The organism is Coleofasciculus sp. B1-GNL1-01 (genome assembly GCF_040220235.1).
Classification (GTDB): Bacteria; Cyanobacteriota; Cyanobacteriia; order Cyanobacteriales; family Coleofasciculaceae; genus Coleofasciculus.
Genome location: NZ_JAVJTO010000145.1, coordinates 1 through 48,276 on the forward strand (window position 1 = coordinate 1; position 48,276 = coordinate 48,276).

General features: G+C 45.5%; 45 protein-coding genes. 27 read left to right on the forward strand and 18 right to left on the reverse strand.

All coding sequences use genetic code 11. The annotated features are described in order from the left end of the window. Positions 1-532: RNA-guided endonuclease IscB (gene iscB, locus RID53_RS32600; RefSeq protein WP_446392048.1), on the reverse strand; the 532-nt coding region annotated here is incomplete at its 3' end. Between the two features lie 587 nt (positions 533-1,119). Here iscB and pstS point away from each other — a divergent pair. The 4 genes from pstS (at position 1,120) to pstB (ending at position 5,366) form a co-directional block, all read left to right on the forward strand. Then, a complete protein-coding gene (gene pstS, locus RID53_RS32605) occupies positions 1,120-2,259 on the forward strand; it encodes a phosphate ABC transporter substrate-binding protein PstS (protein ID WP_446392049.1) in 1,140 nt (379 codons plus the stop codon). Positions 2,260-2,488: 229 nt separating this feature from the next. After that, the gene (gene pstC / locus RID53_RS32610) at positions 2,489-3,439 is read left to right on the forward strand and encodes a phosphate ABC transporter permease subunit PstC (protein WP_446392050.1); all 951 of its coding nucleotides are present in this window, start codon (positions 2,489-2,491) and stop codon (positions 3,437-3,439) included. A gap of 66 nt (positions 3,440-3,505) precedes the next feature. Continuing rightward, positions 3,506-4,417 (forward strand): phosphate ABC transporter permease PstA, encoded by a 912-nt coding sequence (gene pstA / locus RID53_RS32615; protein WP_446392051.1) that lies wholly within the window; start codon positions 3,506-3,508, stop codon positions 4,415-4,417. Positions 4,418-4,538: 121 nt separating this feature from the next. Continuing rightward, on the forward strand, positions 4,539-5,366 hold the full coding sequence (gene pstB, locus RID53_RS32620) for a phosphate ABC transporter ATP-binding protein PstB (protein ID WP_446392052.1): 828 nt from the start codon (positions 4,539-4,541) through the stop codon (positions 5,364-5,366). Here pstB and RID53_RS32625 read toward each other — a convergent pair. Beyond that, positions 5,363-6,076, reverse strand: coding sequence for a hypothetical protein (locus RID53_RS32625; protein ID WP_446392053.1), 714 nt, complete (start codon positions 6,074-6,076; stop codon positions 5,363-5,365). The genes pstB and RID53_RS32625 overlap by 4 nt on opposite strands. Before the next feature lie 8 nt (positions 6,077-6,084). Beyond that, positions 6,085-6,285, reverse strand: coding sequence for a hypothetical protein (locus RID53_RS32630; protein ID WP_446392054.1), 201 nt, complete (start codon positions 6,283-6,285; stop codon positions 6,085-6,087). Positions 6,286-6,448: 163 nt separating this feature from the next. Here RID53_RS32630 and psb27 point away from each other — a divergent pair, with 163 nt between their 5' ends. The 8 genes from psb27 (at position 6,449) to RID53_RS32670 (ending at position 15,477) form a co-directional block, all read left to right on the forward strand. After that, on the forward strand, positions 6,449-6,847 hold the full coding sequence (gene psb27, locus RID53_RS32635; protein ID WP_446392055.1) for a photosystem II protein Psb27: 399 nt from the start codon (positions 6,449-6,451) through the stop codon (positions 6,845-6,847). A 386-nt stretch (positions 6,848-7,233) separates the two neighbouring features. After that, on the forward strand, positions 7,234-8,715 hold the full coding sequence (locus RID53_RS32640) for a family 10 glycosylhydrolase (RefSeq protein WP_446392056.1): 1,482 nt from the start codon (positions 7,234-7,236) through the stop codon (positions 8,713-8,715). A gap of 69 nt (positions 8,716-8,784) precedes the next feature. After that, complete coding sequence (locus RID53_RS32645) at positions 8,785-9,429, forward strand: Uma2 family endonuclease (RefSeq protein ID WP_446392057.1); 645 nt, start codon at positions 8,785-8,787, stop codon at positions 9,427-9,429. Between the two features lie 783 nt (positions 9,430-10,212). Continuing rightward, a complete protein-coding gene (locus RID53_RS32650; RefSeq protein ID WP_446392058.1) occupies positions 10,213-11,361 on the forward strand; it encodes an ATP-binding protein in 1,149 nt (382 codons plus the stop codon). 127 nt (positions 11,362-11,488) lie between these two features. After that, the gene (locus RID53_RS32655) at positions 11,489-12,709 is read left to right on the forward strand and encodes an RNA-guided endonuclease InsQ/TnpB family protein (RefSeq protein WP_446392059.1); all 1,221 of its coding nucleotides are present in this window, start codon (positions 11,489-11,491) and stop codon (positions 12,707-12,709) included. 133 nt (positions 12,710-12,842) lie between these two features. Continuing rightward, a complete protein-coding gene (locus RID53_RS32660) occupies positions 12,843-13,193 on the forward strand; it encodes a hypothetical protein (protein WP_446392060.1) in 351 nt (116 codons plus the stop codon). Then, entirely contained in the window at positions 13,186-14,427 is a 1,242-nt protein-coding gene (locus RID53_RS32665; protein WP_446392061.1) for a response regulator, read from the forward strand. The genes RID53_RS32660 and RID53_RS32665 overlap by 8 nt, the downstream gene beginning before the upstream one ends. A gap of 291 nt (positions 14,428-14,718) precedes the next feature. Continuing rightward, a complete protein-coding gene (locus RID53_RS32670; RefSeq protein WP_446392062.1) occupies positions 14,719-15,477 on the forward strand; it encodes a tetratricopeptide repeat protein in 759 nt (252 codons plus the stop codon). Between the two features lie 241 nt (positions 15,478-15,718). On the opposite strand, the gene RID53_RS32675 is transcribed toward RID53_RS32670, so the two are convergent. Beyond that, entirely contained in the window at positions 15,719-16,912 is a 1,194-nt protein-coding gene (locus RID53_RS32675) for an aminotransferase class V-fold PLP-dependent enzyme (RefSeq protein ID WP_446392063.1), read from the reverse strand. 215 nt (positions 16,913-17,127) lie between these two features. Between RID53_RS32675 and rpsB the strand changes: the two genes are divergently transcribed. The 4 genes from rpsB (at position 17,128) to recG (ending at position 22,464) form a co-directional block, all read left to right on the forward strand. After that, positions 17,128-17,952 carry a 30S ribosomal protein S2 gene (gene rpsB, locus RID53_RS32680; protein ID WP_446392064.1) on the forward strand — a complete coding sequence of 275 codons (825 nt, stop codon included), beginning with the start codon at positions 17,128-17,130 and terminating at the stop codon, positions 17,950-17,952. Between the two features lie 88 nt (positions 17,953-18,040). After that, positions 18,041-18,664: a translation elongation factor Ts gene (tsf, locus tag RID53_RS32685; RefSeq protein ID WP_006102905.1), complete on the forward strand. Its 624-nt coding sequence runs from the start codon at positions 18,041-18,043 to the stop codon at positions 18,662-18,664. 355 nt (positions 18,665-19,019) lie between these two features. Further along, positions 19,020-19,880 carry a hypothetical protein gene (locus RID53_RS32690; RefSeq protein ID WP_446392065.1) on the forward strand — a complete coding sequence of 287 codons (861 nt, stop codon included), beginning with the start codon at positions 19,020-19,022 and terminating at the stop codon, positions 19,878-19,880. Positions 19,881-19,983: 103 nt separating this feature from the next. Beyond that, positions 19,984-22,464 (forward strand): ATP-dependent DNA helicase RecG, encoded by a 2,481-nt coding sequence (gene recG / locus RID53_RS32695; protein ID WP_446392066.1) that lies wholly within the window; start codon positions 19,984-19,986, stop codon positions 22,462-22,464. 6 nt (positions 22,465-22,470) lie between these two features. Here recG and RID53_RS32700 read toward each other — a convergent pair whose 3' ends face one another. Together RID53_RS32700 and RID53_RS32705 are read right to left on the reverse strand one after the other, a co-directional pair. Then, positions 22,471-27,219, reverse strand: a complete 4,749-nt coding sequence (locus tag RID53_RS32700) for a WD40 domain-containing protein (RefSeq protein WP_446392067.1) — start codon at positions 27,217-27,219, stop codon at positions 22,471-22,473. Further along, positions 27,216-28,520 (reverse strand): P-loop NTPase fold protein, encoded by a 1,305-nt coding sequence (locus RID53_RS32705; protein WP_446392068.1) that lies wholly within the window; start codon positions 28,518-28,520, stop codon positions 27,216-27,218. The genes RID53_RS32700 and RID53_RS32705 overlap by 4 nt, the downstream gene beginning before the upstream one ends. Positions 28,521-28,743: 223 nt before the next feature. On the opposite strand from RID53_RS32705, the gene RID53_RS32710 reads away from it, so the two are divergent. Next, positions 28,744-28,878 (forward strand): hypothetical protein, encoded by a 135-nt coding sequence (locus tag RID53_RS32710; RefSeq protein WP_446392069.1) that lies wholly within the window; start codon positions 28,744-28,746, stop codon positions 28,876-28,878. A 136-nt stretch (positions 28,879-29,014) separates the two neighbouring features. Here RID53_RS32710 and RID53_RS32715 read toward each other — a convergent pair whose 3' ends face one another. The 3 genes from RID53_RS32715 to RID53_RS32725 all read right to left on the reverse strand — a co-directional run bounded on the left by RID53_RS32715 (position 29,015) and on the right by RID53_RS32725 (position 31,158). Continuing rightward, positions 29,015-29,593, reverse strand: a complete 579-nt coding sequence (locus RID53_RS32715) for an Npun_F5749 family FMN-dependent PPOX-type flavoprotein (protein WP_446392070.1) — start codon at positions 29,591-29,593, stop codon at positions 29,015-29,017. Between the two features lie 226 nt (positions 29,594-29,819). Further along, positions 29,820-30,632 carry an alpha/beta fold hydrolase gene (locus tag RID53_RS32720; protein ID WP_446392071.1) on the reverse strand — a complete coding sequence of 271 codons (813 nt, stop codon included), beginning with the start codon at positions 30,630-30,632 and terminating at the stop codon, positions 29,820-29,822. 70 nt (positions 30,633-30,702) lie between these two features. Next, positions 30,703-31,158: an NUDIX hydrolase gene (locus RID53_RS32725; RefSeq protein ID WP_446392072.1), complete on the reverse strand. Its 456-nt coding sequence runs from the start codon at positions 31,156-31,158 to the stop codon at positions 30,703-30,705. 262 nt (positions 31,159-31,420) lie between these two features. Between RID53_RS32725 and RID53_RS32730 the strand changes: the two genes are divergently transcribed. Next, the gene (locus RID53_RS32730) at positions 31,421-31,627 is read left to right on the forward strand and encodes a hypothetical protein (protein ID WP_446392073.1); all 207 of its coding nucleotides are present in this window, start codon (positions 31,421-31,423) and stop codon (positions 31,625-31,627) included. Positions 31,628-31,716: 89 nt separating this feature from the next. Here RID53_RS32730 and RID53_RS32735 read toward each other — a convergent pair whose 3' ends face one another. Then, a complete protein-coding gene (locus RID53_RS32735) occupies positions 31,717-32,538 on the reverse strand; it encodes a hypothetical protein (protein WP_446369403.1) in 822 nt (273 codons plus the stop codon). Between the two features lie 231 nt (positions 32,539-32,769). Then, positions 32,770-32,907: a hypothetical protein gene (locus tag RID53_RS32740; RefSeq protein WP_446369401.1), complete on the reverse strand. Its 138-nt coding sequence runs from the start codon at positions 32,905-32,907 to the stop codon at positions 32,770-32,772. 63 nt (positions 32,908-32,970) lie between these two features. Here RID53_RS32740 and RID53_RS32745 point away from each other — a divergent pair, with 63 nt between their 5' ends. After that, positions 32,971-33,852 carry an OmpA family protein gene (locus tag RID53_RS32745; protein WP_446369399.1) on the forward strand — a complete coding sequence of 294 codons (882 nt, stop codon included), beginning with the start codon at positions 32,971-32,973 and terminating at the stop codon, positions 33,850-33,852. Between the two features lie 80 nt (positions 33,853-33,932). Continuing rightward, a complete protein-coding gene (gene fmt / locus RID53_RS32750; protein WP_446369397.1) occupies positions 33,933-34,928 on the forward strand; it encodes a methionyl-tRNA formyltransferase in 996 nt (331 codons plus the stop codon). Between the two features lie 206 nt (positions 34,929-35,134). On the opposite strand, the gene RID53_RS32755 is transcribed toward fmt, so the two are convergent. Both RID53_RS32755 and RID53_RS32760 read right to left on the reverse strand, forming a co-directional pair. Then, positions 35,135-35,596 (reverse strand): pentapeptide repeat-containing protein, encoded by a 462-nt coding sequence (locus RID53_RS32755; RefSeq protein ID WP_446351619.1) that lies wholly within the window; start codon positions 35,594-35,596, stop codon positions 35,135-35,137. 291 nt (positions 35,597-35,887) lie between these two features. After that, entirely contained in the window at positions 35,888-36,343 is a 456-nt protein-coding gene (locus tag RID53_RS32760; RefSeq protein WP_446392074.1) for a hypothetical protein, read from the reverse strand. Between the two features lie 131 nt (positions 36,344-36,474). Here RID53_RS32760 and RID53_RS32765 point away from each other — a divergent pair, with 131 nt between their 5' ends. Together RID53_RS32765 and RID53_RS32770 are read left to right on the forward strand one after the other, a co-directional pair. Then, on the forward strand, positions 36,475-37,413 hold the full coding sequence (locus RID53_RS32765) for a YihY/virulence factor BrkB family protein (protein ID WP_446392075.1): 939 nt from the start codon (positions 36,475-36,477) through the stop codon (positions 37,411-37,413). Next, positions 37,410-37,883 carry a DUF4112 domain-containing protein gene (locus RID53_RS32770; RefSeq protein WP_446369391.1) on the forward strand — a complete coding sequence of 158 codons (474 nt, stop codon included), beginning with the start codon at positions 37,410-37,412 and terminating at the stop codon, positions 37,881-37,883. The genes RID53_RS32765 and RID53_RS32770 overlap by 4 nt, the downstream gene beginning before the upstream one ends. On the opposite strand, the gene RID53_RS32775 is transcribed toward RID53_RS32770, so the two are convergent. Both RID53_RS32775 and RID53_RS32780 read right to left on the reverse strand, forming a co-directional pair. Further along, the gene (locus tag RID53_RS32775; RefSeq protein ID WP_446369389.1) at positions 37,880-38,683 is read right to left on the reverse strand and encodes a cobyrinic acid a,c-diamide synthase; all 804 of its coding nucleotides are present in this window, start codon (positions 38,681-38,683) and stop codon (positions 37,880-37,882) included. The two genes, RID53_RS32770 and RID53_RS32775, sit on opposite strands and share 4 nt — an antisense overlap. Before the next feature lie 371 nt (positions 38,684-39,054). Continuing rightward, a complete protein-coding gene (locus RID53_RS32780; protein ID WP_446392076.1) occupies positions 39,055-39,858 on the reverse strand; it encodes a hypothetical protein in 804 nt (267 codons plus the stop codon). Between the two features lie 567 nt (positions 39,859-40,425). On the opposite strand from RID53_RS32780, the gene RID53_RS32785 reads away from it, so the two are divergent. From RID53_RS32785 to RID53_RS32795, 3 genes are all read left to right on the forward strand, one after another. Then, positions 40,426-41,463: a hypothetical protein gene (locus RID53_RS32785; RefSeq protein ID WP_446392077.1), complete on the forward strand. Its 1,038-nt coding sequence runs from the start codon at positions 40,426-40,428 to the stop codon at positions 41,461-41,463. A 340-nt stretch (positions 41,464-41,803) separates the two neighbouring features. Further along, a complete protein-coding gene (locus RID53_RS32790; protein ID WP_446392078.1) occupies positions 41,804-43,759 on the forward strand; it encodes a tetratricopeptide repeat protein in 1,956 nt (651 codons plus the stop codon). A gap of 191 nt (positions 43,760-43,950) precedes the next feature. Beyond that, on the forward strand, positions 43,951-44,382 hold the full coding sequence (locus tag RID53_RS32795; protein WP_446392079.1) for a nuclear transport factor 2 family protein: 432 nt from the start codon (positions 43,951-43,953) through the stop codon (positions 44,380-44,382). Between the two features lie 876 nt (positions 44,383-45,258). On the opposite strand, the gene RID53_RS32800 is transcribed toward RID53_RS32795, so the two are convergent. Continuing rightward, complete coding sequence (locus RID53_RS32800) at positions 45,259-45,429, reverse strand: hypothetical protein (RefSeq protein ID WP_446392080.1); 171 nt, start codon at positions 45,427-45,429, stop codon at positions 45,259-45,261. 159 nt (positions 45,430-45,588) lie between these two features. Continuing rightward, complete coding sequence (locus RID53_RS32805) at positions 45,589-46,287, reverse strand: hypothetical protein (protein WP_446392081.1); 699 nt, start codon at positions 46,285-46,287, stop codon at positions 45,589-45,591. Positions 46,288-46,319: 32 nt separating this feature from the next. Here RID53_RS32805 and RID53_RS32810 point away from each other — a divergent pair, with 32 nt between their 5' ends. Next, a complete protein-coding gene (locus tag RID53_RS32810; protein ID WP_446392082.1) occupies positions 46,320-47,099 on the forward strand; it encodes an ABC transporter permease in 780 nt (259 codons plus the stop codon). Here the strand turns inward: RID53_RS32810 and RID53_RS32815 are convergent. Beyond that, positions 47,085-47,243, reverse strand: coding sequence for a hypothetical protein (locus tag RID53_RS32815; protein ID WP_446392083.1), 159 nt, complete (start codon positions 47,241-47,243; stop codon positions 47,085-47,087). The genes RID53_RS32810 and RID53_RS32815 overlap by 15 nt on opposite strands. Before the next feature lie 54 nt (positions 47,244-47,297). Between RID53_RS32815 and RID53_RS32820 the strand changes: the two genes are divergently transcribed. Next, positions 47,298-47,822 carry a hypothetical protein gene (locus RID53_RS32820; protein ID WP_446392084.1) on the forward strand — a complete coding sequence of 175 codons (525 nt, stop codon included), beginning with the start codon at positions 47,298-47,300 and terminating at the stop codon, positions 47,820-47,822. Positions 47,823-48,276: the final 454 nt, after the last annotated feature.

The following is a 48,276-nucleotide window of genomic DNA, read 5'->3' on the forward strand; positions in this document are numbered from 1 at the left end:
TTTGGTACTCTATCCCGCTAATCTCAGGGTTTTGCTTATGCTGCAAATCGAACCTGACTAGCTCTTGAGAGATAGCGGTAATTGGGCAAAGTTTCCTGATTCGCCTCACCCAAGTTTCAATGTTGGCAATGCGACTTTCAATAGATGGTGGCAACCATCCCTCTTTACGGGTTCTGTTTAAGAAACGAGGTTTGCGGTAACGGGTTTTACGATTACGTCTTCCTCTTCGCAATGAAGAGCGTGAATCAAGAGCGTCTTTAATTTGCTGCCCTCGGTGAGAGATTTCCAAGGCGTTTGTAACTCGCCCTGTCTCCTCTTGGACAACCGAAATTCCAGTAGTCTTGCTACCCGGGTCGATTTTGATTCTATGAAAATGAGTAACTGAATCTTCAATAACTCTATCCTGTAAAACAATAGTGAATGGATAGCGTTTAAATACTTTAGCCCTTCCTTTGTTCAGTAGTTCTCTTGCCCTGGCAGGGTGGCAGGGGTCAAGAGGTTTCAATTTTTTATCTAGTACGAAAACTCGCATTACTTTGAGACTCTCATTACTGGTAAAGTTTGCCTCGACGAGGTTAAGACTCGGTACTTTCTGAGTAACACTGGCTTTTCCGAATGACCTGTTTAATTACCCAGTTGTAGAGCTTGGAACTGGCACGCATCCCAAGGTACGAACTTTAACTCTTAGTCTTAACGGCTGCTCGGTTCGGCTCCGCTCACGCCCGCGAAGTCGAGGTGAGCCGTCTGGTCAACAGACTTTATTCAAGTCCACACCATACCCGATCAGGGTTGGTGTGCGGTAGTTGACGCTTAGACCCTCGCTTTGCACTTCGACGGTTTGGTTGTAATGTCACAACCGATAGAACCGCGACTTAACACTATACCGTATATCCGACATTCTGTCTTATACCAAGTTAGGGAACGGGGAACACCTCGACCCTTCGACAGGCTCAGGACATCGCTTCGCTCGGTGTGTCATGAGGAATCAAATTAATAACCGGGGTTTGGTTTCCAAACCCCTACGGAAATTCAAATGAAACTTGTTAACCTTCTCTTTACGAATGAGGAGTATCCTGCAAGAGACTTCCCATAGTGTAACTGTCTTTGAGGCTTAGTCAAATGGTGTTCCGTCTCGCTTTCATCAATCCAGCTCGTGTAGTGCGCTCCGTTTCCGTGCTAGCTCTAGCCATTAGCCTAGTGGCGTGTGGAGGGCAGCAAGAGGCTGACACAGGTGGAGAAACCGATCAAACTGACATGGGTGCGGGTGAGGACAAACTTGCCCTCGCTGAATCTGTAGCGCTAACCGGTGCTGGTGCATCGTTCCCCGCCCCGATCTATCAGCGTTGGTTCCAAGAACTCAGTAGTCAATATCCGATGCTGCAGGTTAACTATCAATCCGTCGGCAGTGGTGCTGGTGTGGAACAGTTTACTCAAGGTACGGTAGACTTCGGCGCTAGCGATGTGGCAATGAAGGATGAAGAAATCGCGGAAGTCGATAGAGGCGTTCTCATGCTGCCGATGACAGCGGGTAGTATCGTACTCGCTTATAATCTTGATGGGATAGAAGAATTGAAACTGCCACGGGATGTGTATGTAGATATTCTCCTTGGTGAAATTACCAACTGGAATGATCCGGCAATTGCGGCAGCAAACGAGGGTGTAGAGTTACCCGATCAGCCGATTACCGTGATTCACCGTTCCGATGGCAGTGGTACCACAGGCGTCTTTACCAAACACCTGAGTGCAATTAGTCCGGAGTGGGAAGAGCAAGTTGGTGAAGGCAAAACCGTCGAGTGGCCCACCGGGGTTGGCGCAAAGGGAAATGAAGGGGTTACGGCTCAGATTCAACAAACCGATGGTGCGATCGGCTATGTCGAATACGGCTACGCCAAGAATAATGACCTTAACTTTGCTGCTTTAGAAAACCAATCCGGGAATTTTGTCACGCCCAGTGATGAATCGGCGTCTAAAACCTTAGAAGCGGTTACATTACCGGAAAATCTGCGGGCATTTATTGCTGATCCTGAAGGCGAGGAATCCTATCCCATTGTTACTTATACTTGGCTTTTGGCTTACCAAGAGTATGATGATCCAGAGAAGGCGAAATCCTTAGAAGCAACAATTGAGTATATGTTGACGGAAGGTCAAGAAATTGCCCCAGATTTAGGGTATGTGAAACTGCCGCCCAATGTCAGGGAAAAAGTGGCAGAGGCAGCTGATGTGATTAGCGACGAGTATGACATTGAGGTGAGTGAATAGCATCACAGCACCTGAAAGAGATAAGAGAATTGGGAGTTAAAATACTTCCACTCAGTTGGGGCGGGTTAAAAAAAAGCAACAATAATCGTGAAACCCGTCCCACCACACAACCCGTTGTTCTCGAAGATCACCAAGCGTCTTTCCCATCTGCTCCAGTGCTTCAGATACTAGGTTTGATCGATCCACTGGTATCCTTGAATTTTCTAATGTCGGTTCACTCTATTCAATTATGACCACACAAGCTGAGTCCCATTCAGCAATACTCCCCCAACGATCAGGTCGTGAAAAAACGACGGATCGGGGGTTTGTCTGGCTGGCTCGCATTTTGGCGCTGTCAGTCGCGGGTATTTTAATCTTCATCGCGATCACGGTGGGCATAGAAGCCTTACCTGCGATTCGGGAATTCGGTCTGAATTTTCTGGTCAACAGCGCTTGGAATCCCGTAGAAAATGACTATGGGGCGCTCCCCATGATCTATGGGACACTGGTGAGTTCCGCGATCGCACTATTGTTTGCTGTACCCCTGGGAATTGGCACCGCCGTCTTTTTGAGCGAAGACTTTCTGCCCAAATCAGCGCGAATGACCCTCGTGTTTATGGTAGAACTGTTAGCGGCGATTCCTAGTGTGGTTTATGGGCTATGGGGTATTTATGTTTTAGTGCCAATCCTGTTACCCATTGAACAGTGGCTGCATAACACCTTTGGCTGGATTCCCCTGTTTGGTACGGAACCGACTCGTGTGGGTATGTTTCCGGCAGGGATTATCTTAACGGTGATGATTTTGCCAATTATCACGGCAATTTCTCGTGATTCCCTGGCATCTCTCCCTCCTGATCTGCGACAAGCGTCCCTAGGATTGGGAGCTACTCGCTGGCAAACCATTTTTCGAGTTCTAATTCCAGCAGCATTTTCAGGCATTGTTGGTGGCATAATGTTAGGGCTAGGTCGAGCCATGGGAGAAACCATGGCAGTCACCTTGCTGATTGGTAATGCCAATCAACTTAATTTTTCTCTACTCGCCCCCGCCAATACGATTGCCTCCCTATTGGCTAACCAATTTGCCGAAGCGTCAGGTTTACAGGTGGCGGCTTTAATGTATGCCGGGTTTGTGCTATTTGTCCTAACCCTAATCGTGAACATTCTGGCGGAGTTGATTGTGCGCCAAGTTAAGAAGTTTTAATCATTCAAACCTCAAAACCCTGCCCGACTAGCGGGTTAGGTCAACAATCAAAACATAAAAGAGTTTATGTCCGAGAATCTCCCCGATAAACAAGCTGAAGACTTTCCCACTCACAGTTTTACCCGTTCATACACGAGTGGGCGATCGCTGTTTGGGATCATAATGACCATCTTAGCCGGAGCTTGTCTGGTTATTGCCTTGATCCCGTTGTTTGCGGTAATTATCTATGTGATCATCAAAGGATTTAACCGCCTGAACTTAGACTTATTTACCGAGTTACCCCCAGCAGCGGGTTTATCCGGTGGCGGTGTAGGCAATGCGATTGCTGGGACGTTGATTGTCATCGCAATTGGGGCGCTGATTAGTGTTCCCATTGGGGTTTTAGCCGCCGTTTATCTGTCCGAATTTAGTTCGGGTCCAATTGCTCGCTGGATTCGCTTTGCCACTAACGTTTTAAGTGGTGTCCCTTCAATTATTGCTGGAATATTTGCTTACGGGATTATCGTAGTTGGATCGGCGTTTGTTCCCTGTTCAGGTAGCTTTTCTGCATTTGCAGGAGGCGTTGCTCTGGCGGTATTGATGTTACCAATTATCATCAGAACCACCGATGAAGCGCTGCAAATTGTGCCTCAGGATGTGCGCTGGGCATCTGTGGGTGTGGGAGCGTCGGAATATCAAACGGTATTGAGAGTAGTTCTGCCCGCTGCTTTACCCGCTATCCTGACAGGAACCACCTTAGCAGTGGCTCGCGCCGCTGGGGAAACCGCCCCGTTGATTTTTACGGCTCTATTCACCTTCTTTTGGCCCTCAGGAATATGTGACCCGACTCCCTCGCTAGCCGTGTTAGTTTACAATTTTGCCACCTCGCCTTTTTCGGCTCAGCAAGAATTAGCCTGGGCAGCTTCTTTACTCATGGTGGCTTTGGTCTTACTCACCAGTGTGATTTCTCGTTGGGCAACCCGGAAAAGCATTTACTGAATTATGAGTTATGAATTACCCAATTAACCTACCTATATAGATATAGAAAAGGTTCAAAGTCTAAACCTTAAAATCCAGTTATCGTAGTAGCAAGTAACCTAAAAAGTAAGGGGGAATTATCATGGAATCTAATCAAAAAGTTGCCAGTCCGAATCAAGGTAATGAGGAATCAACAGAAACGGTTTTACATACGGAAAACCTAGATATATACTATGGCAAATTTTTAGCGGTTAAGGGGGTATCTATGGAGATTCCCAAAAACCGCATCACGGCTCTGATTGGTCCTTCGGGTTGTGGTAAAAGTACATTGATCCGTTGCTTCAACCGTCTCAATGATTTAATCGACGGGTTTCACATTGAGGGTAAGGTTTACTATCGCCAGAAAGACCTTTATGACAAAAGCGTTGATTCGGTAGAAGTAAGACGGCGAATTGGTATGGTGTTTCAAAAACCCAACCCATTCCCCAAATCAATTTATGACAATATTGCTTATGGTGCCAGGGTGAATAATTACCAAGGGAACCTCGATGAGTTGGTTGAAAGCTCTCTGCGTGGTGCCGCGTTATGGGATGAGGTCAAAGATAAGCTGAAAACCAACGGGATGTCCCTATCTGGGGGACAACAGCAACGATTGTGTATTGCCCGTGCGATCGCGATTAACCCGGATGTGGTATTAATGGACGAACCTTGTGCATCTCTTGACCCGATTTCCACCCTTAAGGTTGAAGACTTAATGCACGAACTGAAACAAAAGTACAGTATTGTGATTGTGACGCACAATATGCAGCAAGCCACACGGGTTGCTGATATGACTGCCTTCTTCAATGCCAGAGCCACAGAAAAGGGGGGAAAACAGGGGTATTTAGTTGAGTACGACGAAACCGAAAATATCTTTCAAAATCCCAAAGAGGAAGCCACAAAAGACTATGTAAGCGGGCGTTTCGGCTAAGTTTGATCCTCCCCAACAAACCCTTGCTTCATCCCACGGATATACAGTTCCAGATGGGATTGAATCCAGTGGGCAGTTTCCGGGTATCCCAACTCAATGGCTGTTTGTTCAGCCGCCAACCAACTATACAAAGCCGTTTTATTGGCAGCTTGAATCGCTTCTAATCCTTGCATCACCGAATGGGGTACAGGAATGGGGGCAGTTGCTTCTTTGAGAAAATCAATCCCGGCTGGCAAAACAACCTGGTTATTTTCAACCCGAATCACTCCCTGATCCGTGGGATCTTCGCCTTGCCAGTTAACTTCACCCTGCAACTGATACCCCCAAGGTTGGAGGAAATGAAGGATCAGGTATTGTAACCAAGCGATGTAGTGATAAAACTTTTCACCACCATCCCACTGAATTCCACTGCCATCGGAGGTGGGAATCCACTGACACCACAAGCCAGGTTGATCAGAGGGGGATTTATTATAGTCAACCACTGAAATCTCATCGTGGTCTTCATCCCATTGTTGATTGACAAAATAGCCGCCATCTGTTCCTAAGGGTAATCCGACGGCAACTCTGGCGGGATCAGGAGCATTTTGCAGTACAGTGACATCCCGCTTAACCCGCCGCGTATTGGCAAATGCCAGTAAATAGAGAACTTGGCTATCCAATAATCGTTGATCGAGGCTGAAGGTTCCCTCGAAGGAAGTGGTATAACCCATGGTGTGCTTCAGTCGTTTGCTAAAGGATGACGGCTTTGTGCCTTGTCAATCAAATCCTCCGCCATCTCCACCGCCATCAGGATCAGTTTCTGTTCTATCTGTCCTTGGTGTCCCTCATCACTAATTGTGGTGTAAATATGAGGATTAGCCAGCATCCCTGCGAGTAATTGGGATGCTATTTGTTTAACGTCGTTCGTTTTTGAGTCCATTTTCAACACCTCTGGAGTACAGCGACCATTGCAACAAGGTAACATTTTTGGGGGTTTGGTAAGCAAACCCTGGCTCAAATCCTCAAAACTCAAAACTATGGATCACCAATCCGGGTTAGGATCGATTTTACTTTGGAAATTTTGTCTATGGTGAATGATGCTTATGAAGCGCTACTTATCCCGTCTTGTTGCCCTTGTCCTCGTGGTTGCGATCGCGCTAACGGGGTGTTCGTCCAGCAGTACTGGCTTGGTTGGCAATTATCGCCAAGACACTCTAACCGCCTTGGACTCCTTGAGAGCGGCTATTGAACTACCGGAAGATGCGCCTGATAAGGCAGAGGCTCAATCAAAAGCGCGTCAAAGCATTAATGAGTATATTTCTCGCTATCGTCGAGATGGATCGGTCGCCAACCTCAGTTCGTTCTCTACAATGAGAACAGCTCTCAATTCTCTGGCAGGTTACTACAGCTCTTATCCCAATCGTCCCTTACCCCAAAAGCTCAAAGACCGTCTAGAGCAAGAATTCCGGCAGGTGGAACGAGCGATAAGACGCGGCGCTTAACCTGATTTAAAGGGAGATGGGGGAGATGGGGGAGTTAACTTAACAGTTAGTTCGGGCGGGTTTTGTCGAAACGTTACCATCAATAGCTACAAGAAAATCCCTAAACCCGCCCCTACACATTCATGCGCCATGCCCTCGAACGCCATGAAAGGTCAAAACTTCCTCCCCTCCCATCCATCAAGATAACCTGAGCGCCATTGTCCGGAAACAGGACAAAATCCCAGAAGCTAAAAAAGAACGTCCTTAATTCTGTCTGGGATAATTTGTCGATTCGTTCGATTGTCTGTTAATACTAAAGACACCCACTTCATCAACCCCGCCTTTGCTTCGGAGAAGATGGGGATACCCGCGATTAATGTTGTTGTTCTTTTGTGGTTTTTGTAGGAATGTCCAACGGTCTTGTCCCTAGAGGATGGCATTGGCGCTATTATTATCGCTCACTGGTTGCCGCCTTATTGACGAGTAGTATCATCACTCAGGGCTACGTGGCTAAAACGGCTCAAGCTCAAACGGCTGCCTATTGCCACTTTACGGATGATGCGATCGCGCAAAAAGAAAGCCTGCGCCAGGGTGCGATTAAAGGAAATCCAGATTTCAATAACCGCTATAAAGCCATCGTCAAGCAACATGGTGACGTTTTGCGCCAATGCCGCGATCGCACCTTCCCCCAAGACCAAGCAATATGGCTACGTCTCTATGCCTGTGATGTTCGTGCGGGTGCGATTGATGAGATTCTCGACCGGATTGTCAATCGAGGCTACAACAAGGTCTATGTTGAAGTCTTTTCCGATGGTCAAGTCTTGCTCCCCGCCTCAGACAACCCCACCCCCTGGCCCCCCGTGGTGCGAACACCGGGATATGAACGGGTCGATTTATTAGCCCAGACGATTCAAAAAGGGCATGAACGGGGATTGCGAGTTTATGCCTGGATGTTCTCGATGAACTTCGGCTACAGGTATGCTCAACGCAGCGATCGGCAACGGGTTCTGGCTCGCAATGGTCGCGGTCAAACCAGTTTATCCTATGTCCATGACCAGTCCCAAGCCTTTGTTGATCCCTATAATAATCAAGCTAAAACGGATTACTATCAATTGGTTCAATCAGTGACGAAACGTCGTCCTGATGGTGTTTTATTTGACTATATTCGTTATCCGCGTGGCACTGGCTCAGATTCAGTTGCCACTAAAGTAAAAGATTTATGGATTTATAGTGATGCGTCTCGACAAGCCTTATATAATCGCGCTCTTAATAATCAAGGGCGCGAACTGATTCAGCGCTATGTACAGGATGGTTCAATTAGCGCTAGCGATGTAGAATCCGTCAAGACGCGCTATGCCAACGAATCCACCCCACTGTGGCAAGGGCGATCGCCTGCAAGTTCGGATAGTGCAGCAACGTTAAACTGGCAACTGTGGCAGCTTAGTGTAGCTCATGCGGCTCAAGGGGTGTTAGATTTTCTTTCCATGGCAACATTACCCGTTCAACGGGCGGGAATCAAAGCCGGAGCCGTATTTTTTCCCGATGGCAATCAAGTGGTAGGACGAGGGGGGTATGATTCTCGATTGCAACCTTGGGATCATTTTTCCCCATCCTTAGAGTGGCATCCCATGTCCTACGGCGTTTGCGGTCATACGGGTTGTATTGAGAGTTTAGTCCGACGAGTGGTGGATAAAGCACCCCTGAATACCAAAATCACACCAGCACTAGCCGGAACCTGGGGTAAATCTGTCAGCAATCGCCCCTCTCTAGAAAAGCAGATGCAGGCAATCCGCCAACGAATACCTGGTGTCAGTGGTATCAGTCATTTTGCCTTTTCCTGGCAAGATCCTCAATTTGACCGCGATCGCAAGTTCTGTCGGTTACAGTAAAGTTTTATCAGAAACTTTGTCCAGGTGATTACTATAGGCAGAGTCGTTCGTAAGGCAAGTGAAACAATAATGGTAACGCTGCAATTGAGACAAATTAGTGTACCGCCCGGACATCGAGTGCTGCTTTATGAGGTGGATTGGTCGGAATTTGAAGCGATTTTAGCGGAATTGGGAGAGCATCGCGCTAGTCGAGTGGCTTATCTCGATCATACGTTGGAGATTAGGATGCCTTTGCCGGAACATGAAAAAGCCAAGGTTATTATTGGAGATTTATTAAAGATATTACTAGATGAATTAGAAATTGATTGGGAACCCTTCGGATCAACGACGTTTAAACGACAAGATATGATGGCGGGAATTGAACCCGATGATTGTTTTTATATCCAAAATGCAGCTCGGATGATTGGGCGAGAAAGTCTGGATTTAACCGTTGATCCGCCGCCTGATTTGGCAATAGAAATAGATGTAACGTCTAAGACTCAGTTGAGTGCGTATCAGGTGTTAGGGGTGCCAGAAATTTGGCGCTATCAGAATCGCCGATTGCAGGTTTATGTGGTGCAATCAGGAAAGTATGTTGAATTAGCGACAAGTCCGACGTTTCCTGATTTTCCAGTGATTGAGGAATTTTCTCGCTTTTTAGAGATGGCACGACTGTCGGGAACAAGTCAGGCTTTAAGAGCGTTTCGGCGATGGGTGAGGGACAGAGGAAATTAGGGGCTGCTGAATCTAACGTTCACGGTATTTTGATAAGTAGGTGGACACAATTAAAGTTAATGGTTGAGATTAGGGAACAGGGAACGGGGAATAGGGAACAGTAAGGGAAACCCGCCCCGACTGTAGTGCGAGCGTCTCGCTCGCTATTTTGTATAGAGCTACGCGAAGCGGGAATAGGGAATGGAGAATAGGGAATAGGGAATGGGGAATAGGGAATGGAGAATAGGGAATAGGGAATGGGGAATGGGGAATAGGGAATGGGGAATAGGGAATGGGGAATAGGGAAGAAAAAAGCTTGTTCCTCAAGGGATTGATCGATTTTAGTTTTTCTGTTATGTCCTAACCTTAATGCGTAGTGCTATATATTTAAATTTCCTCAAGCTTCGACTCTGCTAAATTGAGTGAATATCACAGAATTTTTGTGATATATGTCACTGTAAAGCCCTTCACCTAGCTCTGTATTATATTCAACCAGAAGGAGTATTTTTTTAGACAAAGACTAGACAATAGTTAGGCTAGAACAGTTTCCTCCAGAAAAGGAGACTGGTCTGGAACCAATGGAGAACTGAGGAGGGATTTTGATTATCTTTGTCTCGTTCAGTTTCACCCGATTGGATGAGGCAGAAATTTAAACAACTATAAATCATAAAGTCAATAACAAGAGACGATTTAATTTACACCTACCTGATAGATAGCCATAGTCATGGCTCAAGCCGATTCTTTTCATCTATCCCTAGCTATCTAAGTTTAGGGCAATTTTCAGGCTGTTTATAATTAGAGTTTATGAAATGTAAATCTGATCCGAGCAGCGATCACCAACACATTCAATCCCTGAGGCGATCCCTAAATCACCATATTGAAAAACGGGTAAAAGAACGCACCATCGAATTAGAACGCCAGAACCAAAAACTGACTCAAGAGATAAAAAAATACCAAACTCTTGCAGCAAAACTGCGTAACGCCAAAGATGCGGCTGAATCCGCCAACCGGACTAAAAGTGAATTTCTGGCAAATATTAGCCATGAACTCCGCACCCCCCTCAATGCGATTCTGGGATTTACCCAACTCTTATACAACCGGGAGAAACTTACACTCCAGCAACGGGACTATTTAAGCATCATTAACCAATCCAGTGAGCATTTGTTGGCATTAATTAACGATATTTTATGCCTATCCAAAATCGAAGCAGGTTGTATGACGATTAATGATAAAAACTTCGATTTATATCATTTGCTGGATACTCTCAGGCAAATGTTTCACTTAAAAACCAAGGACAAAGGATTAAAACTGCTGATTCAATGGACGGACGCCATTCCCCAATATATCCAAACCGATGAAAACAAATTACGCCAAATTCTAATTAACCTCCTCGACAATGCGATTAAATTTACGCCTCAAGGTCAAGTGACACTGACTCTGGAAAAATCCCCCCATTCCCCGACGTTACTATTCTCAATCAGGGACACCGGATTCGGAATTGCGCCAGAGGAACTTGACCGATTATTTGATCCATTTCGGCAAACCCAAACCGGGAAAAACACGCCGTCGGGGACAGGATTAGGGTTAGCCATTAGCCGCCGCTTTGTACAACTGATGGGCGGAGAAATGACGGTGCAAAGTGTCGTGAATCAAGGTACAACGTTTACCTTTAGTCTTCCCATCCAGGTAGTTCCCAGTTGTGACGATTCGCCTCCAGTTTCACCGAAACGAGTGATTGGGATCATCGACAATCAACCGCCGCCTCGTATTTTAATTGCTGACGATAGTCCCAGTAATCGCCAACTTTTGATGCAACTACTAACCCCAATCGGATTTGAGATACAAGTCGCCGAAAATGGTCAACAAGCTGTAGCCGCCTGGGAACGTTGGCAACCGCATCTCATTTGGATGGATATGCGGATGCCTGTGATGGATGGTTACGAAGCCACCTAAATCGCGAGGGGCTACGGCTTCAACCGGAACGAAGTGGAGGTAAGCCGTAGGGGGAGAGCGGGAAAGACGAGGGCTAAACGCCCGAAGTATTTCCAGTTATTGCCCGCTAAGTGGTATAATAGCAGCCATGAAACAAGTCCTCACGATAGTTGTAAAGCTTCAACCCTCCCCTGAGCAGGTGGCCTTCTTAGAGGCAACTCTTCAGGCGTTTGCGGATGCTTGCAACTACGTCAACGGACATACAGATCCAAAACTGACCAACAAAATTGCGATTCAATCTTTGACTTATCAAACCATTAAAAGCCAATTCAATTTGGTAGCCAATATGGCAGTCAGAGCTTGTGCAAGAGTAGCGGCTAACCGAAAGGTAGCCTTTTCAAAAGGCAAGCCTGTTAAAAAGTTTGCCTCAGGCAGTATGGACTGCGATAAGGACTTGTTTCGACTTCGTGAACACGACTGGACGGTAAGCCTTGCTACTGTTCGCGGTAGAGAGCGAGTTAAATTGAACCCAGGTAACTACCAAAGAGGAAAACTCAAAGGGAGGAACCCAACTTCATCTCAATTATGTAAGCACCGCGACGGGCAGTTCTACCTGCACATTCAGATCAAGGATACCCCTCCAGACCCAAAAAATACCGATAAGGTAATAGGTGTCGATTTAGGGCGTCGCGACATTGCTGTTACCTCAGAGGATCAAAGGTGGGACGGTAAGCCGATTCAGTCGGTGCGAGATAAGTTTTCCTTTCTTAGAGCATCTCTCCAGAAAAAAGCCTCGAAAGGCACGAGAACAACTCGACGTAGATGTCGAGAAGTTTTGAAACGGTTGTCGGGGAGGGAGAGGCGTTACCAGCAATGGCTCAACCACAACATCTCCAAAACAGTGGTTAGACGGGCAGTTGAGTTAAGTGCCTCAATTGCTATAGAAGACTTAACAGGCATAAGGGAAAGAACAAAAGGGCAACCAAGAAACAAGACTGAGCGCAGACGCTCAAATTCGTGGGCATTTTATCAACTACGAATGTTTATCGAGTACAAAGCGCTTGGTGTTGGTGTTCAAGTCACCCCAGTCCCCCCTGCTTATACCTCTCAGATGTGCCATAACTGCCTGCACATTCATCCCGTAAAAGGAAAGTCTTACCGTAGTGGCAAGACATTCAGGTGTGGGCATTGTGGTTGGCATGGGGATGCTGATTTCAATGGAGCCAATAATATTGCACTTGTGGGGCTGTCTATAAACCAGCCTAGAGGCACGGGGTTATCGTGCAAGTTAAACCGAACTATTGAGTATGTTCAGCTTAGCTTGTTCGATGACTTCAGGGCTACTAAAAACCCAGACCTCAGCTCTTAGCAGGTCTGGGTAGTTTATTCAGCAGATTAGAGCCAAGGAGAAACAAACAAAACCCTTTAACTCTACCCCAGGCACCGTCATTATTGCCGTCACCGCCAGTGCGTTTACCCAAGAACAACAGCGTTTTTTTGCCGTGGGATGTAGTGATGTAGTGATTAAACCGTTTCGGGAGGAAACCATCTTCACCAAGATGACTGACTATTTGGGTGTACGCTATCGCTATGCGTTCACTCATTTAACATCCCCATTTGAGGAAAACACCAGTTCATTGTTGCTGACACCCGAACATTTAGCGATAATGCCAAATGAGTGGACTATGCAACTTCATCAAGCCGCTAGCAGTCTTGATCATGAACTCATGAACCAACTCATTGAACAAATTCCACCGTCTAACGTTCCCTTAGCGGAAACCCTTAGGGATTTGGTGAATGAGTTTCGGTTTGACACTTTAATGAATCTGACGCAACCCTTTTACCATGAGTAACCTAAAGAATCCCGGCTATGTCTTAATTGTTGACGATCAGCCCAACAATCTACGTCTGTTATCGACAACTCTAACCGAGGCAGGATATCGGGTAAGAAATGCCATTAGTGGCAAAATGGCATTAATGGGGATTGAAAAAGCGTTGCCGCAGCTTATTTTGCTGGATATTATGATGCCACAAATGAATGGGTATGAACTGTGCCAGCACTTAAAATCCGATGAACGCACCCAGCATATTCCGATCATTTTTTTGAGCGCGTTGGATAATGAATGGGATAAAGTCAAAGCCTTTGAGGTAGGGGGAACCGATTATATTACCAAGCCCTTTCATGTGAAAGAAGTGTTATCGCGGGTGAATAATCAACTGATGGTTGTTCGCCAGCAAGAGCAAATTGTTGATCAAAATCGGCAATTGCAGTACCAAAATCAACAACTTCAGCAGCTTAACGCCGAGCTAATCCGCTCGAATCAAGACTTGGAAGAATTTGCTCGCATCGCCTCTCATGATTTGCGATCGCCCCTGCAAACGATGAAAGCGTTTGGTCAGCTTTTTTGCCAAAAATACCAGAGTTTGTTGGATGATAAAGCCGCTCACTACATGAATCGAATTTTAGAAGCAGGCGATCACATGGAACAGCTAATTCAAGATTTGCTGAACTATTCACGAGTCGAGACTCAGGGGGAAGAATTTGAACCCACCGACTGTAATCAGGTGGTTGAGTCTGTTTTGGCGAATTTAGACAGTGTAATTCAAGGGCAGGGTGCTGTGATTATCTGCGAACATTTACCCATCGTCATGGCAGATGGCATCCAACTTGTACAACTGTTTCAAAACTTAATCAGTAATGCCCTCAAATTTTGCTCCCCGGAGGTTGCACCGGAGATTAAAATTGCGGCAGAATTGCGCCAAACAACGTCTTCATTAAGTGATGACTCCGCTAGGGTGTTGCCGAGTACGCCAGAACCCACTGAGGTGAATGAATGGGTGTTTCGGGTTGAGGATAATGGGATTGGTATGGAAGCGGCGTATTTTGAACGAATTTTTAAGGTATTCCAACGTCTACACACCAATGAAGAATATCCAGGTACAGGAATTGGTTTATCGATTTGTCAGAAAATTGTGGAACATCACGGCGGACAAATTTGGGTTGAATCATCTCCGGGAGTCGGAACAACCTTTTATTTCACGATTCCGGCGTTATTAACTCCGGAGGCGGGGAAACAGGGGGAGTAGGTAGGGTGCTGCTGAATACGTGTTGGGGTGAGGGGGAGCTGGGGAAGCTGGGGAAGCTGGGGGAGCAAGGGTACATTTTTCCTGAGCAAGGTGATGCCATACAATGCTACCCGATTTCCTTGAATCAAACCCTCTGTCAATAAAGCTCAAAGTATTGATGGTTAAGGGTTGTTGTGTTCCTTACCGAGAAGCCCCACACCCCATACCCCACACCCTGCTTACCTTTGACGGGAGCTTGTCACCCCTTCAGACGATATACACTAGAACAATAAACCCGTTTCCGACAAGCCGATGATTCAGCGGTTTTGGCAGTGGCTAATGCGGCTAATTCAGCCAATCTTACCGCCCTTTCTCAAACCCCAAAAATACAGGCGGCTTCAAAAACGCCTCAGTGATGCAGAGTATCAGCAGCTATTTCGCCAACTGTTGATTGGGGTGAATCAGGGATGGAATCGGGAACAAATCCTGCAACATTTAGGATATCAGAGCAGCGATCGCTATTTTAAACTGTGGCTGTATGACTATGGACAGCAGTTGCGGCAATTGCCAGAAGCGGATCATCAGTTGGCTTGGCAGTTATTGCAGATGAGTGGCGTCGGCTGTGGAGAATTAGGGGAAATTGCCGCAGAAATTGGCAAGGATTTATTGGCAAAACCCGCCAGGAAAGGGGAAGCCTATCCAGAAGAAACGGGAGACGCGGATCAGGGCGAAACTGCCGCAAGTGATGCCGCCGAAACCTGGTTAAATCAAGGGAAACAGCAACTCGCCGATCAGGATTTTCTGGGTGCGATCGCGTCGTTTGATCAGGCGATTCAATGCCAACCCGACTACACCGAAGCCTGGAATAATCGGGGGTTAGCCTTGGGGAACCTGGGAGACTATAAAGGTGCGATCGCATCCTATGAGAAAGCGATTCAATTTAAACCAGATTACCAATTAGCCTGGTACAACTGGGGTGTGGCGATGGATAAGTTAAAAGAAAAAGAAAGCGCGATCGCACCGATTGAATCATCCCCAGACGCCAAGAGTATCCGAGATCCCACAAACTAACCCAGCTAATTTGGTGAAATAGATTTGGTTCGTAGTGAGGGCTTTAGCCCTCTCCAGCTAGGCGTTAAAGCACTCTTCGTGCTTACTACAAACAAAGTCCTATTTTAACCCGATCACGCCACTACAGTTTTGATAATTTGTCTGGTTGCAAATTGTATTTTTTTAACGCAGAGGACGCAGAGGTTAACGCAGAGGTTCGCAGAGGGATTGAGGGGTAGGTGTCTCCATTCTTCGTTCCCTGTCAAACCAAAGATGCCAAGGTTGTACAAAATCGCTCAACTTCGGCTTCGGTGTTGTAATAATGAACAGAAGCCCTTAGCACTGATGTCAATCCGCGTGCGTCCATATCTAATCGCGTGCCTTGGGCGGAAGAAACCGATAGATTAATCTTTTTTTCACTCAGTAACTGCTTAATTTCACTGGGTTCTTTCTCCTCAACCGTAAAGCTAACAATCCCGCATTTTTTCTGCCCTAAATCCTGAAGCTTTACCCCATCCATATCACTCAGTTGGTCACGCAATCTGTCCGCCAAATGACGAATCCGATGTTCAATCGCTGCCAGTCCCCAACTTAAGGCATAATCAACCGCAACCCCTAACCCAATTTTCCCAGCATAGTTGGTTTCCCAATTTTCAAACCGACGGGCATCGGCACGAATTCTAAATGTATCTTTACTCGCCCATTCAGCAGCCTGCATATCCAAAAAGGGCGGTTCTAATTGCTCAATCACCCCTTCTCTGACATACAAAAATCCCGTACCTCTGGGTCCGCGTAAATATTTACGTCCCGTCGCTGAGAGCATATCGCAGCCAATTTCATTTACATTAATTGGCATTTGTCCCACAGATTGACAGGCGTCGAGTAAATATAAAATCCCCGCATCTTTTGCCACGTTTCCCACGTCCACGGCTGGGTTAACTAATCCCCCATTCGTGGCGACATGGGTAATCGCAATTAACTTCACCCGCTCATCAATCGCTTGGCGTAATTTAGGAATAGAAATTTGCCCAAACTCATCATTGGGAATCACCTCAATGGTTGCCCCTGTCTTCCGAGCAACTTGCAGAAAGGCAATGAAATTACTACCATATTCCGATACCCCGGTAAGAATGCGATCGCCTTTTTTCAGAGGTACGCTATAAAACCCCATATCCCAGGCTCTAGTGGCATTCTCAATCAGGGCAATTTCCTGGCGCTGACAGCCTAACAGCGTCGCCACGGCATCATATACCCGTTCCACTGCCTCAACTTGTTGTGCCGCCGCTTCATAGCCACCAATTTGGGCTTCTAACTGTAAATGTCCGACAACGGCATCTAAAACCAACTGCGGCATTAATGCTGCACCCGCATTATTGAAATGTAAAACAGTCTCACAGCCCGGTGTGTCTTGACGGGCGCGTTGCCAATTTAATCTTAAATCCCGACTCTTCCCCATTGCCTATTCCCTATTCCCTATTGCCCATTGCCTATTACCCATTGCCCATTGCCTATTACCCATTGCCCATTCCCCATTGCCCATTGCCCTGTTGTCCGACTATTTATGTTACCTTGGAAAGGTTGTCAAAAATCGCACATTCAGGATTTCGGGTGTTTCCCTAAAGAAATCCGCCTGAATGGAGGATAAACCCGAATAAGGAGTTTAAATTAATTATGCCAGTCGTCTCTTTGGCTCAAATGATGGAAGCCGGGGTTCACTTTGGTCACCAGACCCGTCGCTGGAATCCTCGCATGGATCAGTACATTTATACTGCCCGGAATGGCGTTCATATCATTGACTTGGTGCAAACCGCCCAGTTAATGGAAGAAGCCTACAGCTATATGCGAACCGCCGCCGAACAAGGGAAGCGCTGTCTGTTTGTCGGTACCAAGCGCCAAGCCGCCGGAATTATTGCCCAAGAAGCCAGTCGTTGTGGCGCATACTACGTCAACCAACGCTGGTTGGGAGGAATGTTAACCAACTGGGAAACCATCAAAGGGCGGGTTGAACGACTCAAAGAACTGGAACGCCGGGAAGAAAGTGGTGCCCTTGACCTCTTGCCGAAAAAAGAAGCCGCCGTACTGCGCCGGGAATTAGGCAAGCTACAAAAATATCTGGGTGGCATCAAAATGATGCGGCGCATCCCCGACATTGTGGTCATTATTGACCAGCGCCGGGAATACAATGCCATCAAAGAATGTGAAAAACTCAGCATTCCCGTCGTCTCGATGCTGGATACCAATTGTGACCCGGATGTGGTGGATATTCCGATTCCCGCTAATGACGATGCGATTCGGTCGATTAAACTCATCATTGGTAAATTAGCCGATGCCATCTATGAAGGGCGTCACGGGGAACTGGAGACAGAGGACGAGCAAGAGTTTGCCGAAGCCATCGAGGAGATGGAAGACGAATACAGCGAGGAAGATATGGACTCCTTTGACTCAGACGAGGAAAGCGAGGAGAGTGGCGAGGAAGGCGAGGACAGTGAAGAATAAGCGGCGATTTCCAGCTCACCCGATACACTGGGGTTATCTGTCCGTTGTCCATTGACACCGACAAAAACAAAGGAGGAATAAAGGCAAGATGGCGGAAATATCAGCAAAACTCGTCAAAGAGTTACGGGAAAAAACTGGCGCAGGCATGATGGACTGCAAAAAAGCGCTCAAAGAAAACGAGGGCGATATGAACAAAGCCATCGAATGGCTGCGTCAGAAAGGAATTGCCTCAGCTGAGAAAAAATCCGGTCGGATGGCGGCTGAAGGAATTGTGGGCAGCTATATCCACACTGGGGGACGAGTTGGTGTCTTAGTGGAAGTCAACTGCGAGACGGATTTTGTGGGTCGTCGCGAGGAATTTCAAGCCTTGGTTAAGGATATCGCCATGCAAGTGGCGGCTTGTCCGAATGTCGAGTATGTGTCGGTGGACGATATCCCCGCCGCGATTACCCAACGGGAAAAAGAAATTGAAATGGGGCGCGATGACCTAGCCAAGAAACCGGACAATATTAAAGAGAAGATTGTTCAAGGTCGGATTGAGAAACGGTTGAAAGAATTATCATTAATGGATCAACCTTATATCCGAGATCAAAGCAAATCTGTAGAAGAGTTGGTCAAAGAAACCGTTGCGCTGTTAGGGGAAAATATCCAGGTGCGTCGCTTTACCCGCTATGTTCTGGGTGAGGGGATTGAATCGGAATCCTCCGACTAAATGTCGCGTCGAGTCAAGCCGTTTATTGTAGGGGCGCATGGCGTGCGCCCTTAATTATCGGAGAAAATTCAACTTCCGATTTAAGCAAAATACACCCAAGAACGTTAACAGTGGTGGGTTACGGCGGATAGTTGATTAAACGGGTTCCGCCTCAATGAAAGTCCGCCTAACCCACCCTACGTTTTTTGGTTAAAAGCAGACCTATCGGGAGCAGTAAGTAGGTTGGTTGGTAGAAATAAACTCAACGATGTTAAGTTATGTAAATAAACCTCAAACCTTTACAAATGACAAATGACAAATGACAAATGACGATCTCAGCCGTTAACTTTTATTGTCCCTACCTACTTAGCAGATAATGGTGAGCGCAATTGAACGCATTGAGCAGGACTTAGGTAAGATGGAGGAAGCGATCACACATCTAGCTTCCCAACTTCACGACAGTTACGCCACCTATTTGACCGTGTTGGGGCAAACTGTGCAAAAACAGTTAATGCTGGCAGGTTATCAGGTGTGTACTCAAGGCTATCCCGACGCCTTTTTAAGTTTGTCCTTCAATCAGCGCCAAAATTTACAGCAAGCCTTGCGTCAGATTGGCAAGGAAGGACAAGACGAGTTACTTTTACACCTACAGCTTCCTCAAGACCTATCCTCAACTCTAGAGGATGAATTAGACGAGGATGAGGAATTAGAACCGCTGCTGGAGTCCACAGAATCCTCGGCGGAAACGACGACGAACCCATCTCCAGATTCAGCCCTCACCCCCCAAAAACCGATTCTGCCGGATCAACTGCTACAGTGGCAAGAGATGCTCGAAGACCAAATTGCTCTCACCTTGCAAACGGTTTCCGTGGAGACGAATCATCTTTTACAACAAGAGGGTATTATTCCTGATAAACTACCCCCAACTGTCCTGGAAGCGGCAACCAAAGCGGATGCGGCAGGTGAAAGCAGTCCGGGTTCAAATCTACTCAACCTTTTAGTCGAAACCCAAACGCCGGAGGATGACGATGATTCAACCTTAACCCGAATTATTGCAGTTAATCTGCGCCTATCCGAAATTGAGTTTACGGAACCGCAATTGGTTAAAATTAGGAATCAAATCCGTAACCTAGTTGCCCACACCACGAAATTTCAGCGACAATATCGTAAAAAACAACGGGAGTGGACTGTGGTTCAAGCCGAAGCCGCATGGCGGGCGAGTTGGTTTGAGGATTAGTTGTTCGTCATACTCGCTTCGCAAGAAGCAAGCTACGTCATTTGTGATTAGCCCTGGCTTGTCGTGAGTCGTTCGTTATTTGTCCTTACAGAATTCAGAGATTGTGAGTACAGAAATTCCAGACTGGACACGATTGCAAAAAGCGCTGGCGGTGGAAGCCGAAAAGGGCTTTACTGATTTGCTGGGGAATCAGTACCGTTTTAGTGAGTTTCTTTGCTTGAGTTTTGGCAAGACACCGGATGGACTTCTCCCGGTGGAACGGCGCAAATGGCAGTCCATTGCAGCGGAATTTGGACGGTATGATCATAAGACTGTTGAAGACCGTCAACATCTGGTAGCAGATACGCGACAGTTTCTCTACAAGCTGCAACAGGAACTTCAACGCCGGGAAAGGGAAACCATTCATCCGCCTCAAACCCCTACGGTTAAATCCCCTCGAACCACGCCTCTGGTGGCGGAAACCTCGAAGGTAAAGGTGAATTTTACCCTCGACTCACCCTTATCTGAATTACCCGATATTGGTTATCGCCGCAGTGGGTATTTAGCCCGATTGGGATTACAGACGGTGCGAGATATTCTCTACTATTATCCCAGGGATCATATTGATTATGCCCGTCAGGTGAATGTTAAGGATTTAGTCGCCGGGGAGACGGTAACGGTAGTGGGTACGGTGAAACGGTGTAACTGTTTTAGCAGCCCGAAAAATAAGAAGTTATCGATTTTTGAGTTAATTATTAAAGATAGTACGGGTCAACTGAAACTGAATCGCTTCTTTGCCGGGAATCGTTACAGTCATCGGGGTTGGCAAGAACAACAAAAACGTCGCTATCCGGTGGGGGCGATTGTGGCGGCGTCGGGGTTGGTGAAAAAGAATAAGTATGGGATTACGCTGGATACCCCAGAAATTGAGGTGTTAGACCATTTGGGGGGCAAGATTGACTCCTTAAAAATTGGTCGAGTCATGCCCGTTTATCCCTTGACAGAAGGGGTTCCCGCCGATTGGGTGAGACAGGCGGTACTGGCGGCGTTACCTGCGGTGAATCAACTTAAAGAGCCGTTGCCTAAAGGGATGCGTCAGCAGTATGATTTGATGGGCGTGAGTGATGCGATCGCGAATCTCCATTTTCCCACGGATACAGATACCCTCAGCCGTGCTAGACGCCGTTTGGTGTTTGATGAGTTCTTCTATTTACAGTTAGGATTTCTCCAACGGCGGAAAATGCAGCAGCAACAGCAATCCAGTGCTGTTCTCGCACCGACGGGGAAACTGATTGATCAATTTTATCAGCTATTACCCTTTGAACTTACCTCTGCCCAACAACGGGTGGTGAATGATATTCTCAACGATTTACAACAACCCACGCCGATGAATCGCTTAGTTCAAGGGGATGTGGGTTCCGGGAAAACGGTGGTGGCGGTAATTGCAATTTTGGCGGCGATTCAATCCGGGTATCAAGCCGCATTAATGGCACCAACGGAAGTGTTAGCAGAACAGCATTATCGTAAATTAGTCAGTTGGTTTAATTTACTCCATCTTCCCGTGGAATTACTAACGGGTTCGGTGAAGGTAAAGAAGCGCCGGGAGATTCATTCTCAGTTAGAAACTGGGGAATTACCGCTATTGGTAGGAACTCATGCGTTAATTCAAGACCCAGTAAATTTTCAGCGCTTAGGATTAGTCGTAATAGATGAACAACATCGGTTTGGTGTGGAACAACGGGCGCAGTTGCAACAAAAGGGACAATCCCCCCATGTATTAACCCTGACGGCGACGCCAATTCCGCGCACCTTGGCGTTAACCTTACATGGGGATTTAGATGTGAGTCAAATTGATGAGTTACCGCCAGGGCGCCAAAACATTCACACATCGGTATTAACAGGGAAGGAACGCCAAAACGCTTATGACTTGATGCGGCGGGAAATTGCCCAAGGGCGTCAAGCGTATATTGTCCTACCGTTAATTGAAGAATCAGAGAAATTAGATGTGCGATCGGCAGTAGAGGAGCATCAGCGACTCTCTGAGAGTATTTTCCCACAATTTCAGGTGGGATTGCTACATGGGCGAATGAGTTCAGCAGAAAAGGATGAGGCGCTGAATGCGTTTCGGGATAATCAGACACAAATTATTGTCTCCACCACGGTGATTGAGGTGGGGGTAGATGTCCCCAATGCGACGGTGATGATGATTGAAAATGCGGAACGGTTTGGCTTGTCGCAGTTGCACCAATTACGAGGGCGGGTAGGAAGGGGTTCCCATCAATCCTATTGTTTATTAATGAGTGGGTCGAAAACGGATACAGCGCGTCAGCGTTTGGGGGTGTTGGAACAGTCTCAGGATGGCTTTTTTATCTCGGAAATGGATATGCGGTTTCGGGGTCCAGGGGAAGTTTTAGGGCGGCGTCAGTCGGGGTTGGCGGATTTTGCTTTAGCCAGTTTGGTAGAGGATCAAGAGGTGCTGAATTTGGCAAGAGATGCGGCGGAAAAGATTGTCCTGGAGGATAAGGCGTTGGAGAGTTTGCCGTTAATTAAGGCGGAGTTGGATTATCGGTATTCTAAGTTAATGGGTGGGGCGATTTTAACGTGATTATCTTTAGTCAATTGTTCCCTTTTGAGGGATAATACCATCACAAAGATGGCGATCGCTCTCACTTACATTTGGGTTAGTCTTTAAAAAATCATCCAGCCAGTTGCAAGCACGCAGCAGTAAGTCATCAAGATCCAAATTCCAGAGAATTACTGTTCCATCTTGACTAGCAGAGGCAAGGGTTTTACCATCAGGACTAAAGCTTATATCCGTAATCCAATTACTATGACCCTGAAAGGTTTGTAGTTCAGTGCCATCAAAACTCCAGAGTTTAATTGTACAATCCTCACTGGCGGTAGCTAAAACTTTACCATCGGGGTGAAAACTCACACTAGTAATCCTTTTTTTATGACCTCGGAAGAGTTGCAGTTCAGTACCATTGATATTCCAGAGTTTAGCACTACAATCTTCACTAGCGGTAGCTAAAATTTTACCATCGGGACTAAAACTTAGATCAGTAACTTTCTTACTGTGACCGAATATTTTTGGAGCATCCCCTTTTGGAAAAAGCATTACCCAAAGTAACGAAATTGCAAGGGTTTCAGTACCCATTAAAAGAGCTAACGTGCAAAATTGGGATGTTCCCAAGGTTAAGCGCCAAAGTGTCACTCTACCATGCAAGCTAGCGAAAGCAAGAATCTGGTTATTGGGGCTAAAGCTAATGCTTGTCACACACTCACGAGACTTATAGGAAGCTTGCATTTCAGCCACATCTTTGCTCCAAAGCTCGATAGTGCCATCCTCACCAGCAAATGCTAGAATTTCACCATTAGGACTAAAGCTGACGCAAGTAATTCCGTAATTGTGTAACAAGGGGAATGGCGGTTCATTGCTGTCTAAGCACCAGAATTCTACATTGCCGTTTTTATCAGCAGAGGCTAGAGTTTGACCATCCGGACTGAAACAAATGCTCGTGACTCTGCTACTGTGATTTTGCAGGGTTGCCAGTTCTGTGCCGTCCAAGCGCCAGAGTTTTACTGAACCCTTCTCATCAGCGGAAGCCAACGTTTGACTATCAGGACTGAAACTGACGCTAGTGACTTTATTAGCGTGACCGGGTAAAACTTTTAGTTGATTACCTCTCAAGCACCAAAGTTTCACTGTTCCTTCGCCACCAGAGGACGCCAACGTTTGACCGTCAGGACTGAAACTGACGCTAGTGACTTTATCAGCGTGACCTCGAAAGGTTTGCAATTCATCTCCATTTAAGCTCCAAAGTTTGACTGTGCCATCTTCACTGGCAGAGGCTAGAGTTTGACCATTAGGACTAAAACTAACCCTAGTGACCCAATCTCTGTGAGCCTGAAAAGTGATCAGTTTTTGTAGTTCAGTACCATTAACACGCCAAAGCTTGACTGTACCATCTAAACTGGCAGAAACGAGAATTTGCCCATTGGGATTGAATCTGACGCTGCTAACTCTCTCACTGGAACCCTGGGCAATTGGCAGTTTATTGCTATCTAGATACCAAAGTTTCACCGTACCGTCCTCACTGGCACAAGCTAAAGTATGCCCATCAGGACTGAAACTCAAGTCATATACCAAATCGTGATACTCATGTAAAACTTGCGGTTGATAGTCATTTACAGACCAAAGTTTTACTGTACCATCACTACTAGAAGAAGCTAAAATTTGCTCACTGGGACTAAAGGTAATGCTGATAATTCTTTCCCGGTGCCCCTGAAATGTTTGCACTTCAGAGCCATCTAAACGCCAGATTTTTATTATACCATCGCCACTAGCAGAAGCTAAAGTTTTCCCATTAGGGCTAAAACTGATGCTCGTTACCCCACTATCGTGACCTGGGAAAGTTTGCACTTCAGAACCATCTAAACACCAGAGTTTTGTTGTACCATCTTTACTGCCAGAGGCTAAAATTTGCCCATCGGGACTGAAACTAATGTTCGAGACTTCAGCCTCATGTCCTTGTAAGCGATTGCGCTCGCGCACACTGTAGACTGCTTGCCTTAGCCTACATATTGTCCTAATTTTGACTTCGGATGGCACTTTGGTCTGTTGTAATTTCTTACCCGCTGCAACGCCAGCTACTAATGCCATGAGTTGGTCATTTGATAACAGCAGAGCTTGAGATAATGAGCTGAGTGCCATAATTTCAGCAACTTCCGCCCGTTGGCTTTCCTGTTGTTCTTGAATGAGTGCCTGTTTAAGTTGTCCTTTAGTTAGTTCTAGTTCTTTAGTAATTTCTAGTTCTAATATCAGGGTTGAGCGGTATTTTTGGCGGATAAAGAACACTAGGTAATCATGAACAAGTTGATAAAGTTTGGTAGAAGTTTCGGGGATTAGAACTATTATCCCTGATTTGACTAAAACATCCAATATAAACTCCAGCTTTTTCGGTTCTAGTTCTGAAGTGGCTGCCAATTCTGTGTCAGTTTTGAGAGGACGTGTCCCATTTTCATTAGTCAGTAAGTACAAGACTAACCAAGCAGTATTTTCATTTTCAGAACCACAGTCTTCAATTACTTCTTCTAGAAATCGTCTGACCAGTCTTTCCTTAGAGCCACGTTCTTTGTACTCTGCTAACGTTGTAATATTTTCAGCTTGTAGTTGCCACCCTACTATCTGTAGCTCAATGGGACGCACATCTCCTAGCTCACCTGCCAGATCATGGACTAATTGGTCAACTAAAGCAGGTTCTAAATAAAAATTAGCTCGTTCTGTTAGACTTATAAGAAGACTTTTCGCATCTTCAGGACGAAGATTACTTAAGTGGTATAGAGTATATTTACTGAGAATATCATTGTTGATTATATCAAAACATATTATACGATTTAACTCCAATAAGTAGTGAAGGTAATCTTCTCGCATAGACAAGATTACTTTCACAAAAGGAAGATCTAGACAACTCCTTAAAAACTCAAATAATAGCCGTCTCTCGTTTCGGTTCGTATAAACAAAGAAAAACTCTTCAAACTGATCAAAAATTAGGACTGTCTGTAGATTACGATCTTCATTTGCTCGTAACTGTGCAAGGATAACCTCTTCGGAATCTAGTAGGGAAGGTAAGCGTATACTTTTTTCCTCAAGCGCCTCCACTAATGATTTCCCCAATACTGTGATCCAATCAGTGTAAACTCGTACTGTAACGGGCAAAAAATCGCGAGACTCTATGGTTCTGTGTTTTAGTGCAGGTACTAATCCTGCATTCAATAGCGAACTTTTACCAACTCCTGACTGCCCATGAAGTACAGTTAATTTACAGTCATACCTTCTTATTCTATCAATCAAACGCTCGACATCTAGGGAGCGACCAGACGCCGCTAATTCTGGGGCAATTAACTTGTGGGTTTCAGCTTGTTGATACTTCATCAATTTCGGAGACAGTAGCTGATCTGCACCAACGAAAGCCACCAAATCATACTGTCTTTCAATCGAACGCCGCTCTCGCTTTATCTCAAAAGCTTTTAGATACTGGCATTGTTCTGAATAGAGTGATCGCAACTCTTCCAACACATAAATATAGAGCTTTAAATCTTCTCTAGGGTTACCTTGATATTTGGCTATTTTTAAGTTCTTTTTTGCCTCTTCCTGTTGACCTAAATGTCGTTGTGATTTTGCCAAAAGCAATCGATATAACCATTGATCGCGTGATTGTTCTTCTGAAGCATTTGCCAAGGTCTGTAGTGCTTGCTGAGAGAGTTGGCGGGCATCCTCCCAGTTGGATAGATTTAGAGCTACTTCAGCTAGAAAGCCATAATCTCGAGCGAGTTCTATCGGACTACCATAGGTCTGATGAAGCTTCAGGGAGTTTTGGGCAAAAGTCTGTAAATCGCTCCAAGCTTCCAAGCACTGTAATACCTCGCTAAGTTGACCAGTAAACTTGGCAACTAAATCGGGACGTTGAGCCTGTTCAAAGATAGTAATGCATTGCTGTAGATAATGCCGCGCTTTCTGCCAATGGTGCTGGCGTTCTGCCCCATCCAGTTCGGCATTACGCAGATAACATAACCCTATATGGAACAACAGCACACCCTGGCGTTCTAAATGTGTACGTTGCTGCCAAAATTCGAGGCTGTGCTGATAATGAGCCAAAGCTTCGTTTAGCTGATCATTGACATAAGCATTTCGACCCAGGAAAAATTCCCAACCCGCTTGTAATCCTGGCTCTAATTCCTGTCCTCGATTTTGTAACTCTCTCTGCGCTGACTCTAGTTCTGAGCAGTTGAGAGGCTTGATGATGACGGCATTAGGTAAAAACTGGTCTGCATCAGTATCCAAAACAGCAGAAAATACACGATTTGTGATTGACTGAAGGAAGTCGATTAACTCATTAGTGGTAAGCTTAAAACTAATGGGACTCGCTGTCCAGCTCTCGAAATCAGGGGCTAACCGAATCAGCTTCTTGAGAATTTCATCATTGACCCACAAAACTAAGGGGAAAGGAAAACTTTTGCGAAACTCCTCGCGTACCTGGTTCATCAAAGTCAGCACCTGATTTATGTCGCTCACTGACTCTAAGCCAAAAACCATCACAGCGGCTGGCTGTTCATTGCTCAATTCATCTCGGATAGTAGAGTAGAGTCTTGTAACAGATCTATCGAGAACAATTTCTCGAACTTTGACTGAACAGATTTCCTTCAGTCGCTGTACTATTTGCTCACGCAATGCAGAATAGTTGCACTTGGTAAAGATTATGGAAAATTGCCCCTCAGACATGGTAATAGTCCAAGCCAATTCCTGCAATGACTTTTCATTGTCGGAAACATTTTGAGATTGTTGGGACAGCTCATTCATGGCTTCAATTGTTCTGTTTGTGCCAAGATGGAGTTGATATCAAACCAAGATCCATCTCGATCCCGGTACTCATATACAAACAAACTGTGGATCAGAGTTTGGTATCCTAGATCTCCACTCACACATTTTCGTTTGACTACTTGGCGCAGTAACTCCCACTCATCCTCCTCAATTGTCAGAAGCATCTGATTTCGACGTGCTTGAATAACCTCTTCTAAACTCTTACGAGAGAGGGGTAATCCTTTTTCTCTGCGGATACAGTCATAAAGCAACCTGAGTAAATTCCGGATATGACCACCACTGACACGGCATAGTAGGTTTAAGGTGTCAGAACTATCAAATACCTCTTGGATTAAGCTAATCCGTTGCTCTGGAGCGACATCGGGGAAAGCTCTAGCTAGCACCATCTGTCGCAACAGTGCCAGACCTTCCCTACATTCACTCTGGTCTCGCAACCGCACAGGCACCATTGGTAGTACCTTAGGATATACTCCAAATCGCTGGGCTAGTCTGCCCGCCTCATTCGAGAACACCAAGGATAGTGGCATAGTGTAAACAACATGGCATTTGAGTTGACGTAACTGCTCTCCTCGATCCACAAAGAGATATTCTGGCTGGAGGCGTCCCCATGGTTTCTGAGTACTTTCCACTCGATCCAGGTTATCGACAATTACGACTAATCCTTTTTTACCCTCTTGCTTTAGTCTTTTCTGTGCAGGTTCCAGCAGTTCCTGATTAATTGCCTCTAGAATCGCACGGGTACGCGGCTCCAAATATCCTCTTAGCTTATCGCGAAGCTTCGGACTTGCTTGGGTTTGGGAGGTGATTTCAGCAATACCTACCGAAAATTTCACATCGGATACCTGCATCGGTGTCTGTAAAATTTCTTTAACCTCACCGAATAAATTCTTAAAGTATCCCGCTTTTTGACTAAAACCTTTCTCTTCCAAACTTTCGCTCACTCGACGGGCGATCACCAGCAAAATATCAACGATATCCACATCACCCATTTCCAGGTCTTGAGAGGACTCGAAATAGACCACATGGAACCCGTCCTGTTCCAATTCGGCTTTGAGCCGTAACAACTCTGTTGATTTACCGCAACCAATATGTCCTGTAAACAACTCACAGGTTGGCGTATCCGGCGAGAAGAACGTAATGTTATCCTTCAATTCCTCAATAATCTTGCCACCCCGCACTGACGAAAAATCAATATAGTACTTTTGATCTTGCTCATTTTCCACAGCTAAAGTCCGGCTGGGGTTAGTGGCTTGAAAAAATTTGCGTAAATCCAGTGTCATGTTAATTCCACTATCGCTTTGGTACTTACGGCTTCTTGAAACTAGGGGACTTCTGAAACTTGTACATAAGGCAAGTTGGTATTGACGAGACTTGGGTTAATTGTGACACAGCCAGAAGGTCAGTTGGTAGATGCGCGATCGCACGACAGCAGCCAACCCCCTGACCTATACCCATTCTTGATTAAACTGCACGCTTGTACAATTGTCATCCGGTAGCACAGCTATGCTAGCTTTAAGACTTGATCCCACACGGATGCAGTTAATTTATGGGTTTGTGGATACGTATCTGCGCCTGAATCCCCAAGAACAAGAGATTTTTCAAGCTGAGATTGACTTAAGCCAAATTTTGCCCACTTGAACGCCAGTAAATAAATTGACGAAACCTAAAGCTCAAGTAAGAATGGAGCTTACTGGGTAAGTCTTTCAACCCGTTTTAACGGGTTTAAGCTGTAAGCCAGAACTTTAGTTCTAGGCTTACTACAATTATTAAAGACTCAAGGATTGATCGCTTGCGTGATCCATTCGCGATCGCACTCTTGAGTATAACACCATCGGTTTTGCGGATCACCGCGCAATTCCAGGTGATCAACCTCTACAGGTTCGAGCAATAGGAGACAGAAATTAGGCAACGGTTGCTCTGGATCAGGTGGCGGTTGGGAAAACGCCGGATCACCCTCTACTCTGGGTTCACCCGGATTCGACCAAGCAAATTGCACACGCGCTGCATCAGAAAGCCCTTGCCAGGTTGTTTGACGCTCATTTTTTAAGGTCACTTCGGGATAATCTTCTCCCACAAAAAGAAGCTGACCTTTTAACCGAAATTGTTCGCGAGTTTTGGGAAAATACCAGCAGACTTCTGCTCCAGCATTATAATTAATTTGTTCAATTTTTTGACTGCGAACATCGGTAATAATTTTTAAGGAGTTATCGAAAAAGCCCCGAAACACAACGGTGCGATTCGCCGGATACCCATCTGGAGAAACAGTTGCCAGTTGAAAGTATCGAGCATAAGGTAAACTGCGGTTGCGGTGAAGGGCGCGAGATAGGGGAACTCGCCAGAGAGCAATTGACATTGTTTGAAATGATGAATGATACCAAATCTGCTTGAAAAACCTTTTTTGTCATGGCGATTGAAATCGCTGCTATACAAACAAAGTCCGCCTGCGCGGACTGGGTTATAAGGGGGGTAGCTAACCCGAATTTGAAATGATGAATGATACCATGTCCGGCTGGGCAAATGCGTCTATCGTACCCATAGTTATGAGGAAGGGAGCATTAGCCTCCTACTCTCCTACCCTTCTACTGATATTTAACAAAATAATCAATATGCTGAGCGACAATTCCCGGTACGGTTTCCGCTAAGTCATTTCCGGCTTGGTCAATCATCTGTAATTTAGTATTAGGACTATGGTTGGCATAAGTTTGAGCATGGTTAATCACCTCAAGGGAGTCTTGTCTTCCTTGGAGAATCAACGTGGGTATATCTAAGTCGGGTAAATGTTCGTGTAATAATTCGGCTTGAATTTCCAGGCGCCGTCGCCGGAACAACAATTGGCAAGCTGTCGGGGATTGCAGCAATTGTTGTCGCTGTTTTAACGCTCTCTCAATCTCTTTGTGACGCCCAAACATCCGCGCTAGAGGTAAGAGCGATCGCAGAATAGTATAGGCAAGGGGAGGACGCCCGACTAACCACCTTAGCCACTGCCAATTTTTCCAGTTTCCATCTCCCCGAATCCCTTCAGGTGCTAATAACACCAGTCCCTGAACCTGTTCCGGGTGACGCAGCGCATAACTAGCGGCAATCCAAGCGCCTAAAGAATGACCCACCAGATAGACTTGGGGGAGGTGTAACGCCTCGATGAAGTTAAACAAACACTCAACCTCAACCTGAATCGAGTAGTGCAGTTTCGGCGTTTCTGAGTCACCAAATCCCAATAAGTCAAGGGCAAAGCAGTGATACTCTTGATGCAGGTACTCAATTAGGGGTAGCCACTGACTACTATCGCTCCAAGACCCATGTAAAAATATAAGAGTGGGTCCAGTACCCACTTCACGCCAAAAGACTTGCCCCAAAGGTAGCTTAATACGGGAATTGCGTAAGGTTAAATTCATCCTAGTTGCCGGGTGTTTCCAAACTCAACACTTAAAGTAGCAGGCTACGTCTAGCTCTCAAAACTTACCATTAGGCAACAGTGGTTTTACCATCAAAATAGTCCTGCAACTGTCGCCCATGATCGTGACTCAGGTTGCCCATGGGGATCGCTGCACGCTCAAAGGCTTGAACTGCTGTAATTTCCCACACATCGTTTATCTGCATCGTTCCCTGAACCTCCGCTTCGACTACAACACAAACCGAATGAACTCTGGGATCGCGATCGGCGGCTGAGTAGATTCCCACCAATCGGCGAATTGCCAGCAACTCTAGTCCCGTTTCTTCTGCCAACTCCCGCCGCACGGTTGTGGGAATGTCTTGACCCCAGTCCACCATCCCTCCAGGTAATCCCCATTTTCCGTTATCACGACGCCGAATCAGTACAATTTGTCCATCGGGTAAAACAGGGATAATACTTGTACCGAGGACTGGATGGCGGAAAATAATCCCCAATACCGTTTGGACAAAATACCAAATACGACCCATGGATTCAGATGGTTATGGAACAGGTAAATGACTGACTACAAACTGTTATCATAATCTGATTCTTTTCATTCAGACATGATGGGCATCATTGAAAATTCCTGCCAAGATACACTAGGATGGGACAAACTGGGTTGGATGGTGTAACACTGCTACTATAGACAAGCCCCAGCTTACCCCCCCCTATTGCTTAGACACTGGACGAGGCAGAAAGCGGGGGATTAGGGTAACAGACACAGATATCGTTTTTTATCAAGAGGTCAACATGGCAAAGCGCCGCAATCCTAAAAAAGAAAAGGCGCAACGAAACGAAGCTTACGCTCGTAAGTTCCGAAAAAGCAAGACGACAGGAAATTTTTCCCGAAATCGGCGGTATAATCGACCTCCGAGGGATAATAACGACTCGGAAACAGAAGGGGATTCAGAATCGAAGCAAGCGGATTCTAATAGTCAGAATTCGGACTCTAGGTGATCCCCTAACTCTTTCGGCTAAAGAGGAGTAGGGGCAATTCATAAATTGCCCCTACCGCTAAGGTGGCTTGTCCCCACTCTCCCTTCTGTTTACCAACGTGCTTGGGGTCCCGTCCAAACCTGGTTAACGACTTGACCATACACAATGGGTTCATCATCAAAGGCGAGGTTGGTTTCACCTTGGAAATCAACGGACAACACGGGCCAACGTTCTTCACCTAGTTCACCGACGCGAAACAGAACCTGATCGGAATGGGTTTGACTCCACCCCAATAAGACAGCATGGGTATAGTCAATGGGTTCAGGGGCGACGGTATACGTGCGATTTTTCTGGCGATCCCAAATCACCGCATAATCCGAAGCAAAGGATGTACTGAACAGCCCTTCAAACTGTCTTGCTAAAAGGCGATCGCTAGACGGAGACCAAGACACGGGGAGCAAAATGGCGAATGTTCCTGGCATATCCGCATCTTCATTACTGACTAAAGGATTATCAGATAAGGGAGATGATGCCGTAAGCGTTTGCAAATCCCCGGTCTGCAAATCTTCTAGGAACATCACGCTGGTAACCCGGCTGCGATAGAATTCAGGTTGCCCTTGCATGGAAATGCGGCTATAGGCGGCATATTGACCGTCTGGAGAAATCAATGATTGGCTACGGTAGTAGCGTAAACCAAAGGTATCACTCGCGGCTAGTTCCGCTTGAGTCGTCAACACCCAATTCCAAGGGACGGGATGAGGACTATCGAGAGGATCAATCGGCTCTACGGTCTCAATCATATCGGGAGCAGTTTCTTCAGTCACGTCGGGATTCGCTAGAGAAGAAGACACCGATGGATCTATTCCTAGAGGGACATGGGTGGGTTCAGGCGTATGAGCCTGTTGAGCTTGGGTAGATACGTTAGAAGTCATCAGTAGCCAAGGAGCGAACAGTAACAGGTATGGTTGTGAATAAAACCATCTGAATAAGCGGACTATTATTTTGAACATCGATATAGGTGAGGTTGCTAAACGGTGCGTCTTGTGTGAGGAGCAACGTTTTGGGAACTATGGCAGTGTTCTTTAGTCTATGTATATCAAGCTAAGGAACCCTACAACTCAACCTTTTTACGAAAGTTTTCACTTATGCCTGGAGATTAGGGATTAGGGAAAAGTTTTGAGTTTTGAGTTAACTCCCCCATCTCCCTCATCTCCCTCATCTCCCTCATCTCCCTCATTTCCCTCGTCTCCCCGTCTCCCTTGTCTAGTTAGAGGTGGTGATAAACTTCTGGCAAGTGGCATGATCGAATTAATGGATGTATTGGTGTTATTCTTCTAAGGTCTGAATAAAATTCAGGAAAATCGGTGATTCAATCCGCTAATTCAGCAGACAAAACGACTTCTGCCTCTGTGAGGTCTCAACGCCCTTGGTTTCTCGTTTTTATATTCCGAGTGCTATTATTGGGCGTCAGTGGCGGCGTAGCCCTAATTGTGGGCATTGTCCTTGCCACGTTCTATCCCAGAACCAACCCAGAAAAACCCTTTTTCCTCAAAATGGCAAGCCATTTTGAAGAGCAGATGCCAGTCGTTTCTCCCCATACTACCCCAACATCGATACCAGAACCGACAGGTTCGCCACCTCAACTTACTCCTGTACAGAGACAACAGGTGCAAGCCCAGCTTACCCAACTGCAAGGTCAACTGCGATCATTGAGTGAGGGAGTTGCCACCTTAGAAGCCCAACTGGGCAGTAGTCGCCCCAATGAATCCTTAGAAGCCCGATTGCAAGCGATCGCGCTGCAACTTGACGGCGTTCAACCTCCCCCTGAAGAGGCAACATCCAATGGGAATAATCCGAATGCCACTGTAATGGCAGCTTCATCGGACTCATTCGGTTCTAGCCAAACCTTGAAGGTGACGTTACCGAGTGATGTTTTATTTGAGGGCAACAACAGCCTACTGCGTCCAGAAGCAGGCTTGATTTTAGACAAAATTATTGCAGATTTACGTAACTATCCGTCAAGTACCATCCGCATCGCCGCTCATACAGATAGCCAGGGTGAACCTGAGGATAATCGCGAACTGTCATTTCGTTATGCCAAAGCTGTGGAGCAATATTTCGCTCGTGCTTTGGGGGATGACTACCGATGGTTAGTTGTCGGTTATGGTGAAACTCGTCCCCTTGTGGCAAATGATACCGATGCGAATCAGCAACGCAATCGCCGAATTGAAATTGCTGTCGAGTAAAATTGTTATTCGTCATACTCGCTATCGCGAGAAGCAAGCTACGTCATTTGTCATTCGTCAGTTTTTGCCTGAAAGTTAAAATGAACGTTATTTTCTTCGGTACGCCTCAATTCGCTGTACCTGCTTTAGAACGCTTAATCAACCATTCAGACTTTAATGTTCTGGGTGTAGTAACTCAACCCGATAAACGTCGAGGGCGGGGAAATAAACTATCTCCTTCACCCATAAAAACCTTGGCGCTAACTCATCAACTGCACGTCTGGCAACCCAAACGGGTGAAAAAGCATACAGAAACCCTGAGCCAACTCAAACAAGCCGAGGCAGATGTATTTGTCGTTGTTGCTTATGGACAGATTCTGTCTCAAGAAATTCTCGATATGCCCAGACTCGGCTGTGTGAATGTCCATGGTTCACTGTTGCCGAAATACCGGGGAGCCGCCCCAATCCAGTGGTGTTTGTATCAGGGCGAAACCGAAACTGGCATTACTACGATGCTTATGGATGCTGGGATGGACACGGGACCGATGTTACTGAAGGCTCACACACCCATTGGGCTATTAGACGATGCCCATCAGTTAGCTGTAAGACTGTCGGATTTGGGGGCGGATTTGTTAATCGAAACGCTGCTGAAGTTAAACCAAGGGGATGTTCAACCCATCGCCCAGGATAATTCCCAAGCTACTTATGCACCTTTGATTCAAAAGTCCGATTATGCTGTCGATTGGTCACGATCTGCCATAGAAATACACAATCAGATCAGAGGATTTATACCGAATTGTGTCGCCTCATTTCGGGATCAATCACTGAAAATCCTGGCGACTGCTCCTCTGGGAGAGGCTTACTTTCCCCAGTTACCTACAGATTTAAAGATTCCGGAGCAACAATGGTTGTCTGTACGAGAAGCCTCTGGGCGTCCCGGAGAAGTGGTGAGTATTATTAAGGGACTTGGACTGATTATTCAAACAGGTGAAGGATTGTTGCTACTGCGCGACGTTAAGCTAGCGGGTAAACGCGCTCAGTCTGCTTGGGATTTTGTCAATGGTATGCGGGTAGCTGTGGGAGAGGTTTTAGCATAATCGGCGAGAAGTCAAGCAAGAGGAGGCGATTGAAATCGCTGCTACACAAATGTATGCGAAGCCTTCCCGAAGGGTAGTCCGCCTAGTCCGCCTACGCGGACTAAGGAGAAGGAGAAAATTAATACAGCGCTTTTCAAGCGAGGTACACAGAACAGATCCCCGACTTCTCCAAGAAGTCGGGGATCTTGCTTAGAGGAGTCAGTTGATTAATACCAATCTGGAACGACGTCTTCTGCTCCTTCACCCCCTACACCGATGCCTGTGTAGAATATGTCAGCATTACTGATGGTCATATCCTGCATTGATGCGCCATAGACGTTGGCATCGTAAATCGTGGCTTCTGTAAAATCAACCCGGTTTAAATTGGCTTCTTTCATATCCGCATTGGTGACAAAAGCGCCTGTCAAATTCGCCCCTGCCAAATTTGCCTCGCGTAGATCAGCACCTTCAAGGTTCGCGTGGCTCAGGTTGGCACCTTGCAGATTTGCCTCTCTCAAGTCAGCGCCAATCAGATGGGCACCTCTGAGATTGGCTCCCGATAGATCGCAGTTTGCACAGGCTCCAGTGGATAATAACTGTTGCACATGAAGTGGATTTTCAGCTTTGACGGAGCTAGCGAACACTAGGGGAGTCAGTAAGGTTATCATTGCTAGAATCTTATGTTTCATAAGTTCCCCCTTTATTTTCAAGTTTTTTCCGTTCTTTACCTCACAATCCTATTATCTCATTAAATGAGCCGAAATGTAAATTATACTAAGGAGCTATACTAAAAAATCAAGGTTTCTTCACAGAAGCAAGTTCCGGTGAAAAATACTCCTTAAGGATGAAAGGGATTCTCTCGATATTTTTCGCTATTCTATCCAGAGACCTGATCATGCCTCTGCCTGGAGGGGGGGGAGCTGATTACAAAATTGTTACCTTTTTCATGAATCAGCCGAGAATTCTGAATGATGAATCCCTCATTTTTCTGCCGTACCCCGTTGCTTAGTCAACTGGTCAATTGTATCGCCAATGACTGCGGTTAAGCTGTTGCGGGTTTGGGCGTGATTAGCTTGCTCGATTTTTAAGGCATTGATCAGGCGATCGCGCTCCATCATCACCTGGATCAGTTTTTGTTGCACCTGTTCTAGGGTTTGCAGTTTTGCCACCTCCTGTTCAATAGCAGAGGTAGCGTCAGGATCTTGAGCTTTTAATTGAGCCTTCTCCTGTTGCAGTTGCTGAACTTCAAGTGTGAGGGCGTCGAGCTGTTGTTGGGCGAGTCGGGCTTCAGTGCGGCGTTGCTGGGCTTCAGTATTGTAGAGGCGACGCCAGTTAGCCGCAGATTCATTGGCAGCATCGCGATCGCGAATACTATCGGCAAGTTGCTGTTTGAGTTCCTTGATTTCGGCTAACCATTGTCTGACATCGTTGCTCATCGCAGACTGCTCCTGTAGGGGGTTCTGGACAAATAGGGCGTTGTGTAGATCCCTATACTGACTCCTGTTTATATTTAAGGGTCTAAAAATTTGGCACAGTAAGGGTGAACGATACTGCTAGCCCACCCCTTATGCTACGTCCCCGTCTACTCCGTTTCTTACATTTTTTTCGTTATCTGAATCTGGCAACCCTGAGAATCACCGTCAGTCGTGCCTTAAAACATCGGCTCTTGAGTTTGTCCTCTCAGATGGCATATAACGCCATGTTAGCCCTGTTTCCCGCAATTTTGGTGATTTTCACCGTGATTGAGTTATTCAAACAATTTTTCCCCTGGACGAATCCAGCCGATCAACTCGGTGAAGTCGCGCCAGAACAGGCGATGCAACTGATGCGTAATTTTGCCGAGGGAATTAACCTCACAGACAATCGCGGTTTATTTTCCTTAAGCTTCATTATGGCAATTTGGGTGTCTTCGGGGGCGCTGAATGCGGCGATGAATGCCCTTGACCAAATTAATCAAATTCCCTCAGAAAAAACTCGACCCTTTTGGAAAGCTAAATTGATTGCTATGGGGTTGACCCTAGGCAGTGTTTTACTCCTATTCATCGCCTCATTTATCTTGTTTATTAGTAACTGGGCGGTCAACTTGGTGGAATATAAAAGTATTGTTGTGATCTTGTTGACCCTCTTACGGCTTTTAAGTTGGTTGATTGCCTTAAGCTTAGTTGCCATCGTCTTTGCGATTATCTACCGCTTTGGCATCAGCCACTGGCGTCAGGGAAACCCGATTATACCGGGAGCCGTTTTAGCTGCCGTATTATGGGCGATTGTATCTGGCGTGTTTCGGAATTATGTGGCGTCGAATTTCAGCAATTATCACAAAATTTATGGCGCTTTGGGGGCAGTGATTGTTTTACAGCTTTGGTTATATATGACATCTCTGGTACTTTTATTAGGAGATCAACTTAATCTTACAGTAGGAGAAGCAATGCAAGCGGCTAAAGAGCGCTCAATTGAGAAACCTGAGTTAAAAGCAATATCTGAGATATCCGAATCCAAAATCCAATGACTCATAATTCCAAAACGTCTACTCTCCGGCGTCTGCGTCGGTTAAGCCATCTGCTTGACAATGCCATTCCCATTCCGGGAACACCATGGCGTTTCGGTCTAGATCCTGTGTTAGGTTTGTTACCCGGGGCAGGTGATTTTTTAGGAACAGCTTTCTCTGCCTATATCGTAATCGAAGCAGCACGGATAGGTATCCCGCGATCGCTATTAGGACAAATGGTTATTAATATTCTTTTGGATACAGTCATTGGTTCTGTACCCGTCGTGGGCGATATTGCTGATGCAACCTGGAAAGCAAATGCTAAAAATATCGAACTGCTGGAAACGTATTGGGATAGTCCTCAACCTGAAAAACAGACGGATTGGTTTTTTCTGGTCTGGCTTTTGCTAGGGTTACTTATAGCCGTAACCCTTATCGCTACTCTTAGCTTGCTGGTCATCAAAGGATTTTTGGCAGTCATAAACTTTTAAACAGTGGCATAAAATATACACTCCGGTTCCTCATTCCTATAGATATAGTCATAGTCAAACGTCAAAAAATCCAGATTACAGCTTATGGAAAATCCTAAATTTAGGATTATTTGATGGGTGAAAGTAGATAAAACTAATTCAAGGAGTTTCTTTTCAGAAACATTGGGCTGCTTGATATAGTAATCGCGCTTAGCAAAAAATACCTTTTCATTTTTCGGTACAACAATCCCATTAATTCGATGAGCATATTGGATAGGCTTAATATAACTTCGGATAAAACTTTCTTGATTTTTCTGAAGCTGATACAATCGCTCGTGTTGTAGCCAGCTCATCTGAAATATCATTTTGATCACTTCACAGCCCAAAATATAATTGAAAAGATTATGACGTTCTTCTGGACTGTGAATCAGTCGCAGCACAAACTCTAAATAGAGTTCGGGTTCTTTTTGTAACGTTTGTGCTGAATGAATACAAAATTGTTCGATATAGCTGTTTAACACCAAAGGATTGAGTTCTTTTTCAATACAGAATTTTCGCAAATACTTGGTGACTAGCTGAAGGCGGATTCGATCTTGCAAAATCTCTTCCACCAAGCTATCAGCTACATAATCATCTAAAAAACCCGTCAACTCAGCTTGCATTTCTGGTGAAGTCGCACACATTAAATAACAAAGGGACATAATATGCTTTCGCTGATCTGAGGGAAGGGTATTTGCCCATTTTTTTACAGCTAATGTAATCTTCTCTAGGACGCCAATCCCTTGAGTTTCTTCTAGACTGTTCGAGTTCTTGGTTAGCATCGTTGAAACTATCATAAACAAAGGTTTTAGCAGTCACGGTCAGGTAAATAATCAATTTAACAGCATCTTTGCGGATCTGCCAACTGATCGCTTATCTGTTCCGTCTCCGCTTTGATTACAATTCTTAAACAATAGCCAAATTCTTTAACAGAGCCATTAGGCTAGATTCAACCCTTCACCACGCCCTTGAATATATCAGTCCCAGTCTCTTAGTGATTTATTAGACAATTACTTAACCCTGTCTGTCAAGTCTTTCTATGGAAAAATTTAGATATCAGAGGAGAAGCTTTATTTTTTTTTACAATCCTTAGACTTTTTCAGTCTAGATGACATCAATAACTGAAAATTAGGGTGTCAACGTCTAAGCCTGATCAGCAAAGAAAAATGCATTCTGGTTCTGAGTTAAAAATAGAGTCATAGTCAAACATAACAAAATCAAGATTATGGCTAATAAAAAAGCCAAGGTTACTGACTTGAGCGGTTGTAAAGGTAGACATTAGTAACTCAGTTAATTGTTTGTCTCTAATATCCGGCTTTTTGATAAAGTAATCCCGCTTAGCAAAGAAAAGGGTTTCGTCTTTAGGGACAATCAGACCATTCAAGCGATGGGTATGTTGAATGGGCTTAATATAATGGTTAATAAAATATTCCTGGTTTTTCTGTAAACGATAAAATCGCTCATGTTGCAGCCAGCTCATTTGGAACAGCATTTTGATAATTTCACTACCTAAGATGTAATGAAATAGATTATTCCGCTCTTCGGGATCATTAATGAGATGGAGAACAGATTCTAAATACTTGATGTCGCGATCAGGTTTGGAGCGTAAGTCTTGGGTCGAATGAATGTAATACTGTTTAATATAGCCTTTTAATACAGTATTCGTGAGTTTTTGCTTGATATGTAGTTTTTTGAACGAGCGAGTTACCCAATCTTTAGGGGCTTGCTCTTGGAGAAGTTTTAACACTAAGCTGTCTGCTGTATAGTTGTCTAAAAATTCTGCTTGTTTATCTAAGGGAACCGTACAGATTAAATGACACAGCGATAAAACATAGCGTCGCTCTTCCCAGGATAAATCATTAATCCATTGAAGAACTTCTGGAGGAATGAGATCAAAGATACTTATCGTCTTTAGGTGTTCGGAATCAACGGGAATTGTAGGGTTTAATGTAGTCATAACCTGAAGCTGTCATCATTAGGGAAACAACAAGACTCTATTCGCGATCGCGTGCGGGATGATTCTCCTCCTAGAGATACTACCGCAACCTAGAAAAATCAACCCCTGTTTATCGTCAGTCGCCAGCCTTCTATCCGATCCCCGACACCCGCCCGGAGTTCAAACTCCGGGCTAAAAGCTCAAGTCCACTAAAGTGGACTAAAACTTTTAATCCGAATGGTACTAACTTAAAGCTGATAGATAGTACCTAACCTACGGTATAGCAAGAGTTCCGGCGATTCCAAAATGAATCCTGATAAAGCGGATAAAAATAACGAAATAACGAAATGAACGACCTTGGAGATTTTGACCCGAAAAATCCTGGGGCATAACGGGAACAGGGGAGTAGCCAACCTTACTATAGGCATAGCATAATTGATGCCAAAAAAGTGAGCTGAATCCTTGCCGATTGGCATATCTTGTGCATTACCCACACCAGTCTCACCCCTATTACTCTAGTGGTGGCGTCCCTCTATAATTTGAGAAGCTGTAATCACCCCGTTTGATCGCTCGACGATTAGCATCCCTATGGTTGAAATCCCCGAATCCACTGCCGAACTCGCGGCTGTCCTTGAAGAACCCGTTGATTTGAATTTCCAGCTTCCTGATCCAGAGGATGAGGAGATTCAGGAGTACGACTTTCAGCAACTCGTCGATAACGCTTGGCGAGTGTGCGATCGCTTCGACTTACAAACCGAGATCTGGCGCGGGCGGATTCTGCGTGTGGTGCGCGATCGCGAGAAAAAAGGCGGTGATGGGCGCGGTACGGGCTTTCTCAACTGGCTGAAAAGTCGCGAAATTAGTAAGAGTCAGGCATATTCCCTGATTGAACTGGCAAATAGTGCCGATACCCTCCTCGCCGAAGGCAAACTTAACCCCGATGCGATCCGCAATTTCAGTAAACGGGCATTTGTGGAAACTGCCAAATCTGCCCCCGAAGTTCAACAACTGGTTAGCGATAAGGCGCAACAAGGCGATCGGATCACGCGGCGTGAGGTGAAGCAGCTAGCCGATGAATGGACAGCCATGTCCTCAGAGTTACTCCCTGATGAAGTCAAGGAAAAAGCCTCAGCCGGAACCATGCCCGCCCGTTATCTGGCACCGTTAGTTAAAGAAATGGAGAAGTTGCCAGAACTCCATCTGAAACCGCTACAAGAGGAAGTGGCGGCAAATCCTGATGTGGATACGGTGAAACAAACCACATCAGACGCCCGTTTCTTGGCAAAATACCTCGACGCCGCCGCCCAAGTGCAAGCGATTCAGCACTCGTCGTTGGATATGGAATTAGCACTCCAGGAAGCCCTGCGCCTAGATTGCTTAAATACGGCGGCTGATTTGGTCAAACAGGCATCTGTGTTGGAACAAAGCGTGGGTAAACTTTACACCACCTGGAAACGGCTGAGTAGCCTATCCGACCGATTATACGTCGATACTGGGGCAAGTACCCCTCATCTGCGATCGCTCCTCAACTGTTTGGATCGTCTTACCAATGACGTGATTGAAGTTCCCCTCGATGAAACAGGCGAACAGATTGTGCGTCTGAAGCTGATGGTGGATACTCAATAAGTAGGTGGACACAATTAAAGTTAACGGTTGAGATTAGGGAACAGGGAACAGGGAACAGTAAAGAATGTCCTAACCTGTCTTGGTACTGCCATAACGCACCATTGCTCAAGGCGAAAGAGGGTCAATCTGAAAAATGTCATACCCTTTCCCACACCTTTGTGCAAGTTTCCTACCGTAGAACTATCAACAGCGTCTAATTAGACAATCCGTGTAATCAGATTTCGTAGTCGAAGATGCGAGTCTTTGACGGTGTTGGGTTTCCTTCGTCAACCCAACGTACACACTTGGTTGATCTAGCGTTAACTAATTAGGATATTTGTTTTTTTTGATAACCTTGCTAATGTTTAATTCCTTACTATCCCTATTAATTACAAATCTGACAACCTTATTTTTAGTCGGCTCTTCAAATTTTTCTCAAACGGCTAACTTACCCTTTTTTCAGTCCATGAAATCCGAACAAACCGCCAATCAACCCTTTGACCAAGAACCAACTGATAAAGGAATTCCGCTAGTTTGCTGGGTGCGTGAAGCTTACTCTAAACCGGAGTCTGAGGCGCAAGTCTGGGCGTTACTCAAGGTGGCGCATCAATATTCAGCCGCCGGATATCAAGATAAAGCCTCTGAGGTATTAGAACAAGCCTTAGAAATTGCCCGAACTGTTGAAGATGTCCAGAGTAAAATCAAATTATTATTTCAGGTGGCTAGTGGTTATATAGATGCAGAAGAATTCGCCTCCGCTACACCCATACTCAATTCGGCTCTACAACTTACTCAAACAACTACAGACGAGCAAGCAAAACTTGCTTTTTTAACGGATATTGCTAGCCAATATACAGCAGCTAGCCAGAAGGAACAAGCGGCTGATATCGTAGCCCAAATTGAGCAACTACGAGAAACAGTTGATATTAATTATTTTAGAAAGGGTTCCATCCTCGACACTCTCACTGAAGTCTATGCTGAGCTAGGTAATCTAGAGCAAGCTTTTCAATTAATCGACACGATTGAAGTCGGATTCCCTAAAGACAGTAAATTAGCCAAAGTCGCACGAGAATATATTAAGCGGGGTCAATACGATCAGGCGTTACAGATTGCCCAACATCTAGAAGGCTTTCGCCCCCAAACCTTACGAGAAATTGTGGGTAAATACGCAGCCCAAGGACAACTCGATCAAGCACTACAGGTTGTTCAGACAATTCAGGAGGAGTCTACGGAATTTTCTGCTTTAGTTGAAGTTGCTGATAAGTTGATAGCAACGGAACAGCCGGATAATGTCGAGCCAATCCTAGAGCAAGCCCTGGAAATTGTTAACCGTGCCGAGGATGCTAATTTTAAAGCATCAGCGCTCACTAACATCGCTCAATCCTATTGGGAATTTGGGCAACAGAATCAAGCGGTTGAACTTCTTGATCGCGCTGCTAAAATTGCCGATATCAACAGCCATACATTAGCTAAAATTGCTCAACAGTATTGGCAGACAGGACAAGAGGATAAAGCGACTCAAATAGCGATTAACTTGCCGGATGCTAATCAAGATGTACTATTTGATATTATCATCCAAAAGGCAAAACGAGGTGAGTATAGCCAAGCCCTGCAATTAATCCCTTTTTTCAAAGAGATGGAGCGAAAAAGTTTTGCCCCAAAATATATTGCCGAGGAATATGTAGAGGTCAGCTCAAGGGAGCCGTTATCTGAGATAGTGGCAACAATAAAAGATGCTGAATCTAGAGAAACTTTTCTGGCGATAATTGCTGAAAATTATATAAAAAACGACCAATATGACGCCGCATTAACGATAGTCGAAGCCATCAATGATGCTTACTACAAAGCGGCTGTACTGACTCAACTGTCGCTTCATTACACGGCAGCGGGAGATAACAGTCAAGCCACGACGCTACTCACCCAAGCCACAGAAATCGCTAAGAACACTGATGATTACATCACGATTCATCCTCTGCTCAAACGAGTATCGATATTGACTTCGATCGCAGGTTTATATCAGGCGATTGGTCAACAGGAAAAAGCGGCTGAAGTTTTATCATTAGCCCAGAAACCGCTCGAAACTCTACAAGCAAGTGGTGAAAACCTACAAGCAAGTGGTGAAAACTTACCTATACACGATCCTGAATCAATGGCTAATATGGCTCAGTCAAATCACCGACTCTATTGGCTGCAACTGGCTCAAAACTATACCGAAGCCAAACAATACGATCGCGCCTTAGTAACGCTGCGACTCGTAGACGATCTGGCGACAAGCAAGCGCTTAAGAACTAGGCTGGAATGTGCCAAGAATCTTTAGCACGTCGGTTGGTGTAATCGCTGTTGATGGTCAAACACACCTAAAAAGACTAATCTAACGACTGATTCTAACTCGCAATCCTTTCCCGACTGAGCCACTCTATTTCTGTCGCTGGAGTCATGCAGTCCCCTGGGAGCCTGTTTTAAACTGAAGGTGAGTTCAGTCTGCAAACCTATCCCGGAGCCAATACTATGATTGGAGCCATTATTGCCCAACAAAAAACCCGCGAAAAATTTGCCGCTCGCAATCGCGGTGATATTGATGCCTTTCTGGACAATTGGGCAGAAAATGCCACCTTTATTTTCCCCGGACAATCTGAAATGAGTGGTATCTTCCACGGTATGAGTGAAATTCGCCCCTGGTTTAAGCAATTCCGGCAGCAATTTCCTCAGGTAAATTTTGAAATTAAACAGATATTTGTCGGGCGGATTTGGGCAATCGGTGCAACCAATGAGCTAGCCGTGCAATGGAACACCACCCTTTGGAATCGAGATAATCAAAAGATGCAGGGTGAGGGTGTGACAATCGTCCATCTGCAAAAGGGTCAACTTGTCTTAGCCCATGAATTTATCTTTGACTTAAGCCCCAGTTTCTTTCAAGCCAATCAGCCTGCTGCACACTGACTACATCGTTGGTTAAAAACCACCATTGGTAGGGACACGATATCTGGTGTTCCTACTCATAATTTTAGTAATCAATCTTACCCTTATTCTACAATTTTATCTCTTGTTCCAAATTCTCTAAAATTTTATCCCCAATCATTCAACCCCCTCTGCGTTCCTCTGCGTAAACCTCTGCGTTCCTCTGCGTTAAAAAATATAATTCCGATGTAACAGATTTGACATCAGTAAATAATCTGATGACTGAACTGAATAAATGTAGCATTAGCTACAAAAAATTAGGAGTTGACTTTTTTAGAGACGTGACATGAATGCGTAACGTTTTCACTCTAATTACCCCTTTCCTAATTCCCGTGAATGAGCCAACTCTATCATTTAATGTAACCCGTGATACATCTCATAATCTAGGCGGACTTTGATCACATAGTTTATGGCTGACTATCACTCATTTTTTGCCAAACTAATCACCGATGTTCTAGATCAATAGCACTGTAAGTATCCCACTCCTAGAGGAGAATGAGAGTGTCGGAAAAAAACCTAAACCTAGAGCGAGTGAATCAAGGAGATTTTAGCTATGTTAGAACTACTGATTTTGATGGCTTACTTATTTGGCTGTTTTGCCTTTATCGAAGCCCTATTTGATAAAAACTTCGATGGCTCCCGCTAACACCGAACCCAGACAAGCGTTTAAGTTAGTGAAGCCAAAAAAAAGCCATTTTCCTGTAAAGTTATACATTAACGCCAACATGAAAACCAACATCAGGCGTTCATACTATTGTTTAAGGGGGATGAACCCAATCAGAATGCACCCTAATCCCCCTGCTTTACCCCCGCTAGATTGACGGAACTAGCGGGGGTTTTCTTTGGTATAAGCGATGCTTATTGCTTGTCTTGATCTTTAAAAGCGAAGATTCCCGTGAACAGCATCAATAGCCCCCCGGCTAAAATCGCGATCGCTAACCCGCCAATGACTAAATCGAATATGTTATTCTCCACACTGCTTTTCCTACTCTTCCTGCAAATCCTAGCGTAGAGATTGTCATTCGTCATTTGTCATTTGTCATTTGTCATTTGTCATTCGTCAGGGAATATCAGGGAATAGGGAACACCTCGGCTTACCTCGACTTGCCTCGACTTCGCTCGGCAACACGCTCGGTAACACGCTCGGTGTGTAACAGGGAACAGGGAACAGAATTTATGTTCAGATCCTTATTGCTTTAAAGAATACGTACCGATAAGGGTGCGCGTCTGGGGATGACAAACGGAGTTGCAGGTGACCAAATGAATCTGAGTAACCTGCATTTCGCCTATTTTAACCGTTGCCAATTCTTGAACCTGCTGACGGAATGCGTCTGTGGGAGAATGAATCAATCGGCAGATTGTTAAATTGCCCCAGAATATGGTATCGGAGAAATAAGTTTTGTTATCAGGGACACCGATATCGCTTAAACCTTTGTCTAAAGCCTGAATTAACTGTTGCAGGGTTTGATTGCTATAACCAATCAGTGCCACGCTGGTGGGAAATAAAGTGAGATCTTGCCAACTGAAGCGGAACACGGGAAATTGAGGCACAATTTGCTTAAACACTTGATCGGCTTGAACCACATCCTCTGGCGTAAATAGGGGCGGTGTGTGGATGGTGCGAACATTTTTAATGGTGGAATGCATTAAGTCAGGGGTGTAATAAAAATGTTCTGGTTCTAACTGTTTTAAGGGTTGAATAATACGTTGACTGATAGACTGGGTAAGGGGTTTGGGTACAAATACCACAGACGTTAGACAACGTTCGCGATCGCGTTCGTAATCCGAGCGCATTGCCACAACTGTCATCTGCCCTTTCCCTTGGGTGATATGGGTTTTGAGTTGTTGAATGGTTGCTTTTTGAGCGGTGGTATAGTTATCGTCCATGATGGTGGTGATACAGGAGATAGAGTCTCGGTGTGAACGCTTATATTCAACTTGACCCCATTGATTTGGTTTGGGGATTGGGCATGATGGCGATCGCGATTGGTTTATCCAGTTGGCAGGGGTTAGGATTGGAGTTACCCTTAGCGATCGCGACAGGGCGAACGGTGATACAGCTTTTGGTAGTAGGGTTTTTTCTGGGGGTTGTCTTTGCCTTAGATAACCCCTTTGCGGTTTTAGCCGTTTTACTGGTAATGCTAACCATTGCAGCAATTACCGCCCGTAACCGGATTGGTAAAAAAATTCCCCGACTATTCTGGGTGGTATTCGGTTCGATTTTCTTCTGTAGTGCCTTAACGTTAATTTATATCAATCTACTGATTATTCAACCGGACACCTGGTATCAGCCCCAGTATCTGATTCCCTTGGGTGGTATTGTTTTGGGCAATGCCATGAACGGATCAGCGATCGCAGGTGAACGCTTGGTGAGTACAATTACCAGTAGTCGCTTAGAAATTGAAACCCACCTGAGTTTAGGCGCTACCCCCCAACAAGCCGTGGCGGGATACCGCAAGGATGCTATCCGCGCCGGATTGATTCCTACCCTAAATCAAATGATGGTGGTGGGGATTGTCACATTACCGGGAATCATTACAGGTCAACTGCTAAGTGGCATTGACCCATTGAATGCGGCATCTTACCAAATTTTAATCATGTTTATGATTGCCACAACTAACCTCACCACGACAATCTTGGTGACTCAGGGTATTTATCGTCAGTTTTTCAACGCCCAAGCCCAGTTAAAACTGCCTTGAAGTGTCATTTGTTAATTGTTGATTGTTGATTGTTGATTGAGAATCTTCTCCCCCATCTTCCCCATCTTCCCCATCTTCCCCATCTTCCCCATCTTCCCCATCTTCCCCATCTTCCCCATCTTCCCCATCTCCCCTGTACCCCAAAACTCCAGCTTCCTTAAGTGATGCTACGATAGCCCTAGTTTCAACGGCACATTTATGAGTTTTTCTTTTATTACCCCCCGTCGCCTTCTCGCTTCTGGTCTGTGTTTGGGTGTTCTGAGTACCCTCGGTTTAACCGTCCGTTCTCATTCATTACTCTCACCCGCTGTTGCTGAAGTTGTGATCGCATCCACTAAAGACGTCACGGCTGACGATGTAGCGGGTACATGGCGAGGGGAATTAGCACCCGGTCAAATGATTACCTGGATTTTTACGCCAGATGGTAAACTCTTCATGACCGCCCCACCTGTTGCTGATGAACCACAACAGGCTTTAGAAATGCGTTACCAGGTAGAATCTAGTACCAAGCCGATGGGTTTGAATATAGACTTGGCGCAGGGGGCGACTGTAATGACAATTTTTGAAATGACTCCAGAGGGTCAAATGCGCGTACAAATTGCGGGTACGACTCCGGGAGAAGCACGACCTGAAGACTTCAATAATGCGACGGTGTTTGAAAAAGTTTCAGATACAACAACATTACCCCAGAATACACAAATTGATGATTTTCAAAGTCGCTAGAACATTAGTTCAGTCGTCCAATTATCTCCTGAAAAACGGTAACATCAAAGATACCGAAAAACCCCTCTTTTGACCAAGGGCTGGTTGTATTGAGGGGGTGAGGGTTTTTTTTCCTATCTGAGCTTTATAGCAGTCTACATGAGCGATTAGGACACAGCAAAATGCTGAAACCTTGACCAGTCAATCTTTTCCCTTGGAGCCTTCTGCCCTCTGTCCTCTGCCCTCTGCCTTTTGCTATATAAGGAAGCACAAGTCTTTCTGTTTAATCCTCCTAAGCTATTCGGCATTTAAACCTTAATATTAACAATGGCGAAATCCTTGCCGTAGTGCGTTTAGCGAAGCCATGCCGCAGGCTTTGCATCTTGCTCGCTACATTGAGCATCTTGCTCGCTACATTGAGCATCTTGCTCGCTACATTGAGCATCTTGCTCGCTACATTGAGCATCTTGCTCGC

Excerpts from the sequence above, each read along its gene's own strand:
- RID53_RS32785 (WP_446392077.1), top strand. The coding sequence starts at position 40,426 with ATGGTTGAAATCCCCGAATCCACTGCCGAACTCGCGGCTGTCCTTGAA.
- pstS (WP_446392049.1), top strand. The coding sequence starts at position 1,120 with ATGGTGTTCCGTCTCGCTTTCATCAATCCAGCTCGTGTAGTGCGCTCC.
- RID53_RS32725 (WP_446392072.1), bottom strand. The coding sequence starts at position 31,158 with ATGGGTCGTATTTGGTATTTTGTCCAAACGGTATTGGGGATTATTTTC.
- RID53_RS32700 (WP_446392067.1), bottom strand. The coding sequence starts at position 27,219 with ATGAATGAGCTGTCCCAACAATCTCAAAATGTTTCCGACAATGAAAAG.
- RID53_RS32690 (WP_446392065.1), top strand. The coding sequence starts at position 19,020 with ATGGTGAGCGCAATTGAACGCATTGAGCAGGACTTAGGTAAGATGGAG.
- RID53_RS32705 (WP_446392068.1), bottom strand. The coding sequence starts at position 28,520 with ATGACACTGGATTTACGCAAATTTTTTCAAGCCACTAACCCCAGCCGG.
- RID53_RS32740 (WP_446369401.1), bottom strand. The coding sequence starts at position 32,907 with ATGCCACTTGCCAGAAGTTTATCACCACCTCTAACTAGACAAGGGAGA.
- RID53_RS32770 (WP_446369391.1), top strand. The coding sequence starts at position 37,410 with ATGACTCATAATTCCAAAACGTCTACTCTCCGGCGTCTGCGTCGGTTA.
- pstC (WP_446392050.1), top strand. The coding sequence starts at position 2,489 with ATGACCACACAAGCTGAGTCCCATTCAGCAATACTCCCCCAACGATCA.
- RID53_RS32715 (WP_446392070.1), bottom strand. The coding sequence starts at position 29,593 with ATGTCAATTGCTCTCTGGCGAGTTCCCCTATCTCGCGCCCTTCACCGC.
- RID53_RS32780 (WP_446392076.1), bottom strand. The coding sequence starts at position 39,858 with ATGACTACATTAAACCCTACAATTCCCGTTGATTCCGAACACCTAAAG.
- pstA (WP_446392051.1), top strand. The coding sequence starts at position 3,506 with ATGTCCGAGAATCTCCCCGATAAACAAGCTGAAGACTTTCCCACTCAC.
- RID53_RS32765 (WP_446392075.1), top strand. The coding sequence starts at position 36,475 with ATGCTACGTCCCCGTCTACTCCGTTTCTTACATTTTTTTCGTTATCTG.
- RID53_RS32670 (WP_446392062.1), top strand. The coding sequence starts at position 14,719 with ATGATTCAGCGGTTTTGGCAGTGGCTAATGCGGCTAATTCAGCCAATC.
- RID53_RS32820 (WP_446392084.1), top strand. The coding sequence starts at position 47,298 with ATGAGTTTTTCTTTTATTACCCCCCGTCGCCTTCTCGCTTCTGGTCTG.
- RID53_RS32710 (WP_446392069.1), top strand. The coding sequence starts at position 28,744 with ATGCTAGCTTTAAGACTTGATCCCACACGGATGCAGTTAATTTATGGG.
- RID53_RS32805 (WP_446392081.1), bottom strand. The coding sequence starts at position 46,287 with ATGGACGATAACTATACCACCGCTCAAAAAGCAACCATTCAACAACTC.
- RID53_RS32675 (WP_446392063.1), bottom strand. The coding sequence starts at position 16,912 with ATGGGGAAGAGTCGGGATTTAAGATTAAATTGGCAACGCGCCCGTCAA.
- tsf (WP_006102905.1), top strand. The coding sequence starts at position 18,041 with ATGGCGGAAATATCAGCAAAACTCGTCAAAGAGTTACGGGAAAAAACT.
- RID53_RS32795 (WP_446392079.1), top strand. The coding sequence starts at position 43,951 with ATGATTGGAGCCATTATTGCCCAACAAAAAACCCGCGAAAAATTTGCC.
- RID53_RS32645 (WP_446392057.1), top strand. The coding sequence starts at position 8,785 with ATGGTAACGCTGCAATTGAGACAAATTAGTGTACCGCCCGGACATCGA.
- psb27 (WP_446392055.1), top strand. The coding sequence starts at position 6,449 with ATGAAGCGCTACTTATCCCGTCTTGTTGCCCTTGTCCTCGTGGTTGCG.
- RID53_RS32735 (WP_446369403.1), bottom strand. The coding sequence starts at position 32,538 with ATGACTTCTAACGTATCTACCCAAGCTCAACAGGCTCATACGCCTGAA.
- RID53_RS32800 (WP_446392080.1), bottom strand. The coding sequence starts at position 45,429 with ATGACGAATGACAATCTCTACGCTAGGATTTGCAGGAAGAGTAGGAAA.
- rpsB (WP_446392064.1), top strand. The coding sequence starts at position 17,128 with ATGCCAGTCGTCTCTTTGGCTCAAATGATGGAAGCCGGGGTTCACTTT.
- RID53_RS32755 (WP_446351619.1), bottom strand. The coding sequence starts at position 35,596 with ATGAAACATAAGATTCTAGCAATGATAACCTTACTGACTCCCCTAGTG.
- RID53_RS32760 (WP_446392074.1), bottom strand. The coding sequence starts at position 36,343 with ATGAGCAACGATGTCAGACAATGGTTAGCCGAAATCAAGGAACTCAAA.
- RID53_RS32665 (WP_446392061.1), top strand. The coding sequence starts at position 13,186 with ATGAGTAACCTAAAGAATCCCGGCTATGTCTTAATTGTTGACGATCAG.
- RID53_RS32625 (WP_446392053.1), bottom strand. The coding sequence starts at position 6,076 with ATGGGTTATACCACTTCCTTCGAGGGAACCTTCAGCCTCGATCAACGA.
- RID53_RS32655 (WP_446392059.1), top strand. The coding sequence starts at position 11,489 with ATGAAACAAGTCCTCACGATAGTTGTAAAGCTTCAACCCTCCCCTGAG.
- RID53_RS32630 (WP_446392054.1), bottom strand. The coding sequence starts at position 6,285 with ATGGACTCAAAAACGAACGACGTTAAACAAATAGCATCCCAATTACTC.
- RID53_RS32640 (WP_446392056.1), top strand. The coding sequence starts at position 7,234 with ATGTCCAACGGTCTTGTCCCTAGAGGATGGCATTGGCGCTATTATTAT.
- RID53_RS32720 (WP_446392071.1), bottom strand. The coding sequence starts at position 30,632 with ATGAATTTAACCTTACGCAATTCCCGTATTAAGCTACCTTTGGGGCAA.
- RID53_RS32730 (WP_446392073.1), top strand. The coding sequence starts at position 31,421 with ATGGCAAAGCGCCGCAATCCTAAAAAAGAAAAGGCGCAACGAAACGAA.
- fmt (WP_446369397.1), top strand. The coding sequence starts at position 33,933 with ATGAACGTTATTTTCTTCGGTACGCCTCAATTCGCTGTACCTGCTTTA.
- RID53_RS32650 (WP_446392058.1), top strand. The coding sequence starts at position 10,213 with ATGAAATGTAAATCTGATCCGAGCAGCGATCACCAACACATTCAATCC.
- pstB (WP_446392052.1), top strand. The coding sequence starts at position 4,539 with ATGGAATCTAATCAAAAAGTTGCCAGTCCGAATCAAGGTAATGAGGAA.
- RID53_RS32790 (WP_446392078.1), top strand. The coding sequence starts at position 41,804 with ATGTTTAATTCCTTACTATCCCTATTAATTACAAATCTGACAACCTTA.
- RID53_RS32775 (WP_446369389.1), bottom strand. The coding sequence starts at position 38,683 with ATGCTAACCAAGAACTCGAACAGTCTAGAAGAAACTCAAGGGATTGGC.